Raw genomic sequence first — 50,587 nt, forward strand, 5'->3', positions numbered from 1 at the left:
TGAGTACCTCTACTGAAGACTGAATATTTATCCGGCAGCGAATTCTGACGGAGGACCGGGCACCCCTGTCTAGGTGCCCGGCGGGATTTCCTGCGGCTTAGGAGAGATTAGCCACTGACGGGTAGAGCGGGTGCGCGTCGGCGAGTGCCTCCACACGGCGACGGAGCCCGGAAAGGTCCGCACCGGCGTCGGCCATCAGGGCCTCGGCGATGATGTCGGCAACCTCAACGAAGGCGGCCTCACCGAAGCCGCGCGTTGCCAGCGCCGGCGTGCCGATGCGCAGGCCGGAGGTGACCATGGGCGGGCGGGGATCGAACGGCACGGCGTTGCGGTTGACGGTGATGTCGATGGCCGCGAGCCGGTCCTCGGCTTCCTGGCCGTTGAGTTCGCAATGGCGCAAGTCCACCAGGACCAGGTGGACGTCGGTGCCGCCGGAGATGACGGAGATCCCCTTGGCGGCGAGGTCGGGCTGGACCAGGCGGTCGGCCAGGATCCGGGAGCCGAGAAGCACGCGCTCCTGGCGTTCCTTGAACTCGGGCGTTGCGGCGATCTTGAACGCCACGGCCTTGCCGGCAATGACGTGCTCAAGCGGCCCACCCTGCTGTCCCGGGAACACGGCCGAGTTGATCTTCTTGGCGATGTCGGCGTCGTTGGAGAGGATGATGCCGCCGCGCGGACCGGCCAGGGTCTTGTGCGTGGTGGAGGTGGTGACGTGCGCGTGCGGCACCGGCGAGGGGTGCAGCCCGGCCGCGACGAGCCCGGCGAAGTGGGCCATGTCCACCATGAGGTAGGCGCCCACCAGGTCCGCGATGCGGCGGAACTCGGCAAAGTCGAGCTGGCGGGCGTAGGCGGACCAGCCGGCAACGATCAGCGCCGGCTTGTGTTCCAGGGCCAGGCGCTCAACCTCGGCCATGTCCACCTGGTGCGTGTCCTCGCGGACCTGGTACGGGACCACGTTGTAGAGCCGGCCGGAGAAGTTGATGCGCATGCCGTGCGTGAGGTGTCCGCCGTGGGCCAGGTTCAGCCCCATGATGGTGTCGCCGGGCTTGATCAGGGCGTGCATGACGGAGGCGTTGGCCTGGGCGCCGGAGTGCGGCTGGACGTTCGCGAACTCCGCGCCGAACAGGGCCTTGACCCGGTCGATGGCCAGCTGCTCAATGACATCCACGTGCTCGCAGCCACCGTAGTAGCGTTTCCCGGGGTAGCCTTCGGCGTACTTGTTGGTCAGCACGGAACCCTGTGCCTGCATGACGGCGGCCGCGGTGTGGTTCTCCGAGGCGATCATTTCCAGGCCGGTGCGCTGGCGGGTCAGCTCGGCGTCGATCTGGACGGCGATTTCGGGGTCCAGCGCGGACAGCGGGGCGTCCAGGCTCGGCGAGATCACCTGGACGTAGTCCACTCCGACGGCGCTCACAGCTCGCCGCCGTTGGCTGCGGCGTACTCGGCCGCGGTCAGCAGCGGGCCCTCGGATTCCACGGCAACCTTGAACAACCAGCCGGCACCGTAGGGATCGGAGTTGATCACGGCGGGGTCGTCGACGGCGGCGGTGTTGACCTCGGTGACCTCGCCCGTGACGGGGGCGTACAGGTCTGAGACGGATTTGGTGGACTCGATCTCTCCGCAGGGTTCGCCGGCGGTGACGGTGGCGCCGACCTCGGGCAGGTCCACGTACACGATGTCGCCCAGCGCGTCGGCGGCGACGGCCGAGACGCCGATCGTGGACGGGCTGGAACCATCAGTGGAGATCCACTCATGCTCGGCGGAATACTGCAGTTCGGGAGCTACTTTGCTCATGGGGTAAACCTTTCAGTTGGTCTGGTGAAAGCTTCAGGCATGGAGGCCGGAGACTACTTTTGGCGCCTGTAGAACGGAAGTGCGACGACCTCGAAGGGCTCGGCCTTGCCGCGGAGGTCGACGTCGAGCAGGGTGCCCGGTTCGGCGTGGGCGACGTCGACGTAGGCCAGTGCGACCGGGTAGCCCAGGGTGGGGCTGGGCTGGCCGGAGGTGACTTCACCAATCACGACGCCGTCCTTCAGGACCGGGTAGTGGCCGCGCGCGGCCCGGCGGCCAACGCCCTTCAGGCCCACGAGCTTGCGCCCCGTGGTGGTGCCTTCGCCGGATTCCTTGATGGCGGCGAGGGCGGCCCTGCCCACGAAGTCGCTTTCCTTGGCCAGCGACACCACGGGTCCCAGTCCGGCGGCGTAGGGGTGGCCGTCCAGGGAGAGTTCGTTGCCGTACAGCGGCATGCCGGCCTCCAGGCGCAGCGAATCTCGGGCGGCAAGCCCGGCCGGAATCAGTCCATGGGCTGTGCCGCTTGCCAGCAGCGCCTGCCAGAGGGCTGGCGCGTCGGCGTTGGGCAGGTAGATCTCGAAGCCGTCCTCGCCGGTGTAGCCGGTGCGTGCCAGCAGCAGTTCATGGACAGTGCCGCCGACGGTGATGCCTACCTCAACGGCAGCGTAGTACTTCAGCTCTTTCACCAGCGGGTGCTGCCCGGCCGGCACGAGCGTCAGGAGAATGGCTTCCGCGTTGGGGCCCTGGACGGCGATCAGGGAAGTCTCGCCGGAGACGTCCTGGACCCGGACGTCAAAGCCGGCGGCGCGTTCGGCCAGAAGTGCTGCCACGGTGGCGGCGTTGCCGGCGTTGGGCACCACCAGGTATTTGTCGTCGCTGCGGCGGTAGGAGATGAGGTCGTCGATGATGCCGCCGTCGGCGTTGCAGATCAGCGAGTACTTGGCCTTGCCCACGGCCACGGCGGACAGTTTTCCGGCCAGGGCGTAGTCCAGGAACGCTGCGGCGTCGGGGCCGCTGACCCAGACCTCGCCCATGTGGGAGAGGTCGAAGAGGCCGGCGGCATTGCGGACGGCGTGGTGCTCGGCCAGTTCCGAGGAGTATTTCAGCGGCATCTGCCAGCCACCGAAGTCGGTGAAGGAGGCGCCGGCTTTTTGGTGTTCGCCGTAAAGGGCTGTGTGGTTCTCAGTCATGGGGATTCCTTTGCGGTGTCAGTTTTCGAAGTCTTCGATCGGGGGGCAGGAGCAGACCAGATTCCGGTCCCCCGCCGCCCCGTCAATGCGTCCCACGGGCGGGAAGTACTTGTCCTGGCGCAGACTGGCCACCGGGAAGACGGCCTGTTCGCGCGGGTAGCCGCGCTCCCAGCTGGAATCGACGACGACGGCGGCCGTGTGCGGCGCGTTCCGCAGCGGGCTGTCCGCCAGGGTGAAGTCGCCCGCGGCGACCTGGTCGATTTCGTGGCGGATGCTGACCATGGCCGTGATGAACCGGTTGATCTCGTCCAGGTCCTCGGACTCGGTGGGCTCCACCATGAGCGTGCCGGCCACCGGGAAGGACAGCGTGGGGGCGTGGAAGCCGTAGTCGATCAGGCGCTTGGCCACGTCCTCGGCGGTGACGCCGGTCTTGGCCGTCAGCTCGCGCAGGTCCAGGATGCACTCGTGGGCCACCAGGTCCCCGACGCCCGTGTACAGGACCGGGAAGTGCTCGTTGAGCTCGGAGGCGATGTAGTTCGCGGCCAGCAGCGCGGACTTCGTGGCCTCGGTCAGCCCCTGCCCGCCCATCAGCTTGACGTAGGCCCAGGAAATCGGCAGCACGCCGGCGGAGCCAAAGCGTGAGGCGGAGATCGGCGCCCCGGTGGCCGGTTCCCCGGCCGTCTCGACCAGCGGCGCGTTCGCGTCGCCTGGCATGAAGGGGGCCAGGTGGGCCTTGGCCGCAACGGGGCCGACGCCGGGTCCGCCGCCGCCGTGCGGGATGCAAAACGTCTTGTGCAGGTTCAGGTGGGAGACGTCGCCGCCGAACTTGCCGGGCTGGGCGAGGCCCACCAGTGCGTTCAGGTTGGCGCCGTCAACGTAGACCTGTCCCCCGGCGGCGTGGACGGCGTCGCAGACCTCGCGAACGTCCGCATCGTAGACGCCGTGCGTGGACGGGTAGGTGATCATGATGGCCGCCAGCTGGTCCCTGTGGGTTTCAATCTTGGACTGCAGGTCCGCGCTGTCAATGGCACCGTCGGGGGCGGTGGCCACGACGACCACCTTCATGCCGGCCAGGACGGCGGAGGCGGCGTTGGTGCCATGCGCGGACTGTGGGATCAGGCAGATGGTGCGCTGGCCGTCGCCGCGGGAGCGGTGGTAGCCGCGGATGGCCAGGAGGCCTGCGAGCTCGCCCTGGGAACCGGCGTTGGGCTGGAGGGAGACCTGGTCGTAGCCGGTGATCTCACAGAGGTCCGCTTCCAGGCCCGCGATGAGTTCGCGCCAGCCACTGGTCTGGGAATCCGGGGCAAAGGGGTGGATGGAGGCGAACCCGGGCCAGGACATCGCTTCCATCTCGGCGGTGGCGTTGAGCTTCATGGTGCAAGAGCCCAGCGGGATCATGGTCCGGTCCAACGCCAGGTCGCGGTCGCTGAGGCGGCGGATGTAGCGCAGGAGCTGCGTTTCGGAGCGGTGCGTGTTGAACACGGGGTGGGTCAGGAAGTCCGAGGTGCGCCCGGTGTCCGCGGCGAGGGCAAAGGTTGCCCCTGCTCCGTGCTCGGTGCCGTCGCCCGCCGGTGCGGCACCAAACACGGCGGCAACGCGGGCGGTGATGTCCGCCGTCGTGGTTTCATCAAAGGAGATGCCCACGTGGTCGGCGTCGATGGGGCGCAGGTTGATGCCGTCCCGTTCGGCCAGTGCCACGATGGCGCCGGCGCGTCCGGGAACGCGCACCGTGAGGGTGTCAAAGAAGGAGCCGTGGAGCACTTCGACGCCGGAGGCCGCCAGTCCCGCGGCGAGCGTGCGGGCGTGGCTGTGGATCGTTTCGGCGATCGCCTTCAGCCCCTCGGGGCCGTGGTAGACGGCGTACATGGAGGCGACGATGGCGAGCAGTGCCTGGGCGGTGCAGATGTTGGAGGTGGCCTTTTCGCGGCGGATGTGCTGCTCGCGGGTTTGCAGTGCCAGCCGGTAGGCGGGAAGGCCGGTGTTGTCGGCGGAGACGCCCACGATGCGGCCTGGGAGTGTGCGTTCCATCCCGTTGCGGACGGCCATGTAGGCGGCGTGCGGGCCGCCGAAGAACAGCGGTACGCCGAAGCGCTGGGCCGTGCCGACGGCGATGTCCGCGCCCTGCTCGCCGGGAGGTGTGATCAGCGTCAGTGCCAGCAGGTCCGCGGCCACCGTAACGAGGGCGCCGCGTTCCTTGGCCGCGGCAATGACCGGTGCGTGGTTGAAGACCCGGCCCGAAACGCCGGGCTGCTGCAGGACGACGCCGTTGATCGCGCCGTCCGGCAGGCCCAGGGACAGGTCCGCGATTTCCACCTCGAAGCCCAGGGCCTCGGCCCGGCCCAGGACGATGGCGATGGTCTGCGGCAGGAGGTCCGCATCGAGCACCGTTTTTCCGTCCGAGGCGCCCTTGGACTTGTTGGCCCTGCGCATGAGGAGGACGGCCTCGGCCACGGCCGTGGCTTCGTCGAGCAGCGAGGCGTTGGCGACGGGCAGTCCGGTAAGGTCGCTGACCATGGTTTGGAAGTTCAGCAACGCCTCGAGGCGGCCCTGGGAGATTTCCGGCTGGTACGGCGTGTAGGCGGTGTACCAGGCCGGTGCCTCCAGGATGTTGCGGCGGATCACGGCAGGCGTCACGGTGTCGTAGTAGCCCTGCCCGATCAGCTGGACGGCCGTCTTGTTCCTCGCGGCAAGTGCGCGAAGTTCGGCCAGCACCTCCACTTCGCTGAGCGGCGCCTGCAGCACCAGCGGCGTCCCCTGGCGGATGGAGTCGGGGACTGCGGTGTCGACCAGGGAGTCGACGCTGTCGTAGCCGATGGCCTTGAGCATGGAGTCGATGTCGGCCTGCCGGCGGGCACCGATGTGCCGGTCGGCAAACACGGTTGGGTTGGATTGAATCGTCATGAGGAACTCCAAGGTACGGCCGTCCCCGTTGGGGCCCGGCATGGGTTTGGGTTCCTCCCCGCTCTGTCTTGGACCTGAGAGATTCCGTAGGACTTGTCCGTCCACTTGCACCGTCGGTGAGCCGGGCTTTCGCCAAGCTGCTTTCCAGAGTTGCCTCGCCGTGGCGGTACGTGGGCCTGAGAGATTCCTGGGGAGGATTTGCTCCTACGGCGCCGCCAAAAAAGTTGGGAGGACTCTCCCGCCACGATTCGAAAGGCATATGAAGTTGTGGGTGATTCGCAGCACACGTTACACGAAGGATCGGCCTGCGGCAAAGCGGGCGGGTCTCGCCGGGATCATCGACCCGCGCACCCGCGGTGCCCCTGCTTGGCGTTGCCGTCCTCGCGGTCCGCGGCCTGTCCCCGGAGTTCCTCTTCCAGTGTGTCGGGACGGTCACGGACAAATCGGTCGATGGCGGCCGACAACGTCGCGTCCGGGTGCAACCCGCGCAGGTTTTCGACAAAGAGGTCTTCGGCCTGCCGGGGCGTCGCCGGGCGGCGATGTGAATCGGACACCAACTATCCCGCTCCCTGTCGTTGGCATGACGTGTCACCACGGCCGCCAACCTGAGGTTTCGCGGGCAATTTTGCCAGCAGCGAAGATCAGGAGCAATGCCGCCAAAACGTGATGTCGGTTATAAGTTGAGTCCGCCTCCAGCATGTCGCGCAGCATTCCGGCGCACGCCGTGGCAATGCGGATGACCATCGGCGAGTCGAGCCGGCAGGGCTCCCGTTCGTCACCGGAAATGTAAGGCAAGTCCACCGCGAAAACGCCCTTGGCCGTCGCTGACGATGGGGACCGCCAGCCCTTCGGAGTATTTGCGGGCCACTTTGCGGAATTCGTCGTAGGAGAATCCCCTTCCCGCCGCCTCCGGCAGTGACGCATGGGCCTCCCACGGTACGTTTTCCGGACGCTTCCAGGCGGCAGCAACCTCGCGCCAGTCGAAGTGCCGCGGCGCGACGTCCCGCATTGCCTGGCCAACAACCCCCTTGCGGTCCGACCACTGGATGCCGGAGCCCTGCGGGTGCTCATTCAGGCGGTACCGGACGACGCGCCGCAGGCGCCGGTGCCGGAACGGCCACAGGCGCCGGCGGACGGTGTAGACGCAGCCGCCGATTTCCGTCAGGTCGATGTGGGTGACATCGCTGATGGATTTCAGGGATGCCAGGACCGCCTTCTCCAGCTGGCGTTGGTGTTGTTGCTGGCGCGGGAGCCGGTTGAGTCTGGCGGCGCCGCGAACACTTTGCACGAAAACCACCAGGCCGGCGGCCACAACGATCCAAAACTAGACGGTGGGATTGGGCGCGATCATCCCCCCGGCGGCCTGGCCACGGCAGCGGTTTGCTTGCAGTCGCGAGTGACCGCCGCCACTCGGTTTGCGCCCGGACGCCCGTTGCATTACTGTGTGACTCGCGTCACCGAAAGAAAAGAAGCATGTGCCCATGATCCGCGGCGGGAGAGTCCTGCCGGTACGTCCTGGCAGGCGCCGTAGGAGCAAACCCTCCCCGGGAATCTCTCAGGCCCACGTACCGCCGCGGCAAGGCAACTCTGGAAAGCAGCCGAAGGAAACCAGGCTCACCGAAGGTGCAAGCGCACCCTTGTTCTCAAGGATGCGCGGAAACTCTCAGGTCCCAGACAGAGCGGGGAGGAACCCAATTAAGCGTGGCCGCGGCCACCTGAACGATGGAGTTCCCTGTGACGATTCACCGTCCCCAGTCAGTCCAAGATGCACCGCCCCGGCTTGAGCGCCAGCTGAGCAACCGGCACATCCAGCTGATCGCCATTGGCGGGGCCATCGGCACCGGCTTGTTCATGGGCTCCGGGAAGACCATCTCCGCTGCCGGGCCTTCGGTCATCTTTGTCTACATGATCATCGGCTTCATGCTGTTCTTCGTCATGCGCGCCATGGGCGAACTCCTGCTCAGCAACCTGCACTACAAGTCATTCAGCGACTTCGCCGCGGACCTTTTGGGCCCGTGGGCCGGTTTCTTCACGGGCTGGACCTACTGGTTCTGCTGGGTGATCACCGGCATCGCCGACGTCATTGCCATCGCCGGATATTCCCAAGAACTGTGGCCCGGACTTCCCTTGTGGATCCCCGGGCTGGTCACGATCGGCATCCTCCTGGTGCTGAACCTGACAACAGTCAAGGCCTTTGGCGAGACGGAATTCTGGTTTGCCCTGATCAAGATCGTGGCCATCGCCGCCTTGATCATCGTGGGCCTGTTCATGATCTTCGGCGGGTTCCGCTCCAACGCAGGCGCTGCGAGCTTCACCAACCTCTGGAGCCACGGCGGCTTCTTCCCACACGAGTTCATGGGATTTGTGGCGGGTTTCCAGATTGCCGTGTTTGCCTTTGTGGGAATCGAGCTGGTGGGCACCACGGCGGCCGAGGCGAAGGACCCGGAGAAAAACCTCCCCAAGGCCATCAACTCCATCCCGGTGCGCGTGCTCCTGTTCTACGTTGGCGCCCTGATCATCCTGATGTCCGTGATCCCCTGGACGCAGTTTACCGCCGGCCACAGCCCGTTCATCGCCATGTTTTCCCTGGCCGGCCTGGGCGCCGCGGCCACTGTGGTTAACCTCGTCGTGCTGACCTCCGCCATGTCCTCGGCCAACTCGGGCATCTACTCCACCTCGCGCATGGTGTACGGCCTCGCCCAGGAGGGGGACGCCCCCAAGGTGTTTGGCCGGCTCTCCGGCCGCAAGGTTCCCAGCAACGCCCTGTTCCTCTCCTGCGTCCTGCTGCTCTCCGGCGTCGTGCTGATGTATGCCGGACAGGACATTGGCAAGGCCTTTGAAATGGTGACCACGGTGTCCGCAGTGTGCTTTGTTTTCGTCTGGTCGATCATCCTGGCCAGCTACATCGCCTTCCGGCGCCGCCGGCCGGAGCTGCACAACGCATCCGCGTTCAAGATGCCCGGCGGCATTCCCATGGTGCTGGTGGTCTTTGCGTTCTTCGCCTTTGTCCTCTGGGCGCTGACCACCCAGACCGACACCCTGGAGGCCCTGCTGGTCACACCGATCTGGTTCATCGCCCTCGGCGTCGTGTGGCTCTTCCTGCGGCGCCGCCCGACCCACGTGGCACGCTACGCGACGTTCCGCGGCGAGCTCAAGTCGGAACGCGGCGTGAACTAAAACGCACCCCCGCCGTGGTGCCGGTGCCGACGGCCAGCGCGGCACTCAGGGCTGCGGCTTGACCCCGCCCTCGCGCACGGGCGGCCCCCAGGTCCGCTCCCCGGCCGGACAGCTCAGTTCCCGGCCGCGGCCTCCAGCGCCGCCTTCGCCAGCGGACCGCCGGTGATGGCGCCGAGGTCGCCGTCCTCCACGAAGACCGCAACAGCAATGTCGCCTTGGGCGGCAATGACCCACGAGTGGGTGCGCGGAGGGTTGTCGGTGCCGTATTCGGCCGTTCCGGTCTTGCCGATCGCCGGTGCCCCGGGCAGGTCGGCCAGGTTGGTCAGGTAGCCTTCCGTGACGGAGGCCCGCATGAGCGTGCGCAGCCCTTCGGCCTCCTTGGCGGTCACGGCCGGCCCTTCGGCGGGCTTGGCCTTCGCGTCACGCCCGGCCACGAGCACCGGCACCACCTCGGCTCCCTTGACGGCCGAGGACATCAGCGTGGCCATGGCCAGCGGGGATACCAGCACCTTGCCCTGGCCGATCATGGAGGCGGCGTGCGCGGTGCCGGCGGAATCGCGCGGGACCACGCCCATGAACGCGTCCAGGCCCAGGTCGCTGGTCATGCCGATGCCCAGGGCACCGGCCGCGTCGGCCAGCTTGTCCTGCGCCAGGTTCTTGTACTGGGAGACAAACGCGGTATTGCAGGAGTGGGCAATGGCCACGGTCATGGGGATCTGGCCCTCCGCGTCAACCGCGTAGCCCGGGGCGTTGAGGAACTTCTTGCCGTCCGCCGTGTATTCAGGCGTGCAGCTGAGTGTGGACTGCGGGGTCATGCCCTCCCGGAACAGGCCCAGGGACGTGGCGATCTTGAAGGTGGAACCGGGGGCGTACTGTCCCAGGAACGCCGTGTTGTAGCCGTTGCTGTCCGGGCCGTTGGCGGCGGCGAGGATGGCGCCCGTTGACGGCCTCATGATGACGATCGAGCTCGGCGTCTTGACATCCGCCAGGGCGTCCTCGGCGGCGGTCTGGAGCTTTGGCACAAGGGTGGTCTTGACGTCCTTGCCGTCGACTGGGGCCTGGGTGAAGAGGATCTTGGCGCTGGTGGTGGCATCCGCGGACGGGGCGGCGGCCTCGGTGGCACTGGGCGCGGTGGCACCGGGGGCGGGTGTGGCGGCCGTGCCTGCCACGGCCTCGATGGTCACGCCCGGCGTTCCGGCCAGCTGGTTGTCAAAGGAGGCCTGCAGGCCGCTGCCGCCCACCACCTGGCCGGCCGAGACCTTGCCGTCGGACTTCTTGATGTCCTCCGCTGTCGCCTCGTGGACGGAGCCGAGCACCGCCTGGGCGAAGGTGCGCGACGGCGCCAGCGGCAGGGTGCCCGGGGTAGCCAGGAAACCCTTGATGTCCTTCAGCTTCGCCTGGTCCAGCGCGTCGTATGCCTCCTGGCGCAGCGTGATGGCGTCCACGAAAGCGACGGGGCCGTAGGCCTTGACCTTGGCCAGGTAGGCGGCCGGGTCGACGACGACGACGGCGGCCAGCGCCTTGGCGGACGCCGCGGCGACCGCTTCGCTGAGGCCGTCCTTGTTGATGCCCAGCGTTTCCACGGGCCGGTCCTTGACGATCGACTGGCCGTCCGCGGCCAGGATGCCCGCCCGATGGGGGTAGCTGGTGGAGATCTTCAGCCGTTCGCCGGCCTCCAGCCGGGGCACCAGCATGTCAGGGGCCCACGAGATGGTCCAGCCGTCGCCGTTGCGCTTCATGTCCGCCCCGGTCGTATAGGTCCACGGCTTCGCGACATTCGGGAGGGTCCATGAATAGCCCAGGGAGATGCGGGCAGTGCCGTCATCCTTGACGGCGACGCCGTCCACGGTGACCTTGGGCCATACGGGGTCGATCCCCCTCGACAATTCGGTGAGTTCCCTTTGGACGGCGGCCGCCGGCTGGTCAAAGGCCAATGCACCCACAGTATGCGCCGCGAGCGCCACGGCAAGGGCCTTGGCCGTTCCCGTGCCGTCGTCCTTCGGGGACGAGCAGGCCGCACCGGCCAGGACGAGAGCCAGCACGAACAAAAGACCCGCGGCACGACGAAGCATGAAACCCCCAGCGTTGATTGTCTGCCCAGCCTACCGAAAAAATTTGGGCGTCCAACCAAAAACAGTGTGCGTCCCGGCAACCAAGGCCATGATAAGACCGTGGAAGCGGGAACCGGGGATGGCACGGCAGGCGGCGGGTGCGCCCGGCCGCAAGGGCTTCGGCGGATGGACGCACCGCGCTGCAGTGGCTCCAGCGCAGCTTGCTGTTCGTCGTCACGGTGGTTGCTGGTTGGGCCGTCATGGGCTCATCGCCCTGGAGATCCACAACCGGGCCCGCCAGCCAGGGCTGTTCCTGGTCATCTGGGTCGTGGCCGCCCATATCCTGCTCCCGCGCCTGAACCGCCTGCTGCCAGGGCTTTACGTCCCCGACTACTTCACCGGCCGGACGCGCACGGCCGACGGCCTGCTCGGGCACCCCGTCACCCTGCGCAGCAGCTGGCACTTTATCCGGGCCTCGCTGCTGCGCCGCAGCTACCCCACCGCGCCCGTCAGTGCGCTCTTCGTCTTCCAGCGCAGGCAGACCCTGGCGTTTGAGCGCGAGGTGGACGGCAGCCCGGCCCGGCGCCACCCTGTCCGGTTCTGGGTGTGCCCCGGCGGCTGGAAGCTGCCCGGCGGCTTCGACGTGGACCTGGTCGGGGCGCCACCGTCCACACGATCCGGCACTTCTCCACGGGACACCACAGCCGCAACGGCGGGGCGACGGCGGCAGTTGCCTTGCGCCACGGCGCCCTGTTTGCCTGTGCCCCAGGCATGCGGGACCTAGGACGATGGGCCGAGGATGATCTCGCTGACCACCGGGGCCGGGCCGCGGTCCAGGACCAGGCGGACGCCGGTGACGGGCGCACCGCCCACACGCACCTTCGTGTAGCCGGACTTGAGGGTGCCGGCCGTGGTCCAGGCGTCCCCGCGCCGAATCTGGACGGTGCCGGTGGCGGTCCCCACCACGGTCACGGACGCCAGGTCCCGGGCGTCGAACTCCCGGGTGAGGGCGTCGCCGGCCATGGCGTCCCGGGATCCGGTCCAGGCGGTGTCCACCCGGCCGTCCACGGTGTCGGACAGGACACTGCCCTCGGCCGAAGGAATCGTGGAGGCCACTCCCACGGGGACCGTGCTGACCGTGAACTCGCGGATCTTGACCCACTTCCCTCCGGGGTTGACGTCCGTGGCAATGATCCGCACGTAGCGGGCTGTCACGGGCGTGGCGAACGTGGCACTGATGACCGGTGCGTTGTTGAAGTTCCCGGCGTCCGTCCAGGCGGCGCCGTCAACTGAGTATTGCAACTTCGCGTGGTACATCATGTCGGCGCTGACGGTATCGGAGTCCGCCTGTTGGATTTTCACACTCGTGATGCTGGCCGGGCCGCCCAGGTCTGCCCCGATCACGGACCCGACCACCGGGGTGGAGTTGGTCCAGAAGATGGTGCCGGTGTCGCCGTCGAACATCTTGTCCGGGGTGTTGTTGCCATATGGCTGGAAGCTGGCCACCGCTTTGGGCGCCGCTCCGGGGGCCGGCACGGCCCCCAGCCAGGAGTCGGCCGTGGACTTGGCCCTGGCGATGAACGCCTGGAAGACGCCGTCACCCACCTGCGGGACCACCAGGCCCTGGTCGAGGGTGGGCTGCGTGGCAGCGCCGGCGGCAGCGACGGCCGTGTTCAGCAGAGTGCGGGCGGCGACGACGGCGGGCCCGTCGCCCTTCTTGACGGCCTGAAGCATGTCCAGGGCGTGGCCGGTGGCGCTGCCCCAGTGTGCGGCCGTGTCGATCCAGTGCTTCGCATCCGAGTAGAAGCCGGCCTCGGCCATTGCGGCCAGGTCCTTAGGCATGCCCTGGATCAGCCTGGCGCGGGCGGCGAGCGTCGAACGCGCCGGGAACTTCCCGGCGTCGTACTGGGACCAGAACGCGGCGACGTCGGCCGACAGGGCCGGGGCGCGGGTCGTTCTGCCAATTCTGGTTCAGGTCGGCGAACGCCGTGAGTGATTCGAGGCTGCCCTTTCTGGTTCCTGCGAGCAGCTTCAGGGCGGCGTCCATGGACTGCCGCGGCTGGTAGGCGGGGCCGTTCCAGGTGAAGTCGGCGAAGTTGAACAGCGTGGGAAGCGACGCGTAGGACTCGATCATCGGGTTCGCCGTGATACCCGTCGTGGCCGTGTAGAGGTCCGCGTCGCGGCCGATCAGCGGCGCCAGGAACAGCTTGTTCTGGGCGAAGTCGTTGACCGGGTAGTTGTCCCAGATGAACAGGCCGCGCGGATCAGCTGCTGTGCCGTAGGTGACTTGGGCGGCCTTGGTGCTGGCGGTGGTGATCCGGTGCAAGACCACCTGCTCGCCGGTCCACTGCAGCAGGATGTCCTTGTCCATTTCCACGCCCAGCTCACCCTTGTAGGGGTCCGCTGCGGATCCGGCATAGTTGGTGGGCACCATCTGGAGTGCCCCGACGTCGGCGTGCTTCTTGATGAACTGCGCGTTGACAGCGTTCAGGTAGTAGGCCTGGGCGTCGGCCAGTCCGCGGAAGTTCGTCTTGGGGAACATGGCCAAGTCCCCGGCGCATTGCAGGTAGGGGGCGATGTCGTCCAAGGCGATGTAGAAGTCCCGGACGCCGAGTGCGTGGAGCGAATCAAACTTGGCAACCGTCGAATCCAGGTCGGCCTTGTTCGAATAGCAGATGTCGTTGCCCGGTGACAGGGCGTAGGTGAATTTCACGTGATTCGCGGCGGCGGCGTCGATGAGTTCCTTCAGCTGCCGCTGTTCGTCGCCGGAGTACAGCCCGCGCCACTGTGCGCGCAGCAGCGGATCGTCCTTGGGCGAGTAGATGTAGGTGTTCATTTTCTGCCGGCCATGGAATGCGAACTGGTCCAGCCGCGCCTGGTGCGACCAAGGCGTGCCGTAGAAGCCCTCCACCGTGCCCCGGACGCTCATGAGCGGCCAGTCCAAGACCCGGACGGGCGCGATTGTTTTCCTGCTGATGACCTGGCGCAGGGTCTGGACGGCGTAGAAGCTGCCGTTGCCGTCCGCGCCGGCCAGCACTGCGGCGTTCCGGCCCTGTACGGTGCCGGTGGCCAACACGTAGCCCTCGGCGTGCGCGAGCGTCGGCGCCGCGTCGACCCCCAGCTCGCCCAGGGCGTCTCGCACGTTGGGGTTGTCGCTGGGCGTGCCGAGGTAGATAACACTGCCGTTCCTAATGTCCTGGGTGCTGGTCACGACCTCAACGTTGTGGCTTTGGGCCCTCAGGACGGCAGTTGCCCCCTTCACGGCGGCCTGGTCCGTGGTGGCGCCGACCACCAGGGTCACGATGCCCGAGAGCGGGACCTCCCGGCCCTGAGTGACTGCGGATTGGGGCACCGGGTAGATGGCCGGCGTGAGGGGGTGGCCGTTGCCTTCCAGCGGCCGGGTGGCTGCCACGGAGCCCGGGGCTGCGGTGAGGATGAGTGAGCCGGCAACAAGGGCGGCAGCCCCCGCGCCCGCAATTCGTCTGATGAATGTAGATGTGTTGAGTTTCATTGGGCCTCCTTGCGGTCGTTTCCGCACCGGCCGCGTGGCCGGCACCACTTCACTCAACCACCGGACATCGGATGAATAAAGGGGTGTCCGGACACACTTGACATCCCTGTTCCGCCATTCAACTGTTTCGTCAAGATGGTTTTCCATCCGCTGTCACACAACTCACCGCAGGCCGTGGGCGCCAGCCGTCCGCGACGTTGACGCCTTTTCACTCGGATTCCCGCCGCCGCCGGGAACGGTGCCGCAAAGTGTGTCGCGAATGTCTGCCTTTGTTACGTCCGGGCCTTGTTACATCCGGGCCGCCGTCAATCGGCGATGGCCAGGTACTTCCACTGCCCCGCCAGCGTGACCCGGGTGCCCCAGCGGCCCGTTAAGACGGGGTAGTAGTAACGGGTGCCGGTCGCGGCGTTCCGGGCAATCAGCCCCCTGCTGCCCGGGGAGGCAAATCCGGGCACCGGGCTGAGGGTGTCAAACCCCTGCCAGCCGGTGCCGATCACGCGGCGGGTTTCACTGATGATTGCGCCGGATCCGTTGCCGCGGTACAGCAGCATGGCCCCGCTGGAGCGCCGCACCAGCAGGTCCGCCCTGCCGTCGGCGTCGAAGTCGAGCTGCGTGATCTTCAGGCCGGTCCACCCCGTGCCGATCCGTACTGCCGTGTCAACCGTTGTCCCGCGGCGGTTGGCCCAGTAATACAGGCCCCCGGCACTGTTGGTGCCGACCAGCCACGGGTAGCGCGCGGAGGCGGACCACGTGCCCACGGTGAGAGTGACGCCCTGCCAGCCCTGGGTCGCGATCACGGGGCCATAACCCAATCCCGTGGAATTTCCCAGGTACACGCTCACCCGGCCGCTCTTCCACTGGACCAGCAGGTCGAGGATGCCGTCGCTGTTCCAGTCGGTGACATGCAGGTCGCGAATGCTGTAGAAGCCTGTGCCGATCCTGCGCGCGGGGCCCGACTTCAGGCCGCCGGGGGCCGGTACGTCAAAAAGCCGCCCCGAGGAGTCGGCATATACAGTGTCCGCGGCCGAGGTGATGGCGTGCACGGGCGGAGGCGACGGACTCGGCTTCGGGGTCGGCGACGGGGTGGGCGACGGACTCGGCTTCGGGCTGGGCGACGGCGACGGGGTCGGTGACGGACTCGGCTTCGGGGTCGCCGTCGGGCTGGGCGACGGGGTCGCCGACGGGCTGGGCGACGGGGTCGCCGACGGGCTGGGCGACGGGGTCGCCGACGGGGCGGCGAACGCGCCTACACCGGAGGGGGTGCCCAGTCCGGTGGGCCCGTCATAGCCGGCGGCGCCGGAGCACAAATAGGCCGCCGCGCAGCTGCCGTTGCTTCCCGTGGTGACATCGTTGAGCTGGCCGCTGTGGGCGTAGGGGAACTGGGCCGGGTACGAGCCGGCCGCCGGCGTCCCGGCCATGGCATAGATGGCGGCGATCAGCGGCGCGGACGCGCTGGTGCCGCCCATCACCATCCACCCGCCTGCGGTGTCGTAAACGGCCACGCCGGTGGCCAGGTCCGCCACGGCCGACACGTCGGTGACGGTCCGGGTGGCGCAGCCGGCGTCGGACTGCCAGGCCGGCTTGGCCGCGCCGTACGAGCAGCCGCTGCCGGTGCCGGACCAGGCGCTCTCCGACCAGCCCCGGGCGCTGCCGTCGCGGCTCAGGCTCGTCCCTCCCACCGCCGTGACATAGGCAGAAGCGGCAGGGTACTCGGCGCCGTAGCCGCTGTCGCCGGCGCTGGCCGTGATGGCCACCCCGGGGTGGTTGTAAAAGCTGTCAAAGGAAGCGTCCGAGCTGCTGGACGCCGTGCCGTAGCTGTTCGAGACGGCGACCGCCCCCTTGGACACGGCCGTGTTGACGGCTGCGCCCAGGTCGGCAACGGCGTCGGTATCGGCCTCCACGAGGAGGATGCTGCAGAGCGGGCAGGCCGCGGAGACCATGTCCAGGTCCAGGCTGATTTCCTCGGTCCACCCCGCGTCCGCGGCCGGGTAGGCGGTGCCCCCGCGCTGGTCCACCTTGGCAAGGCATCCGCTGGCCGCGGTGCACGGCGGCAGACCGTACTTGGCCCGGTAGGTGGCAAGGTCGGCTTCCGCGGTCGGGTCGTCATAGGCGTCGACCACCGCCACCGTCATGCCGGTGCCGGCCGTTGCGGCAGGAAGCCTGTAGGCGGCCTGCAGGTCGGTGGGCGCGTAGCCGAACGGTACGGTCGTCGCCGTTGCGAGAGGGCCGCTGACGTCGACGTCCTTGACGGAGTTGCAGCTGGCACGGCCCGGCAGGGCCAGGGCGCACACCGGCCGGTGCCGGTGGCCGGCCAGGGAGGCCTTGACGTTCCGGTTGATGTCCGGGTGGACGGCCACGGATGCGGCGGGAGGGGCCGGCGGGGAAGGCGCGGCGACGGCGGCCGCGCCGGAAAGGACAGTAAACAGTAGGAACACAGTGGCGGCCGCGAAGGCATGGTGCAATTTTTTGCTCACCCGTGTACTTTGCCCCATGATTCGGAATCGGCGCGCATCGGCGCCTTCTGTTACGTCAGCGCGTCAGTCTACGCCTGGTCAAGCCATTGAACTGTCCCCGGGCCGGGCTCCGGCGGCTCTGGACGGGACGGGCATTGCTGGCCGAGACTTGGTGTGTGCCAGAGCTCCCGGAAATCCATGCTCTCGTCAAGGATCTCGATGCCCGAATCCGTGGCAGGACCGTGGCGCGCCTCGACGTGCATTCCATTTCGGCGTTGAAGACCTATGATCCGCCGGCCTCCGCGCTGGCCGGCCAGACCGTGCGCGCCGTGGTCCGGCACGGGAAGTTCCTCGACTTCGCTGTGGGTGACGTCCACTTCGTCGTCCACCTGGCGCGGGCGGGGTGGATCCGCTGGCGCGAGAACGTGCCAGCATCGTCGGGGGTGCCGGGCAAGGGTCCACTCGCGGCGCGGCTGGTGTTCAGCGACGGCTCGGCCCTGGACATCACGGAGGCAGGCACCAGGAAGCGCGTGGCCGTCTACGTGGTCCCGGACGCGGGCAGTGTGCAGGGAATCGCGCAGCTCGGACCGGATCCGCTGGACAAGAACTTCACCGAGCAGTTGTTCCTTGGGATTCTCCGGGCGGCGGGGCGGTCCGAGATCAAGGGATTGCTGCGCCAACAGTCGATCATTGCCGGCATTGGCAATGCCTATTCAGACGAAATCCTCCATGCGGCACGGATGTCGCCGTTCAAGCCGGCGGCCATGGATGCAGCGGAGGGCAGGCGCCTGTTCAAGGCGTTGCGGACCACCCTGGCGGAAGCCGTCGCCCGGCTGGACGGCCTCCCGGCCTCTGAACTGAAGGGCGGGAAGAAATCCCACCTCAGCGTGCATGGCCGGGCGGGCGAGCCTTGTCCGGTCTGTGGCGACGTCATTCGCCAGGTCAACTTTGCCGACTCCAGCCTTCAGTACTGCCCCACCTGCCAGACCAAGGGAAAACTCCTGGCGGACCGGCGGTTGTCGAGGCTGCTGAAGTAGGCCCGCGCAGCGGTGCCGCGGTGCTTAAAGGCGATCTCCTGGGAAGCGACCCGAGCTTCCCAAAATTACGCCTGCCGGACGGCGAGTTCACCGGGCACGTCGGCGTCGAAGACCAGGCGGCGGGTGGCGATCTTGTCGGTGAAAAAGCGGTCGTGGCTGACCACCAGTACGGCGCCGGGAAAGTGCAGCAGGGCCCGTTCCATGACCTGGGTGCTGGAGAGGTCCAGGTGGTTGGTGGGTTCGTCGAGGACCAGCACCGAGGCACCGGAGAGCAGGCACTGGGCCATGGCCACACGGGCCTGCTGGCCGCCGGACAGCTGGCCGATGCGCTGTTTCAGCTCCGCCTCGGAAAACTGGAACATGGCCAGGAAGCGGTTGACCGATTTTTTGGTGGCGGTCAGGGCGAGGCTGTCCGGCATCGCGTTGACGGCATGCGTGACCGTGTCCTCGGGGTCCAGCGCGTCCAGGACCTGGTTGTAGGAGACGGGGCCGCCACCCTTCGCCCAGGCGACGTGGCCGGAATCCGCCGGCTCCTCCCCCATCAGCACGCGCAGCAGCGTCGACTTGCCGGAACCGTTGGCGCCCAGGACGGCAATGCGGTTCCCGCGGCGGATTTCGAAGCTGACGTCGCTGAACAGGGTCCGTTCCCCGTAGGACTTGGCCAGCGACTCCACGCGGCACAGGACGTCCTTGACATGGAGGCCGGCATAAATTTCGGTGATGATCTTATCCACCGGCCGCGGCGCCCGGGCCTTCTTGATCTTTGACAGTTTCGCGTCGAGCCCCTTCGAGCCGGCCTTCGCTGCCGCCCGCCGGTCCGAGATCCCCTCCGCCTCAAACGCCAGCAGCTCGGATTCGTGCACAAACTGGCTCTCCAGCGTCTTGAGCCGGAACTGCTTGGCCACCACGTAGTCGGCAAAGCTGCCGGGGTATTCGTTCAGGTGGAAGTTTTCCACCTCGATGATGCGGGTGACCACTGAATCAAGGAACTTGCGGTCGTGCGAGACGATGACGGCCGCGCCCTTGAAGTTCTTGAACCAGCCCTCAAGCCATTCGACGCCGGCCACGTCCAGGTAGTTGGTGGGCTCGTCCAGGAGCAGCACGTCCGGCGCCTCGAGCAGGATCTTGGCCAGCGCGGCCCGGTTGCGCCAGCCGCCGGAGAGCTCGTCGATGGCACAGGAGCGGTGGGCCCCGTTGAAGCCGAGTGTTGTGAGCACCTTGTCAATGGTGCGCGGATAGTCCCAGCCGTCCAGCCGGTCCATGTCCGCAAACAGTTCCGACTGGCGGTGGATCAGCCGGTCCAGCTCGGCCTCGCAGGGACCGTCCGCGAGCGCGGCGTCGATGCCGGCCAGCTCGGCCTCGACGTCCTTGACGTGGGCAAACACGTCCTCCAGCACCTCCAGGATGGTGGCGGCGCCGTTGAGTTCGGAGAACTGGGAGAAGTACCCGATCCTGGTGCCCAGTTCCACGGCGACGGTCCCCGTGTCCGGCTGCACCTGGTCCAGCACCAGCTTCAGCAGCGTGGACTTTCCCGAGCCGTTGCGCCCGATCAGCCCCACCCGGTCGCCGGCGTCGAGCTTGAAGTAGGCCTCGCGCAGCACCTGCACACGGTCGAAGCGGACGGAGACGTCGTTGAGGCGGATCAGGCTCATGGGTGTGGTCCTTGCATGCGGGTTGGTGGCGGGCCGTGAACAAACACCCGCCCCCACTTTACCGTCCAGCGCCGGCCCGCGTTGGCGGCACCGCCTCGTCCTGGGGATGGCCCGCGAGGCCCGCCGCCCAAGGTACGACGCCGGGAGGCGGCCTGGGCACCCAGGCCGCCTCCCGGCGTCGTCCCTCCCTCAGCCGTTGGGGCGGCTCGGGATGTACTGCAGGGCCCACTTGTTGCCGTCGGGGTCGGCGAAGTTCACAAAGTGACCCCAGGGCTGGACGTCGACGTCGCTGACGTCCACGCCGTTGGCCTTGAGTTGGTCGTGGGCCGCCTGGATGTCGCTGACCACAATTTGCATGCTGGGCGCCGTGCCGGGAGGGGCGTCCGTGAGGCCCTCGCCGATGCAGATGGAACAGGCCGAGCCGGGCGGTGTCAGCTGCACGAAGCGGATCCCGCCGCCGGGCCGCTCGTCAAAGTCGGCGTTGAAGCCCACCTTGTTCACATAAAAATCCTTGGCCCGGTCCACGTCGGAGACGGGCACAAAAATGAGTTCAAGTTTCCAGTCCATGGGTTCACGCTAGTGGAGGCGCCGCCCGCTGGGTAGTGCTGCGCAAGCATTGGCAGGAAAACCAAAGGGCCCTGTCCCCCTCCATTTCGGTGGAGGACAAGTCCCCCTGTCCTGCGCGGGGCACGGGCGGGACGGCTACTTGCCGAAGACGTCCTTGGACGCGTCCTTGACGTGCTCCCCGGCCTGCTTCGCCTTCGCGGCGGCTTGGTCAGCTGCGCCTTCGGCCTGAAGCTTTTCGTTGTTGGTGGCGTCCCCCAGGGACTCCTTTGCCTTGCCGGCGGCTTCCTGGGCTTTGTTGCTGATCTTATCTCCGAGACCCATGGGCCCCTCCTTAATCTCAATCCAACAGTTACGCCGTCGACTGTACAAACCTTCTCTGGTCGTTTGCTGGGAGGCAGGCCAATGACCGGGCCCGTGAGTCCCCGTGAGTCAGGGACGGGCGAGCCGCGCCCGGGCAACCACTCCCACCTTGGACGTTCCGTCCGGACTCATGATGTCCTTCCGGAACTTCCGCCGGGCACCCTTGTAGATCGGATCTCCTCCCCCATCCCGGCAATCGCCGCCCGTATCACCCGGTGCAGGGCTGGGCCCCTGGGAGGGACAGAATGGTGGCTCTCGCGTTGCGTGTGGACGTGCCGGCATGGGTGGACCCACCCACGGCGAACGAGAGCGCGGTCACTGCGAGCGCCACGCAGGCAACGGCCTTGCCAAACGACAGCAGGCTTCGGACCCAGCGCTTCTTGGATGACGATCCAATCCCCAGCGCCGCCTGGAGCAGCGGCCAGGGGGCCAAGGCGCCCAGACCGAGGACCATGGCCCTCAGGCCAACAGTTCCCCCGGGCCAGTTCCGCCGGGCAGCTTTGCCAACTGCGCCAAGGCCCCGGACTCGCCGTGTTCACCGCCGGGGTGGAATGCCACACTGATGGCGACCTAACAGGTGGACCCGGCCGCTGCCCGTACGTCCGGCGCGGGCGCTGAACGTCAGCGCACGGCTGTGGCCGCCATTGCGGGCGGGCCTGCGCCGAGGAGGCCCGGTCCCTGGTCATCCTCCCGGCCACGGACGACGGCGTGGATCCGGCCCCCGGCCTGCGCAGCCTCACTGCGGACCGGTAGCCCGGCACGACCGGGCGGCTCTTAGGGCTGGGTTGGGACCCTGCCGGCCTTGGCCTTTAGCGCGTTGATGATGCGTGGCACGCTCCGGCCGGTCTGCTGAGGGAGCTCCAGCTTCACGGGTCAGCGGCCATGAAGAATTTCCCATGGGCGGCCACGAAAACCCTGCGGATTTGAAGTCGCCGTTGACACTACTTGCATGAACCAAGTAGTCTGCCACCCTTCTTGCCACCCGAGTACCCGGAATTCAGGTGTCGATCACTCGTGTCAACCTTCAGCGATGTTCATAGCCTTTTCTTAGGGTATTCAACGCGGTTCCAGTCATGGAATAGGAGGTCTCCGCCGTGGGACACAAGTATCCTGGTCTGCTCGCAGGCACGACGATCCCAGACATGTTCGCTGGCCACGGTGACGGCGCTGCCGTCATCGAACCGGAGGGGCAATACACGCCCATCTCGTCCCCCCGCTACGAGGCCGCCAGGCAGGCCCTGAGCGAGGCATGGGAGCACCGCCCGCCCGCCTACTCGTGGGAACGTGCCGTGTTTGAACAGTCGGTGATGCCCGCGGCCCGCGCGGAATTGCAGGCCGCATGGCTGGAAGCCACCGAGCAACGCGAGGATCATAGCCGATCTGCCGCAACGGACAAGGGACTGTGCGAAACGCGTCCCTTGGAGGCCTGCGGGTCCACACCCGACACCAGGCCGGGACAGAGGGCCGCGCCAACTGACGATGCACCACATCGCCGGCGACTCCGAACCGCCAGTCGCCACCGATGTACTTGAACAACTTCAGGTGTGAACTATTTGGTGTCGGACCGTCCAACCTCCACCGCATCAGCAGGTAACCAGCTGCATGCGGCCGTCTTTCATGCCTCCTCCACCGGCTCCACGCAGGCCATTCTCGTGACCGGTCATTTTTGATTGACTTCTTGGGCTCGCGCTTTTCTTCAAAGCGGGTGTTCCCCGTCAGGCTGGCCCCGTTTTCGGAAAATGACGAACTCCTGGCCTCCCCTCAAGGGAGGACTCATTTTGATGGCTGCTGACGCCTGTTAGGCCCTTGAGTCTCCGCGGATATTCGGCCGATCGTCGTTAGTGCCCGTACTCGCGGCATCCCATTCTCGAGCGACCGCGGTCAGGAATCGGGCTAAAAAACAGTTCCAATGCGCTGGCGTCCTTTTCCAGGGAACCGCAGCTGCCCCGACGGCTTCCAGCCCCACCGCACCCCGGCCCTCAGCGCAGGCCGCGACTGTGCGCCAGTGCAACTGCCTCGGACCGGGAACCGACGGCAAGTTTTTTCAGCACATTCCGGACATGGAACTTGACGGTATTTTCACTAATGTTCAGTGCCATGGCAATCGAGCGGTTGCGCTCCCCGGCGGAGAGGTGCTCGAGCACCTTGATTTCGCGGGGGCTCAACTTCCATGCGGTAACGTTGCCACCTCGCAGCTCGGGCGGGTTCAACGGCAGCGACACGGCGACGTCTGCCCCCCAGCCAGGGATCACATCCATTTGCATTGTGCCGGTGAGAGCCTGAACTTGGCGGTCCAGCCGCGCCATGCCTTGAGACTCCCGGGAGAGCGCCCCATGGCCGTCGTCACGGACGTTCACCAGCAGGTTTTCGCCGTCGCAATCCCACTGCGTGCGAATTCTGTGGACGTCCGGCTGGTCCATCATCGCCAGGACCAGTCCCCGAACAATGGCACGCGCCGCGTGGGCAACCTCCCCGGGAAGCGCCCTGCCGTTCCGAGGGGGTTCGACGAACTGGACATCGATGCCGCTGAAGCGTGTCAGCGGGCGCAGGTCATCCCGCAACCTCTCGAAGGCCCTGCCAACCGGCTCCTCCACGAGGTCAGTGGTGCGGTCGTTGAGGGTGCGGAGCCCGATGAGGGACTTGGCGGTCAGGTCCGTGACCGACGAACGTGCCTCCTTGTCATTGAGGGAGGTTGAACGCACGGCAGCCAGAATTGTCTCCAGTACCGTGGAGTACTGGTCAACGAGTTCTGCAGTGACGCGGACACGCTCTGCCGACGCGGCCCGCGATTCCAGCAGGTACGACGGCGGTGCGTCAGCGACCTTCTCCTGGATCCGCCGGGCCGTGAGGCCCCATAGGTAGCCCACCATCCCCAATGCTTCATCAGGCATCAATTCAGCGGCAGGATCAGGGTCGGTCAACACCAGCAGCGCTTGGCTGGGCGTGTACTTCATGGCGAGGACATGGCGGGGCCGACCCGCTATCTCCGCTTCCCCCAGCCACGGGGCTTCATCCGCAAGGGTGGCACGGAGCTTGTCGAGTTCGGCAATGGAGGTGCGGGAGATGATCGCCTCCGATCCCGCCTTCTTGTGCGGGCGGCCAGTACAGTCCTCGGTGAAGATGAGCAGTGCGCTGCTTGCCACATACGGGGCCGTGGCATCGCGCAGGCGCTCGGCGATGCTCGTCAAGGGAGCCGCAGCCAATGCTGCAATGGAATCCAGCAGCGTACCGGTCCTGCCGAAAAATGGCGTAGCGGCCAAGGTCGAACCCCCTCTGTCGGTGAAATGGTCGCCGCGGACAATCGCGGAGCATCCTCGTTCCCTACCCGAAAGAGTAGTGAAAACCATTATAAGAGCGTGTTACGCCCACCCCCGACGTTCGAAAGGATGGATACAGGCCGCGCAACAAGTGCCGCGGCCGCCCACTGTCCGTCAAACTGACCAAAGGTACTTCCGTGAGTTCCACTGCTGCGCCAGCGCCTCCCGACATCACGAGACACGTCGTGAGAGAAAATCTCTCACTCGTACAGGACGAAATTGCTGTTGCCGTAGCTGGACTGGATGATCGACAACTGACCGTTCTGGCCGCCGAACTCCAGTCAGCCCGCCGGGTCTTTGTGGCCGGTGCCGGGCGGAGCGGATTGGTGCTGCGGATGGCAGCCATGCGCCTGATGCATTTGGGGCTGACTGTCCACGTGGCCGGTGACGCCACGACGCCCGCGATCTGCTCCGGCGACCTGCTCCTCGTGGCCTCCGGATCAGGAACGACGTCGGGAGTCGTCAAGTCCGCGGAGACGGCAGCAGGGGCAGGTGCCCACATCGCGGCGCTCACCACGAGCGCCTCCTCCCCTCTGGCCGTCCTCGCGGACGCGCTGGTCATTATCCCCGCCGCACAAAAAACCGACCACGGATCCGGCGTTTCGCGCCAATACTCCGGGTCACTTTTCGAGCAAGCACTTTTTCTTGCCACTGAGTCCGTCTTCCAGACCTTGTGGGAAGACGCCGGGCAACCCGCCGAACAACTCTGGCTCAGGCACGCAAACCTGGAATAGCCCGTGACCTGGACCCCCGCAGTTTCCTACAGAAAGTGAACTAAACATGAAGCTCCAAGTAGCCATGGACCTGCTGACCATCGACGACGCCCTCGAACTGGCCGGAAAGGTCGCCGAATACGTCGACATTATCGAACTCGGCACCCCCTTGATTAAGGCCGCCGGCCTCGCCGCCGTTACCGCCATTAAGGACGCCCACCCGGACAAGATCATCTTCGCTGACATGAAAACCATGGATGCCGGAGAGCTCGAAGCCGACATTGCGTTCAAGGCAGGCGCCGACCTCGTCTCAGTCCTGGGAAGCGCGGACGACACCACGATCGCCGGCGCCGTCAAGGCCGCCAAGAGTCACAACAAGGGCATCGTGGTTGACCTCATCGGCGTTGTGGATAAAGTCTCGCGGGCCAGGCAGGCACATGCCTTGGGCGCCCAATTCATCGAGTTCCACGCCGGACTTGATGAACAGGCACAACCCGGTTTCGACTTGAAAGGCCTCCTCAGCGCAGGAAGGAACGCCCTCGTTCCGTTTTCCGTCGCCGGCGGCGTCAACCTCAGCACGATTGAGGCGGTCCAGCTGGCCGGCGCTGATGTAGCCGTGGCTGGCGGCGCGATCTACGGCGCGGCCGATCCCGCCCTGGCGGCAAAGAAACTTCGGGTAGCCATCGTCTAGTCTTGCGAATTTCCGGTATCACGGCTGTCCCCTGCAGCGAAAAGGCGGGCCACCGCCACACGCCCCTTCCGAGGCCCTGATGGTGTGCGCGGCACCCCGAACGGGTGATTTTCAAGCAGTTCGTGAGCATCAATGACTGACAAGCAAACTCTTTCGCGCAGAAAAGGCGGAGCCAACCCGCTTCGGGACAGCCGCGACCGCCGGCTGTCCCGGGTGGCGGGCCCGTCGTCGCTGGTGCTCTTCGGGGGCACCGGGGACCTGTCCCGCAAGAAGCTCATGCCAGCCGTGTACGACCTGGCCCAGGGCGGGCCGGACTGCTGGCGCCGGGTGGTCATTGAGAAGCCGTTCGGGCACAACCTGGCCTCGGCTAGGGCGCTGAACGACATTGTCGAATCGGTGTTCCCGCCCGATGCCATGTTCCGGATCGACCATTACCTGGGCAAGGAAACCGTCTGGAACATCCTGGCCCTGCGCTTCGCCAACCAGTTCTTCGAGCCCCTCTGGAACGCGAACTATGTGGACCATGTGCAGATCACCATGGCCGAGGAGAAGTCCGGCTGGACATCAACACCCGGCGCTGGTCGGGGGTGCCGTTCTACCTGCGGGCCGGCAAGCGCCTGGGCCGGCGCGTGACGGAGATCGCGGTGGTCTTCAAGCGCGCCCCGAACCTGTTGTTCACCGACCACGCCGAGGACGACTTCGGGCAGAACGCCGTGGTGATCCGGGTCCAGCCCGACGAGGGCGTCACGATCCGCTTTGGCTCCAAGGCCCCCGGGACGCAGATGGAGGTCCGCGACGTCACGATGGACTTTGGCTACGGGCACGCCTTCACCGAATCCAGCCCGGAAGCCTACGAGCCCGGCAGCAGGGGGCCCAGGCTGCACCGCGCCATGGGCGCGCCCACCACCATGACGGAGGACCCCCGGGGCACCGGCATCCGCCGCGTAATCCTGGAACGTGAGGGGGGCAACGTCGAACTCCACCGCCCCGGCGCCATCGAGGCCGAAATGAGCCAGCCCGGCCAGCCCGTGCAGCAGATATCCCTTCCGCGGCGCACCCTGCAGGACTGCCTCGCCGAGGAACTGCGCCGGCTCGACCCCGACGAAGTCTTCGGCGAAGGTTGTCCAGCACCGGTAGACCGCTGACGAGCAACGGATTGGTTCGTCCCGGGCATGTCCCCCGTGCGCGCCCCTCGGGCAGGCGTCCAAGTCCCCCTGTTGCCGATCGTTCCTGGCGCCAGGGACGTCAGAGGTCCAATACGAGACGCCTGCCCTTGCAGCGGGAAACACAGATCATCATGGTGTCCATCGCGGCTCGCTCGCCCTCGGAGAGAAGGCTGTCGCGGTGGTCGACCTCCCCGGCCAGCACGCCTGTCTCGCAGGTGCCACAAATCCCTTCCTGGCATGAGCTGAGCACGCGCACGCCGGCGCTCCCAAGGGCCGCCAGGATGGTGGTCCCCACCGGCACGTCGATCTCCTGTCCGTCGTTGAGTTCCACGACGAACTCGTGATCGCCCGCAGCGGGAGCGGTGGCGGCGCCGGCATCGGCAGGGTCGCCGACGAAACGCTCATAGTGGAAGCGCGACTGGTCAACCCACGGATTAATGTACCGCTGAATCGCTTTCAGCAGGGGTCCGGGACCACAGGTGTAGAGGTGGAAGCCGGCCTCGGGCTGCTCCAGCACCTCCGCCAAGGCATAGCGTCCACTTTCGTCGTCGGCGTGCACTTCAACTTTGTCTCCGTAAACCCCAAGTTCGTCCAGGAAGGCCATGCTCTGGCGGCTGCGTCCCAGGTACACCAACCGCCAGGGGACACCACTGCGGTCCGCCTGGCGAACCATCGGGAGAATCGGCGTGATGCCAATGCCGCCAGCGATGAATAGGTACTCCGGGGCGGGTCCGAGGGCAAAGTTGTTCCTTGGCCCTCGAACCTGGACCTTCGTGCCCGGCAGCAACTCATTGTGGACAAAGTCGGAACCTCCTCGTCCGGACACCTCATGCAGGACGGCGAGCCGCCACTGCGGCTCACCCGGTTCCGAGCACAGCGAATACTGGCGCACCAATCCGTTGGGCAACAGCACGTCGACATGGGCGCCGGGCTGCCATTCGGGCAGTGGTGAATCAAGTGGGTGCTCGAGCACGAGGGAAACCACGCAGTCTGATTCATGCTTGATGGTCGTGACGGTGACGTCGGAGAACTCGGTGATTTTCATGGTTCTGACTTTCACTTGCCGGGTTTAGCGCACGGAGGAGAGGAATGCCTTGGTCCGCTCGTGCTGGGGGTTGGTGATCACGTACCGTGCCGGACCCTGTTCAACGATTCGTCCATCGGCCATGAAGACCACTCGATCCGCCACGTCGCGGGCAAAGTTCATCTCGTGGGTGACGACGACCATGGTCATTCCCGAAAGTGCCAGGTCCTTCATGACCTTTAAGACGTCCCCCACCAGTTCCGGGTCAAGGGCCGAGGTGGGCTCGTCGAAAAGCATCAATTTTGGTTGCATGCACAGGGCGCGGGCTATCGCAACGCGCTGCTGCTGCCCCCCGGAGAGTTGACGCGGGAAGGCCCCCGCCTTTTCTGCCAGCCCCACCTTTTCAAGCAGTTCCAGTGCGCGCTGGACCACAACGGACTTTTTTTCCCCGAGCACCAGGCGGGGCGCCTCCACCAGGTTCTCCAGCACCGTCATGTGCGGAAACAGATTGAAGTGCTGGAAGACCATGCCGATGCCGGTGCGGCTCCGGCATATCCGGCTTTCCTTCTGCTCGTGCAGCCGTGTTCCCTTGATGTCATAGCCCATCGCCTTCCCATCCACCCACATGCGCCCGCCGTCGATGCCTTCGAGGTGGTTGATGCAGCGCAGGAAGGTGCTCTTGCCAGATCCGGAGGGACCGATGAGGCAGACAACCTCGCCGGCGTCGACCTCCAGGTCCAGGCCGTCAAGGACGTTGAGCTTTCCGTAGTTCTTCACGATCCCGTCGGCCCGCACCATGGGTGCAGCCCGGACCGTCGTATTTTCCGCGGCCGTCATAATTTTCCGCCTTTCCGGGCCAGCCGGTCGTGGGTGTTGAAAAACAACGTTAGTTTTTGCAGCGGCGTAAGCGGCAGGTTCCGTTGGCCGCCCTTGGCGAAGCGCCGTTCCAGGTAATACTGGCCAATGCTGAGGATCGACGTCACGACGATGTACCAAATGCTCGCGACCATCAGCAGGGGGATGGTCTGGAAGTTCCTGGCGTAGATGATCTGTGAAGAATAGAGGAGCTCCGGAACGGAAATGACACTGACAAGGGCCGTCGTCTTGAGCATTCCGATCGTTTCGTTTCCGGTGGGCGGAATGATCACCCGCATCGCCTGGGGCAGGACAATCCGGCGCATGGTCTGCAGCTTGTTGATGCCCAACGCTCCCGCTGCCTCGACCTGGCCGTGGTCAACAGAGAGTATCCCTGCCCGCACAATTTCGGACATGTAGGCCCCTTGATTCAAGCCCAGGCCCAGAATTGCGGCAAACATTGGCGTGATGATCGCGTTTGCGTCCAGGGCAACGCCGGGGATCCCAAAGCTAACCGTCGGGTACAGTGCAGCGAGGTTGTACCAAAACAGCAGTTGCACCAGGACAGGGGTGCCACGGAAAAAGTTCACGTAAGCGAACGCGGCCGTGCGCACCACGGGGTTGGGTGAGAGGCGCAGCACCGCCACCACCACACCAAGTACGATTCCAATGGCCATGCACACAGCGGTCAGCTCAAGCGTCACCGCGATGCCTTGAACGATGCTCACTTCCCGCAGGTACAGGCCCACGGTTTCCCAGCCAAACCGCGGGTTCGTGGCCACGGAGCGCGCCATCAAAACCGCGAAGACCGCAATGATGGCAGCGGAAACCCACCGGCCGGGATGTTTCGCCTTGACTACCGTGTAGTGGTCCCTGGTCCGGCCGGGCGATGTAAAAGTTGTTTTCTCAGGTGTCTTGGTCAGGTCTGTCACGGCGGCCTACTTTTGCACAATCTTGTTGGCGCTGATCGTGGCGGCGGCGGGAATGCCCCACTTGGCGTTGATTTCAGCGAACGCCGGGCTTTCGACGACGAGCCTGGTGGCTTCCTGAATCGCCGGGAGCAGTTCGGAACCCTTGTTCAGGGCCGTTCCGGTCGGCAGGGGGTCAAAGTCGGCACCAGCTCCCAGCTCAAATCGGCCGTCGGCAAGCTTGCCTTGGTAGGCCAGGGAAACACTGTCTGCAAGAACCCCGCTCACGCGTCCCGAGGTCAGGGCCAGGTTTGCGTCGGTCTGGGTCGGGAAGTTTTGTGCTTCGAGCGCTGGCTTGCCGGCGTCGGTACACTTTTTGGACAGCTGCGGAATCAAGTCCATGCTCTGGATCGATCCCTTCTGTGCCGCCACTTTCTGCCCGCACAGGGTCAAACCTTCGATGGCCAGTTTGAGAGGATTTTTCGGTGCAACCGCCAGCCCCGTGCCGTTGTCCAGGTAGGGAACGAAGTCCACTGCCTTGGCGCGCTCCGGCGTGACGGAAAATGCCGACATGCCCAGGTCATACTTGTGTGACGTCAGCCCGGGCAGGATGGTGTCAAACGTGGCAGGCACATGATCGGCCTTCAGGCCGAGCACGGCCGCGATGGCGTTGCCCATGTCCACGTCCCAACCGATCATGGTCTTGTTGTCCGTGTCGAAATACTCGAATGGCGGGTACGTCGGATCCGAGGCGATCTTCAGCACGCCAGCCTCACGGATGGTGGTCGGCAGGAGTGCCCGCGCCTTGTCATTGACAGTCAGCGTCGCGGCGACTGGCGACGCCAGCTCCGCCTGTCCGCCGGCTTGCGGGGAGGCCGGCACAGTGGTGCAGCCTGCCGCAACAATCGTGAGCGTCAATACTCCCGCTGTCAGGAGCGATTTTCGGAACGTGTGCATGAACTTACCTTTCGTGGGGGTCTCGACGTCGCTGTCGGACCCGGGCTGACTACAGGCTCTTGCTGGGTACTTCCGGTGCAATGTGCACCAGGTGCGTGCCCACGGTGACCAGCGATGGATGCCGCAGGATGGCCACCACCCCGTCCACCCGGGCACGATATTCGACTGGTTCACGATCCAGTTCGTCGATAAAATGTACGCGCGCCACCACATCTCCGGCCGAGACGTGGTCGCCCAAGTCCACCAGGGGTTCCAGGATCCCTGCCGTCTTCGAGGTGACAGCCGCTTCGGGCACGAGTTCGATCCACACGGGTTCGTGCGCGGCTGCGCGCAGGGGGACACCCGTGGACGCTTCCTGCAGCACGCCGACGTGCTGCAGGAAGGCGGGCAGGCCTGCCCGGATTAACTCCAGCGCACCCCGATCCACCGTGCCCCTGCCGGAGAGTTCGGTGGACAGCGAGAGAATCCCCGCGTCGTCACCGGCGCAGCTCAGCGAGCCGGGCTCGAGCCGTGCGGGGACCACCATGACATAAGGCAGGCCCAACAGCCTGGCGGCGTGCACCCTTTGCTCCCACAGTGCCGGGTCCGGCCCGCGATACAGGAAAGTGCATGGCAGATAGCTCGAATTCGTACCGCCGGAGTGCAGGTCCACCACGGCATCGGCAAGGGGGAGCAGCGCGCCCGCGACGAGATTGGCCGTCTGGGCGGTGGGGCCGCCCGCGGCACTGCCGGGGTAGCTGCGGTTGAGGTTGCCGCCGTCGATCGGGGAAACCCGCGTTCCCGCCCGGACGGCAGCTGAGTTCGCCGCGGGCACGACGATCAACGTTCCGCTGAGCTGCCCCGGCAGGGTGTTGCGGATGAGCTCATGGAGCAACACCTGTCCTTCATACTCGTCACCGTGGGTACCGGCCACCAGCAGCACCGTCGGCCCGGGCCCCGAACTGATGACTGCGACGGGGACCGGAATCACCGCACCGTCATGCACGTTATCGGAATGCACCACATGCCCGTAGCCAAGATGCTTGCCGGGCTCACCGAAATCGATTCCGGTGAACCGGGCACCGCTCGTGGGTGCCCGGACGCCTGCTGCCGAAGGGCTCACGGCACCCACCGCAAGGCATTTGCGCGCTTGGGGGCCATGGACACGACCGAAACCTTGGAAGGTGGCGCCGCCAGGCTCAGTCGGAGCGACTCCTCTTCCTCGCCTTCCACAATGAAGACGTCCCCGGGCTTGAGCCAGCGTTCCCACGGGCCGTTTTCCGCTGACACTAGTGCCTCGCCGGCAAGCCCGGCGACAATGAGCTGGTGACCGGCCGGACGGTGCAGCAGCCCGGTGTGGCCATCGGCATACTCGGTGACGTCGAGTTCTATGAAATCACGGTCCACTGAGACGCTGACCCCCGACTGGGTTTCATCGAGGCTGACCGTCCAGCGCCACGGGTCCCCACGCTCTGCCGTGTCCGGGCACGCCGCGAGGGTCCTGGCGTTTCGGTCCGGTTGCATGTCGCCTCCCAGGGCGTTGGCCCTGATCAACATCCACATGCGGGCCCCTACGCCGACCGCGGAGCAGCGGGCTCCACGGTCCGGTTGGCCGGGGACGCGTTTTGTTCCTTCTTCAACAATGCCGCCAGGATGCGTCGGGCCTTGGCCACTCCCCCGTCCTGGGCGATCAGAACATCGAATTCGCCGGCAGGCCGGTCCTGCATGCCGATCTCCTGGGCTTCCAGGGCCGCGGCGTCCTCATCCAGGACGGTGGCCAGCCCCACGAGCAGCTCCTGCGTGGCCTGGGCGTTGTCAACGCCAAAGTTCCGGCTGAAGGCGTAGTAGTACCAGGAATTGTGCTCGTCGATAGGCGTGATGCCGTTGAGGACCTTGATCAGGTACCCCTCCTCGCGCGGGCGGCCTTCACCGCTGATGCCTGAATGCAGCACATGGAGGTTCGGGACAAAGAACTCGGTGCAATGGAAGCGGTCAAAGAGGCCCCGGGCATCCATGGTCTCCGCATACAGCGGGGGGGCCTCCACCGAGGGCATCAGGCGGTCGACGCTGACCACATTGCCCTCCACCTCAACCGTGATGCCGTGCTCATAGATATAATCGTCGCCCACAGTCGTCTTGTGGAGGAACGACTCATGCGTCAGGTCCAGCAAATTGTCATGGATCAAATCTGTCCGGCACTTGAAGTGGACGGAGTGCGTCACGGTCGCCCATTCCGGATCGACCATCCAATGCGTGTCAGGCACATCCGCCGGATCGGCAAGCTCCGCGTCGCCCGTCCAAACCCAGATCCACCCGTCCTTCTCGACCAACGGGTACTTCCGCACGCGGGCCCGCTCCGGAATGGTCGTCTGGGCAGGGACCTTGGTGCACATCCCATCAGGACCGGACGTAAAACCGTGGTAACCACACTCCACGGAGTCCCCCACAGTCCGTCCCTCCGAAAGCGGGAATGCGCGATGGGCACAACGGTCGGCCAAGGCGACCGCCGCGCCGTCCTGGGTCCTAAAGAGGGCGATTGGCTGCTTACAAACCACCCGTCGAACGGGTTTGCGGGTCACTTCGGCGGACCAGGCGGCAACGTACCACGTGTTCAAGACAAACATCTTTCAAGCCTCCTTGCTTGGGTGTATACACCGTATACGACGAATACAAAGAGAGTCAATGGTCATTGTGAGGCTGTTTCCGTGGGGCGGGTGAAGCATCGGCATGGGGTATTAGACTCAAACCACCATCCAGCAGCGACGGAGATTTTGAATGGATTCACATCACAGCGTGATCAAGAAGCATGATCCACGCCCCCTGGCCATTCAGGTGCACGAGCGCATCAGCTCCGACATCATCGACGGAAATTTCCCGCCCGGCTCCTCGCTGGTGCAGGAGCAGGTGGCCGCCCTGTACGGCGTCTCCCGCACGCCCGTCAGGGACGCCCTCACGCAGGTCGCGCAGGAGGGCCTGGCCACCCTCGTTCCCGGCCAGGGGTACGTGGTCAATGACCTCACGGACAAGGACGTCCGCGACGTCTACGAGGTGCGCTACACACTGGAGGCCCTCGCCGCCCGGCAAGCCTGCGGCAAGCACTCACCCGCCCAACTGATACGCCTGCGGGCAATGATCGACGAGTTCGAAACCTTGGATCCGTCAGATGCACAGGCCTTGTTCCTGATGGGCAGCCAATTTCACGCGGCCCTGATTGAACCGTGCCCGAATGACTACCTGCGTTCCACTTTGGCCGCCATGTGGGCCCACCCCATCCAGCGCCGGATCACCATGACATACCGGCAGGGCCCCCACCACCAGGCCAAGCTCGCCGATGACCACCGGCGCATCCTCGAGGCACTTAAAACGAACGACCCCGAGACCATCGTGGAGGTCCTTCGCTACTGCCACGATCCGGCCGACGAACGGTCTGGACCGGGCGCCTGACCATGGCCGGTCAATACGGCCCAATGCGGCGTCGGCTTCACCGACTGGTCCGGATCGCCCGGCCTCAGCTCAGGAGGGTCTCAGCGGCGCGGCTCGCAGGGATGCTCACCGGGAACGTGGCCCGGAGCATCTCGAGTCGAGCGCCGCAGAACTCCGCCGCGAGTGCCCGACCGCCACACGCCTCCTCCGCCGGGCGTCCAACCCGGCCCGCCGTTTGAACCTGCTCGGCGGCCGCCAGCTACCGGGCGAGCAGCACCTGATCGTCAGGTCCGGCGATCCCGTGCCCAAGGACAGCGTGCCCAAGGACAGCGTGCTCAAGGACAGCGTGCCCAAGGACAGCGTGCTCAAGGACAGCGTGCCCAAGGACAGGGTGAATGCCGCCGTGACGGGGCGTGATGGGCATCCGGTGCCCGTCCACGTAACCGATGGCGCCGGCCGCAGCCCCAATCGGCGCATCCCGATGCCCTGGCGCGACTCATCGGCGTCAGCCCCGGACGTCAATAGGCGTGGTCCCCTCGCCGCCCCCGAAGATCCGTGAGTCATCGACAACGTCCCGGTCAGGCAGGACCTCGTTCCGACAATCCCGACGTTGGATTCCGGAAGCGTCGCTTGCTGATCCCCGCGGCCCCTGCTGGAGATCAGTAGGGCGCAAGGCCAGATAGAGGGCTGCCAAGCCTTGATCCACCGAAGTTGTGTGGGGTTGCTGCGGCGTTTTAAACACGAAATGCTCGCCTCAGGCGAATTCTCAGGGGCACTTTTTCGCTTTAACACGCCGCCCTCAAGAAGGTCCTACTCGCGGATCCGGGTCTAAGCACCAGGGCAGCAAAGGAATCCAACCTCGTGGCCACCACGGGCATCGGTGACAAATGCCCCGACGTCCCGGCAACGCCGCTGACATCCGTGGGAATCGGTCGACTCCAAAATCGAGGTTGCGACGGACGTCTCTCGGCCCAGCGACGACTTGGCGATGTCCACCCAGGACATGGGCTTCCTGTCCCGTGTGCATCCGAGGCTTGAATCTGCGCTCTCGAGCATTTTGGCGAGTGGCCAACTTGTCATGACGAAAGAGTCAGGCCGCACACACGGTGCGGCCTGACTCTTGTGCGCGCGACGTCGTTGAGCTTGAGGCCCCCATTCTCCTCGAACATGCCCCGGAAGGAGCGTGAGACGGCTTCCTCGTCCACTGCCAGGACCAAGACCTTGTAGTCGGCCAGATGGCCCGTCTCCACGGCCCTGCCGAAGCCGAGATGGCGGAATTATGGCCCGAACACTGGCTCGTCGTCCATGGAGTAGACGGCCAAGTTGTCCTCGGCGGCCTTGGCCTTGGACTCCTGGACATGGATGCGCGGCGTTGCCGTCACATGGAGGCGCTTGGCCGCCTTCAGACAGGTCTCATCGTCGAGGCGGACAAAAGTTGAAGCGTCATGGTCTGCTTCGGTGATTCCCGTGGTGCGGTGGGCCTCGCGGCAGAGGATCGTGTCAAAATCGGCAAGGCCCTGCTGCTGGACCTGGGCAATGACATCTGTGGAATGGTGCGTGGAGAAGACGACTGTCACGGCCTTCCGGCCGGTGCTGAGGCCGTGGCGGTTCAGCAGCTTGACCGGGTCCGTGGTGGCGGGGAAGGCCAGGTCATGGACGGAGACGTCCTCATTCTCCTTGCGGCCCGCCTTGGAGTCCACACAGACAGCGGGCGCCCTCAGAGGCATCGCGGCTTGTGCTGTCCGCTCGCTGAGAGTCTGTTGCAGCAGCGCGATGGAGGGGACGAGGAGGAGCACGGTTCCACCGATGGGCACCTGCTCCTCGACGATCTTCAATGATGTGTATGTCTTGCCCGTACCGCAGGCCATGATCAGCTTGCCGCGATCGCTGGATTCGAAGCCTCAGGCGACATCATTGATTGCGTCACGCTGGTATTTTCGGGGTTCCTTGCGGTCCACCTGGCGCACCTGCTCGGGGACGTCGAGTGCATCCTCGGCGTGCTTGGACCAAGTGGTCCGTGGTGTAGACCGCGATCCCCTAGGAGAAGTCGGTTTTGCCGGCGGCCGTGAAGAACGAGCCAATCTGCGCCTTCTGCAGCGTGGAGATCGGGTCGTAGAACTTGCACTGGATGGCCGTCAGCTCTCCGGTGTAGCGGTCTTTGGTGACCAGGTCCATGCCGGCGTCCACCTTGCCATCCCGGCCGGGGTATTCCTGCCACATCCAGACATCCGAAAACTGGTCCGCATACGTCGGCTCCAACTGCAGATACCGCTTGACCAGCCGCTCAAACTTGCCGCCTTTGTGCTTCTGGTCAATGGCAGTGAAATAGAGCCGGTCAAGCACGTCTTCGAATGTCGCAGATCCCCTGCAATCATCTTGCCGCATTCCGGCCGGTTGCATTGGACCGTAGGTGCGCACCGGTGCCATGGGTCCTTGAAAGGGGCTGCGACTGTGCGAAGTGCGGGGCTCCATGCGCCGCAAGGTACTCGTTCCGTGTTGCAGTATTGTCGAAATGCAAGCGCTCGGCCAGGACCCGCCACGTCGGTGACCAGACCGACGCGCTCATCGACGGCGGCATCCACCGCAGCTCGGAAATCGTCAAGGCGATGGCCCTGGGCGCAAAGGCGGTCGGCATTGGACGCGCCTACGTGAAAGGGCTTCCCGCCGCGGGCGAGCCCGTGGTGATGAGGATGGTCGACCTGCTGCGGGACCGGATGATCGACTCCCTCCGATTCCTCGGGGTCGACACCCCGCCTAGATCAACTCCTCGTTCCTCGAGGTCCCCCGCCCTGGTCCGGTCTCTCCCCCGACCAGCTCACCGGAGCACCCTCATGAGCGCAGGCCCGCCAATGAGTCCCGGTCTGGCCGAGAGCCCGTTCCAGCTCGGGTGCGTGACCAACGATCTCAACGAAACCACCCCCAGACGCAGGACACCCACCGGGTGGGCGCGTTCGTGATCATGCCGGCTGAAGCCGACACCCCCGGGTTCGTCGCGTTCCTCTGCGCCGACACCCGCACGGAGCTCGGACACTACCTCGAATACGTGTAACCCGCCACGGGTGCGCGGGCGCTGTTCGCCGGCGTCCCCGGCAGCGTCTTCACCGGCACCTGAGACTCGAGAGACCTGCCGCCGACGGGGCCACGGACCCGAACATCGCGCGGTGGCACTGTCGGCGGCGAGTGGACCGAACTGCTGGTCGATTGCTCTCAGCTTGTCTCTTAACCTTTTCGCGGATGACTAGGGATGACTAGCTCGGTGGCTCGTTCGGAGTCCGTGGGCATGTCCTTGATGATGCGGCGCAATTCGAGGTCACTCTCGATCCATTCGCGGTGGAGTTTGGCTACTTCCTGGCTGAGGGTGCGGGTGACGGTCTTGCCGTTGCCCTTGCTGCTCCACTGGTTGAACGGCGGACGCCCCGTAGTCGTTTCCGTGGCCGCTGTCCGGCTCAGCTCCACAGGGCAACGTGAACCTTGGAGCCCCTCTGCGCCAGCCCCCTGGACCCTCGCCGAGCCACCATGGCTGCGGTCGCCTCCGCCGTCGCGGCGAAGCGCTGCAGCGCCCGGGCCTGCCCCGTCGACCGGCCGCGGTCCAGAGTGCTGGCCCACCACATGCCGGTAATGGGTGTGCCGGCAGCGACCACTGCGACAAGGGCGTCCGTGCCCAGCTCGGCACGGACAACGTGCTCCAGGGCCAGCATGACTCCCTCCCCCGCCCTGACGGCCGCGAGCGCATCGGTCTCGCTGGTCAGGTTCACCACATCGGGAGGCCTCCCGACGGCGGCCAACCACCGTCCTTCTTCCGTGGCCTTCTCGATGCCGCGGGGTCCGGCAAACCATTGATGTTCCAGGAGTGCGGGTGCCGGGGCAGGCCCGCTGAACCTCGCCAGCGGGTGCGACGGGGCCGCAACCAGCACCCGTCGGTAGCGCAGCACCGGAACGCTCTCAACGCCGGCCATCGCTGCCAGCTCCGGGCGGGCACCCAGTGCAATGTCATACGAACGGCGGGTGAGCAGTGCCGCTATCTCAGAGGAGCCTTCCACAACAACTTCCAGTGGTATGTCGGCGTGGCGCCGGGCAAAGACATCCAGCAGCCGGCCCGCGGCATGCTCGGCAAAGGCGGCCGTGGCGAGCACCCGCAGCCCTTGGCCGGATCGCTGGGCCTGGCTTACGTCGCGGCGAATCGCGGCCACGAGGCCCACCACTTCCTCTGCATGGATGGCCAGGACCCTCCCGCCGGGCGTCAACGCGATTCCGCTGCCCGCCCGGACGAACAAGACATCGCCCAGGTCCCGGCGCAGGGCTGCCAGCGCGGCGGAAACGGCAGGCTCGCTGACCCCGAGGGCGGCAGCCGCGGCATGCAGCGACCCCAGCTTGGCAACCAGCGCAAAGGCCTGCAGTTGCCTCGCAGTCATCGCCATGGCGTCATAACCTTTCGCTTATGACGATGTTGACATGCCAAGGACGCCGGGACAAGACTGGCTTTCACTGGGAGCCTTGCGTTCCGCCTGGCTCCGCGAGCCAAGGGGTGGACTGTGCAGATTCCAGCTTCATTTGATTACGACCGCGCCACTGACGTGGCCCATGCAATCGCCCTGCTGCAACGCCACGGACCCGAGACACGGGTTGTGGCCGGAGGGCACAGCCTGCTTCCCATGATGAAGTTGCGGCTGGCCAGGCCCGAACGGCTGATCGACATCAACGACCTGCGCGAACTGGATTTCATCCGCCGCGATGGCACCATGCTCCGTGTTGGCGCGCTGGTACGGCACACGGCGCTTCTGGAATCGGCCGAAGTTGCGCAGCTTTTTCCGATCATCCGGGACGCAGAACAGGTCATTGCCGACCCCGTGGTGCGCAATCGGGGCACCATTGGCGGGTCGCTGTGCCAGGCCGACCCGGCCGAGGACCTCTCCACGGTTTGCGATGTGCTGGCGGCCGTTGCCATCATCAGGGGCCCCGGCGGCGAGCGTTCCCTGCCCATGGCGCAATTCCACCGGGGCCCCTATGAGACGGCCGTGGCGCCGGACGAGCTCCTGTGTGAGATTCACTTTCCCATCCATCCCCTCTCCTCCAGCGCCTACGAAAAGGTGGAGCGCCGGACCGGCGACTGGGCTGTTACGGCAGCCGGTGCCACCGTCACACTCTCCGAAGACGGCAGCATTGCCGACGCTGCGGTGGGCCTGACCGCCGTCGGGCTGGACGGCGTAGTGGCGGGAATTGCGGAGCTGCTGCGGGGCCGCCCGCCCGGGGAAGAACTGTTCGCGGAAGCCGGCCTGCTTGCCGCCGCGGCCGCCCGCCCCATCGAGGACCAGCGCGGCCCCGTCGACTACAAGCGCCACCTGGCCGATGAACTCACCCGCAGGGTCCTGCGGCGCGCCTGCGCCCGCGCGGCCCAGACCCGAGCACAGAAAGGCTGAGGCCGTGCAGATCAGCATGAGAATGAATGGTGGCGAGGTCACCCGTGACGTGGAACCGCGCGTCCTGCTCGTCCACTACATCCGCGATGTCCTCGGCCTGACAGGCACGCACTGGGGCTGCGACACCTCCAACTGTGGCACCTGCGTTGTCCTCATGGACGGCGAACCGGTCAAGTCATGCACCGTGCTGGCCGCCATGGCCGCAGGCCACGACATCCGCACGGTTGAGGGGCTGGCCAACGGTGCCACCCTGGATCCGGTGCAGCAGGGCTTCATGGAGGAGCACGGCCTGCAATGCGGCTTCTGCACCCCCGGCATGATGCTCACGGCCCGGGCACTCCTGGACCGCAACCCCGACCCGGACGACGCCGAGATCCGTCAGGCCATTTCCGGCCAGATCTGCCGGTGCACCGGCTACGCCACGATTGTCCGCTCCGTGAAGTGGGCGGCCAAGAACCCGCTGGGAACTGACTCGGGCACAGGCGCCGCCGAGCCTGGGGACACACCCGCCACTGAGGACGTGAAGGCATGACCACCGTTTCAGAACACGCGCCGAACCCGGCAGCCGGAGATCCGTCCCGGCCCATCGGCTTCGGCCGAATCCAGCGCAAGGAAGACCCCCGCTTTGTCCGCGGCAGGGGCAACTACGTTGATGACATTGTGCTGCCCGGCATGCTGCACGGCGCCATCCTGCGGGCCCCCGTGGCGCACGCCCGGCTGCTGTCCATTGACGCGTCCGAGGCGCTGGCGCATCCGAAGGTCGTGGCTGTCATCACGGGCAAGGACCTTGAGGCCCTGAACCTGGCCTGGGCGCCCACCCTGTCCGCGGACGTGCAGGCGGTGCTGGTCACCGACAAGGTCCGCTTCCAGGGCCAGGAGGTCGCGTTCGTGGTCGCCGAGGACCGCTACGCCGCCCGTGACGCGCTGGAGCTGATCAACGTCGACTACGAGTTCCTGCCGCCGGTCATCGACGCCCGCAAGGCCCTGGACGACGGCGCCCCCGTCATCCGCGACGACCTGCCGGGCCGCACAGACAACCACATCTTTGACTGGGAGGCCGGGGACGCGGCCGAGACGGATGCGATCTTCGCCAGCGCCGACGTCGTCGTTGCCCAGGAACTCGTGTACCCGCGCGTCCACCCGGCACCCATGGAGACCTGCGGCGCCGTCGCCGACTACGACACCGTCGACGGGCGGCTCACGCTGTACGAAACCACCCAGGCCCCCCATGCCCACCGGACACTGTATGCCATGGTGGCCGGCATCCCCGAACACAAGATCCGGGTGGTCTCCCCCGACATCGGCGGCGGCTTCGGCAACAAGGTGGGCATCTACCCCGGATACATCCTCGCCGTCGTCGGCTCCATCGTCACCGGAAAGCCCGTCAAGTGGGTGGAGGACCGCTCAGAGAACCTCATGAGCACCTCCTTTGCCCGCGACTACATCATGCAAGGCGAGATCGCAGCCACCAAGGAAGGCAGGATCCTGGCCCTGCGCACCAACGTCCTGGCCGACCACGGCGCCTTCAACGCCACGGCTCAGCCCACGAAAAACCCGGCAGGATTCTTCCACATCTTCACCGGCAGCTACGACCTCGCCGCCGCACATTGCAAGGTCACCGGCGTCTACACCAACAAGGCCCCGGGCGGGGTCGCCTACGCCTGTTCCTTCCGTGTCACCGAGGCCGTCTACCTGGTGGAACGGATGGTGGACATCCTGGCCCGCAAACTCGAGATGGATCCGGCCGAGCTGCGGCTGAAGAACTTCATCAAACCCGAGCAGTTCCCCTATGCGAACAAGACCGGCTGGGTGTACGACTCCGGCAACTACGAACCTGCCATGCGGCTGTCCATGGAAATGGCCGGCTATGACGAGTTGCGGCGCGAGCAGAAGGAAAAGCGCGAACGCGGGGAACTCATGGGGATCGGCATCTCCTTCTTCACCGAAACCGTGGGTGCCGGCCCACGCAAGCACTTCGACATTGTGGGATTGGGGATGGCCGACGGCGCCGAACTGCGCATCCATCCCACCGGCAAAGCCGTGGTGCGCATCTCCGTCCAGTCCCAGGGCCAGGGCCACGAGACCACGTTCGCGCAGATCGTGGCCGAGGAGCTGGGCATCCCGCCGGAAGACATTGACGTGGTCCACGGCGACACCGACCAGACACCGTTTGGCCTGGGGACCTACGGCAGCCGTTCCACCCCCGTCAGCGGCGGCGCCGTGGCCATGGTCTCGCGCAAGGTGAGGGACAAGGCCAGGTTCATCGCTGCGGCCATGCTGGAGACCCGGGCGGAGGACCTGGAGTGGGAGAAGGGCCGATGGTTCGTCAAGGGCGACCCTTCGGCGGGCAAAACCATCAGTGAGATTGCACTTGGCGCGCACGGCACCCTGACCCTGCCCGACGGCGTCGACGGCAACCTTGACGCGGAGGTCACCTATGACCCGCCCAACCTGACGTTCCCCTTCGGCGCCTACATCTGCGTTGTCGACATCGACCCGGGCACCGGGCACGTGAAGGTGCGCCGTTTCATTGCTGTTGATGACTGCGGCACCCGCATCAACCCCATGATCATCGAGGGCCAGGTGCACGGCGGCCTGACTGACGGCGTGGGCATGGCGCTCATGGAAATGATCTCCTTCGACGAGGACGGCAACTGCCTCAGCGGGTCCTTCATGGACTACCTGATCCCCACGGCCATGGAGGTTCCCGACTGGGAAACCGGATTCACCGTCACCCCCTCCCCGCACCACCCCATCGGTGCCAAGGGCATCGGCGAGTCGGCCACGGTGGGTTCCCCGCCCGCCGTCGTCAATGCCATTGTGGACGCCCTGGCACCGTACGGGGTCACACACATGGACATGCCCTGCACACCCGCCCGTGTATGGGAGGCCATGCAAGGCCGGACCAGGCCGCCGGTCTGACATGCCCAGCAACGCGGATGCCCGGAACGCCCGGGCGGAGGAACTGCGCCAACGGCGGGAGCCCTTTGTGCGCGCCACGGTGGTGCGCGCCATGCGCCCCACCAGCGCCCATGCCGGCAACACGGCCCTGGTGCTGCCGGACGGGGAAATCGACGGCTTCCTGGGCGGTACCTGCGTGGAGGCGTCCGTGCGCGACTACGGCCTGCGGACGTTGTCCACCCGGGAACCGGTACTGCTGCGCGTGGTGCCGGGGGAACCCTCCCACCTGCAGCAAGAGGGCGCCGTTGAAGTGAACAACCCCTGCCTGAGCGGCGGCACGATCGAGATTTTCCTCGAACCCCAACTCCCGCCGCCACGCGTGCTGGTGATCGGTTCCACTCCCGTCGCGGAGGCGCTCGCAGCCTTGGGCGCCGTCCTGGACTTCGACGTGCAGCTCGCGTCCGGGACCGCCGCAGAACCCCGGTCCGGCGACGCCGCCCTCATTGTGGCCTCGCTCGGGCGCGAGGAGGAACCTGCGCTGGAGGCTGCGCTGCGGGCAGGTGTGCCCTACATCGCCCTGGTGGCCAGCGTAAGCCGTGGTTCCGCGGTGCTGGCTTCTCTTGGGGTCGACGAGGATCTGCGGGCGCGGGTGCACAGCCCCGCCGGGCTCGCCCTGGGCGGGCAGACCCCGGCCGAAATAGCGCTGTCCATCCTTGCCGAACTGGTCTCGGAACGCGCCGCAGCACGGGCCGGTGGCGATGCTGCCCCGGCTGGTTCCCCGCCCGTAACAGCACCCGCCACGGCTCTGGACCCCGTCTGCGGCATGAGCGTGGCCGCCGTGGAAGCCAGTCTGCACACCGATGTCGACGGGGTGCGAGTGTATTTTTGTGCCCCCGGCTGCCAGAAGGCGTTCCTGAAGGATCCGGGCCGATATGCCACAGTCCACTGAACCCCGGGTTGCCATACTGGTGCTGGCCGCCGGGGCGTCGCGCCGGTTGGGGAGGCCAAAACAACTCCTGCCGTACGGTGACGGGGTGCTGCTTGATGCCGTCCTGGCCACTGCGCGCGCCACCGGGGTTGGGCAGATCGTGCTGGCCCTCGGCGGCGCCGGGGATCAGGTGCAACGCGTTGTGGACACCAGCGGCTGCACCGTGGTGGAGAACCCCGGATACGGTGAAGGGTGTTCCTCATCGATCGCTGCAGCCATCCCGTCGTTGCACCCCGATACCGGCGTGCTGGTCCTGCTGCTGGGCGACCAGCCCGGGGTCACGGCACAGGCGGTGCATCTGCTGCTTGCGGGCCGTGGCAACGCCCCCTTGGCGGTGTGCCGTTACGACGACGGCGTGGGGCACCCTTTTGCGTTCGCGCGTTCCGTATTTCCTGCATTGTCCGGCCTGCATGGCGACAAGGCCGTGTGGAAACTGCTCGAGCAGCGGACGGCCGACGTCGTTGAGGTCGCGGTGCCGGGCACCGTCCCGCCGGATGTGAACACCGAGGAAGACTATGCGCGGCTGCTGGCCGGGTACGGCGGTGGCCCATGAACGCCCCGGCCGGCCGGGGCGCCGCCCCTTCAGGCGCAGCCAGGTCCGGTGCCGAGGACGCGGTGCAGCGGCTGGTTCCCGACGTGGCATCCTTGGCCGAAGCCCTTGACGACGGCGACTACCTGGCAGACCAGGGCCTGGCCACCGCCTTGTTCCTGGCCATCCGGCTGCCGCAGCCCATCCTGCTGGAGGGCGAAGCTGGCGTCGGAAAGACAGAGGCGGCGAAGGCGTTGGCCCGGGTGCTGGACACGCCGCTGTTCCGGCTGCAGTGCTACGAAGGCATCGACGCCTCCGAGGCGCTCTACGAATGGAACCATCAGCGCCAGCTGCTGGGGATCCGGCTGGCCGAAGTCAACGACGCGGCCGTTGTTGAAGATGACCTGTTCAGTGAGCAATACCTGCTGCGCCGGCCGCTGCTGAAGGCGATCGAGCACCCCGGCCCCCGCCCTGCCGTGCTGCTGCTGGATGAGATTGACCGGGCCGACGCCGAGTTTGAGGCGTTCACCTTCGAGCTGCTGGCCGAATCTGCGGTGACCATCCCTGAACTGGGCACGGTCCGCGCAACGCACCCGCCCGTCGTCGTGCTTACCTCCAACCGCACCCGTGAGCTGCACGATGCCCTGACCCGGCGCTGCCTGTACCACTGGATTGACTATCCGTCCCCGGAACGCATCGCCGAGATCGTCCGACGCCGGGTGCCCGGCAGTGCTGCTCCGCTCACCTTGGACGCCTCCAACGCCGTCACCAGGCTGCGTTCCCTGGACCTGGCCAAGCCGCCGGGGATTGCCGAGGCCATCGACTGGGTGGCGGCGCTCAGCGTGCTGGGCATCGAACGCCTGGATGCTGCCGCTGTGGAAAGCACCTGGGGTTCGGTGCTGAAAAACCGGGACGACCTGGACCTGGCGTGGGCGCGCGGCGCCGCCTGGGTGGGCGGAGGCCATGACTGACACGGCGCCCTCAGCCGCTGTTCCCGCTCGCGGGCATGCCGGAGGCACACCCAACGCCCCCGAGGTGGAGGCTGCCGCCCTGGCTGTTGGCTTTGGCACTGCCCTGCGCCGGGCAGGTCTTCCCACTCCGCCCGACCGTGCAGCCTGGCTGGCCCAGGCGCTGCGTCTGGTTCCACCGTCGGCCCGCGACCGGCTGTACTGGGCATCCCGGGTGACGCTGGTGCAGTCCCGGGAGCAGCTGCCGGTGTTTGACGCCGTCTTTGCTGCGGTGTTTGACGGCCTGCTCGATCCCGCCGAGCACCGCGGGGAACCCACCAACCCGCCCGTCACCGGCTCCGAGGTACGCACACGGACGGCACCGCCAGAACACCGGCGGGGCGCCACCGGAGTTTCCGCCCCGGCGCGGCAGACACCTGCCGCTGCCCCCGGCGGCGACAGGCACTCGGAGGGGCCGGAGCGTGACGCGGTCCTGGCCATGGCTTCCGCGGACGAGGCCCTCCACGGCACCCACTTCGCACAGCTCAGCCCTGAGGAAATGGTTCGGGTCCGTGCCTTGGTGCGGCAGCTTGTGCTGGCTACGCCTGCGCGCCGCAGCCGCCGCACACGCAAGGCCCGGCACGGCAACGCCGCCTTGGACATGCGCCGCACCATCCGGGCGGCCCGGCGTGCAGGGGGTCAAGGCGGCGCGCTGGTGTATGCCCGCCGTCGGGCCCGACCGCGGCCCTTGGTGTTCCTGTGCGATGTTTCCGCGTCCATGGAGCCCTACACGCAAATCTTCCTCACCCTGATCCAGGGCGCCGTGGCGGGGGCCGGTGCGGAGGCCTTTGTGTTTTCCACCCGCCTCACCCGGCTGACCCGGCAGTTGTCGGCGGGCAATCCGGACGTCGCCCTGGCCCGGGCTTCGGCCGCTGCCACGGACTGGGCCGGAGGGACACGGCTGGCGGAAAGCCTGCGCCGCTTCATCGACGACCATGGCCGCCGCGGACTGGCCCGCGGGGCTGTCGTCGTGGTGCTCTCCGACGGCTGGGCACAGGACACCCCGGACGAGGTCGCCGCCCAGATGGCGCGGCTGCGGCGCCTGGCCTACCGGATCATCTGGGTCAACCCCCGAAAGGCCGGCCCCGGCTACCAGCCGCTGGTGGGCGGCATGGCGGCGGCGCTGCCGTATTGCGACGAATTTGTCAGCGGACACAGCTACGGCTCCCTGTCCCAGCTTGCGGCCGCCATCCGGGACGGCCCGTGAAGACTGCTCAGTCCTCGCTGGTGATGGTCCGGCGCCCGGCGCTGAGCAGGCCGATGCCGGGCCGCGCGGCACCATGGTTTTCCATGGCGTCCAGCACCTCCGCCACAGGGGCCCGGTCGGCAGCGACCATGCCGACGCCCAGCTCGGCAGGCCGGTGCCGCCCCTGATACCCCACCTCGCCGACGGAAACGTGAAAATGCTTGCGGATACCGGCAATCCCCGGCCGCTCTTCCTTCAACGAATGCACATCGCCGAGCAAGACATCGAGCTCAATCCATCCAATCCGCATGCCCGCCATCCTCCCGAGGGACGACGCCGTCCTCGGGACCACGTCCCGAGATCGGTCCAAGGGCCAGTCGCAAGTCAGACGCGCATTAGACGAACAGAGCTGTCGGCGCGCGGGGCCACCTGCCATGACGCGCGGCGAGGCTGCGGCGAGGCTGCGGCGGAGTCCACCCCGCAATGCTTCCGGGTAACTGCTGTCCCCAATTATGGACGGCTTACGCGAAGACCAAATACTTTGCGTGGTTGCCCTGGTCGGCACCCACATGGGCCAGTAATTCCCGACCAGATTCCCGGTTATGACTAGGACGCTGCTGAACTAAGCGCTATTTGGGTGGCTGGTTGGGGTGTTTCGGCATCTGGGCTGGCCATTCCTTGGTTGGTGGCGGGTTTTCTCGGGGCCAGTTTTCTGGTTTCGTGGTGCCTTCATGCCCGTTTGGGCGGGGTCTGGTGGCCGCCGGGGCGGTGTTGCGGGGGCTGGCGCCCCTGATTCCTTATTGGGCCAGGGCCCAGCCCCCATTTTTGGTGGTCAGGCCTAAGTTGAGGAGTCGCTTCAGGTTCAATCCGGCGATGCGGGTGTGGATCCAGGCATGGTTTTTCACAACACCGATGTAGCGCAGGCGGCGGTTGTTTCCGGCGACGAGCCAGGCGACGCCGCGTTCGATCATGGGCCGGTATGTGCGGTAGTCGTGCTGGAAGTCCGGGTCCTTCGCGGCGGCCCGGTGGGCGCGTTGGCGGCCGTGGTGTTCGGTAATGACAACTTTCCGGCCCTTCTTCGCCTTCGTGCAGGCATCCCGCAGCGGGCAATCATTGCAGGCGGCACCGAAGTTCACGTTTCCCTTCGGACTGATCCGCCGCACGACACCGTTGGGACAGCTCAGCGTCCCGTGCTCCGGGTCGTAGGCGAAGTCATCCAGGACGTAGCCGCCGGGCACGGCCGGGCGCAACGGTTTCGGCTTCACCAGCGCCTGGTGCCCGGCCGTTTCCAGGGCTTCAAGCATGTCTCCGGAACCGTAGGCAGAATCCCCAAGAACCTGAAGATCCGCGTCCCCGGCATCCCCGCCATCTCGGGGCAGGCCGCCACCGGCGGTACTGCCACCAGTGATGGCGGGAACGGACGGATCCGCGGCCAGCAGGCCGATGCCGGCCTCGGCGTCACCGGAGCCAGCCCCGCCGGCCTTGGTGATCGCGGCATTGGTGAACAGGCCCGTCTCGGGCTCACCCACGATGTGGGCCTTGTACCCGTCCCGCAACGCCGCCCGGGACTTGTGGGCGTGCCGCGCTTCGGGGTCAACCACGGAAATGATCCGGTCCTTCGCCACGCGCCGGGCGATCCGCCACCGCCCATCCGTGCCATCGGAGCCCTCGGCCGGTTCCACATCCTGCCCGGCGATCAGCGCCAACAGCGCGTAGCTTTCATGGGCCTTGCCCTCCAAGGCTTCCGGATTGACCGCGCCCAGCAGCGCAAGGGCGTCGGTGACCAGGGCCGAGACCAGCGCGTCTTTCGCGTCCCGGTCATCCCAAGAGATCTCCGGCATTCCCACCCGGGTGTAGTCATAACCGGTGGCATGGGCTGCCAACAACGTAGCGCCGTCAGGGACGTCCCGGCCGAAGCGGCGGATGCCGGCTATCAACTGCGTGATGGTGTCCTGCCTGGCCACCGCATCATCCAGGACGGTGGAATCCAGGGCCGGCGGCGTTTGCCGGCCAGGACCCCGGTGGATTCAATGAGTTCAAAGACGGCCTCGGTAATCCGGTGCGGACGCTCACTTGCCGCCAGGCGCTTGCGCCAATACGTCAACGTGGTGTGGTGGAACGCGGTCTCGTTCAACCCGTACCCACAGGCTGCTTTCCACCGAAGATCGTACGTCAGCGCCTCGGCCGTGCCCCGGTCCGACAAACCTTCCAACGCCTGCAGCACCAGCACTGAACCAATCACCGACGCCGGCACCGAGGGCCGTCCGCGGCGGGAGGGAAACAAATCCTCCATCATCGAATCCGGAAACAACCGGCCCCGATGCTCCGCCAAAAACGCGAAGGCACTGCCCGGGGCCAACAACTCCCCAGCCAGTGCCTCCACATCCAAAAACCCGCGCTGCGCGACTTCAACACCCTGCATGCATCAAGTCTTAACGACTCCCACCAAAAAACACGGAGGCGCGCCTTAACCACCCAAATTAATCAGCAGTCTCCTAGGGAGTCGGATATAGCCTTGCGGTCATCTTGTCCGCCTTCCAGGTGTCCCATGTTCGGGCCTTCGGCAATTTCATGCCCAGCTGTGTAGCTGTCACAGTCATGATTTACGTCTCCGGCATGCTTGTCTGAATTCGTCCAGCCACGGGACTCGAACCCAGAACGTGGCCATCAAAGACGACGCAAGCTACCCGCTTGGCACTTGTCTCAACCCTTGCCTCAGCAGCAGGCTAATCGACATCGGCCATTGCGACGAAAATGCATGCCGTCCGCGTCAAGTGCATGGCAGTCTCCCGACAGTCGACGGTCCTGAGACATCGAAATCAGACCGCAGAAGATTCCTTCCCTGGTGAACCCCTGGTGCGTGCGCCTTTCGGTCAGTGCGGGGAGTCTGGATGACGATTCCCCATCTCCCACCAAACCCAGGCGGGTTTGGTGCTTCCAGGATTGTCTTGGCCACCGAAGTCACCCTGCGCAAAGTGGACTTTGCCATGTCGGTCCGGGACATTGGTTTCCGGTCCCTGGAACATCGCGGAATCGAGCCAGCTTCGGCTTCCAAGACGGCGTCGGCCCATTTGGCGAGGTATGCGGCAGATCGCGCGCCACGGTCGATGCCATGAGCATGCCGGACTACGTAGGCTACGGACCCGGCCTCGATTTCAGCGAGCCCGCGATGTTTGGTGCTACTGCCGTACAAGGCACCGATGGCGTCTCCGGGAACGTGCAGTGAGGCGTGCGCAAGTTCGTGGGCGAGGGCGGCCACCCGGTTGTCCAGGTCCAGCCAGGAACCTCCGCTGATTAGCCGGCGGGCATGGTCCCGCTTGTCTTCCGAAGGACCGTGCTCACCCCGCTCGACGGGGAGCATGGGTCAAAAGATGCCGCAACGCAGCTCAGCCACTCCCGCAGCGCCATCACCGAAAAGCACTACAGCGAGAAGGCAGCCACGGCCCCTGGCCACGGCGCTGGAACAGCCCGGCGCGGTTGCCCCGACGTATGGAGGAGGCCTTCGATCTCTACGCCGCGCCGGGCATGGTTTCCCCTGGTCAGGCTCGGACCCTGCAATGGCCGGCATGGAACGCGATGGCCAGCACGCCTGCGTGGAAGGACAGCCGGACTTCGAAGCGCTCTCAACAACTCGGTCGGCCTGCCGCCGGAAACCTACATCTACGGCACCCTGAAGCGCCAGGCGGCGGCGAGACCGTCGACGCCGCCGATGCCCGACGACGCGGTTGCCCGACGCCGCGGTTGCCCGACGACGCGGTTGCCCGCATCGTGGCTGGCAGGCGAGATCTGCTGGCCACAGGGCAAGGGCGCACCCTTCGGATTGAAATGGAACGGCGGCTTATTAAGAGGCCGCGTTGGCCGGCACCCCAATGCGTCCCGGCGCCACGCTCCCCGGCACCTCGCGTCCACCCCGGTCAGGGTTTGGGGGATGTCGGGTCGGCCGTGATGACGGTGTTTTTCCCCCACGGATCGTGCAGGTCGCAGGTGATCATGACGACGCGGCCAGGTACGGCTTTCCAGATCGGTGCCGTGTTCAACGTCGCCTTGTCAAGGGTTGTGACCATGCTGACGGTGAAGCTGAGGACCGCGTTTTGGGTGCGCAGCGTCAACCGATCCCCGAGCTTGGCGATGTTGCCGATCCGGTTGAAGGGTGCGTCCTGCCCGACCCAGCGGTGGCCGATCAGAAATGTTGTGTCGGTCGACCCGACGCCGGGTCTTCCGTAGTTCGTCAGCCAGTAGGCGTCTTGGGTTTCGGGCGGATCCACTTCACCGGCAGCGAGTTGTGCGGCCGTGGGGGTCAACGGGCGAACGGTGATGTCGGCGCCTGCGCCGGGGTAGACCAGTCTCAGGGGCGCCCCCGAATGGAGTATTTCCCCGGCCGCGGCGGACTTCGCCGAAACGGGCGCCGGCCGGCCACCCGTCGTCATGGTCGCCGGATGTCCGGCTGGTGGCCCGCCGAGGACGATTGCAGCGGCGAGCAGGACTGCTGCGGAAACTGCTCCCAGGAAAGTGACCCGGCGAACTCTTCGGAGTGAACGGCGGCCCCGGGAGGTGCCCTGGCCCGAATCGTCCGCCAGGGCGCCTCCCTCGGTCAACGTGTCGCCGACCCCGGGAGAGTGCCTTCCGACCACTCCCGCATTATCCCGAGCGTCCCCAGCGCCCGCGGCTGACGGACCCTTTTCACGCATGGCGCTTTCGATGGACAGCAACGACCATTGCCAGACCCAGGCCCAGGACTGCGAGCAGTCCTGTCATCCCAACCCATCCGTCCGCCGGGGAAGATACCGTTCCCTGGGCCGCGGTCTGGATCTTCAGCCCACGCGCCGAGGGATTGTT

The 50,587-nt window shown here is 66.3% G+C and carries 42 protein-coding genes, 3 pseudogenes and 3 riboswitches; of the genes and pseudogenes, 17 read left to right on the forward strand and 28 right to left on the reverse strand.

Going from position 1 to position 50,587, the window contains the following annotated elements; translation table 11 throughout:
- Positions 1 to 97: 97 nt before the first annotated feature.
- The 6 genes from glyA to G6034_RS16105 all read right to left on the reverse strand — a co-directional run bounded on the left by glyA (position 98) and on the right by G6034_RS16105 (position 7,194).
- Positions 98 to 1,414: a serine hydroxymethyltransferase gene (glyA, locus tag G6034_RS16080; protein ID WP_343038113.1), complete on the reverse strand. Its 1,317-nt coding sequence runs from the start codon at positions 1,412 to 1,414 to the stop codon at positions 98 to 100.
- Positions 1,411 to 1,794 carry a glycine cleavage system protein GcvH gene (gcvH, locus tag G6034_RS16085; RefSeq protein ID WP_176636128.1) on the reverse strand — a complete coding sequence of 128 codons (384 nt, stop codon included), beginning with the start codon at positions 1,792 to 1,794 and terminating at the stop codon, positions 1,411 to 1,413. Before gcvH ends, glyA begins: the two co-directional genes overlap by 4 nt.
- 53 nt (positions 1,795 to 1,847) lie before the next feature.
- Entirely contained in the window at positions 1,848 to 2,981 is a 1,134-nt protein-coding gene (gcvT, locus tag G6034_RS16090) for a glycine cleavage system aminomethyltransferase GcvT (protein ID WP_176636129.1), read from the reverse strand.
- An 18-nt stretch (positions 2,982 to 2,999) separates the two neighbouring features.
- Complete coding sequence (gene gcvP / locus G6034_RS16095; protein WP_176636130.1) at positions 3,000 to 5,882, reverse strand: aminomethyl-transferring glycine dehydrogenase; 2,883 nt, start codon at positions 5,880 to 5,882, stop codon at positions 3,000 to 3,002.
- Positions 5,883 to 6,036: 154 nt separating this feature from the next.
- A riboswitch (glycine riboswitch) is annotated at positions 6,037 to 6,133 on the reverse strand.
- Positions 6,134 to 6,217: 84 nt separating this feature from the next.
- Complete coding sequence (locus G6034_RS16100) at positions 6,218 to 6,436, reverse strand: hypothetical protein (RefSeq protein WP_176636131.1); 219 nt, start codon at positions 6,434 to 6,436, stop codon at positions 6,218 to 6,220.
- Positions 6,437 to 6,657: 221 nt separating this feature from the next.
- Positions 6,658 to 7,194, reverse strand: a complete 537-nt coding sequence (locus G6034_RS16105) for a hypothetical protein (protein WP_218063987.1) — start codon at positions 7,192 to 7,194, stop codon at positions 6,658 to 6,660.
- 170 nt (positions 7,195 to 7,364) lie between these two features.
- Positions 7,365 to 7,463: riboswitch (glycine riboswitch) on the forward strand.
- A gap of 1 nt (position 7,464) precedes the next feature.
- Positions 7,465 to 7,570: riboswitch (glycine riboswitch) on the forward strand.
- Positions 7,571 to 7,604: 34 nt separating this feature from the next.
- Between G6034_RS16105 and cycA the strand changes: the two genes are divergently transcribed.
- Positions 7,605 to 9,059, forward strand: a complete 1,455-nt coding sequence (gene cycA / locus G6034_RS16110) for a D-serine/D-alanine/glycine transporter (RefSeq protein WP_176636133.1) — start codon at positions 7,605 to 7,607, stop codon at positions 9,057 to 9,059.
- 113 nt (positions 9,060 to 9,172) lie between these two features.
- Here the strand turns inward: cycA and G6034_RS16115 are convergent, their stop codons facing one another.
- Positions 9,173 to 11,131, reverse strand: a complete 1,959-nt coding sequence (locus G6034_RS16115; protein ID WP_176636134.1) for a penicillin-binding transpeptidase domain-containing protein — start codon at positions 11,129 to 11,131, stop codon at positions 9,173 to 9,175.
- A 229-nt stretch (positions 11,132 to 11,360) separates the two neighbouring features.
- Between G6034_RS16115 and G6034_RS16120 the strand changes: the two genes are divergently transcribed.
- On the forward strand, positions 11,361 to 11,894 hold the full coding sequence (locus G6034_RS16120; RefSeq protein ID WP_246296142.1) for an LssY C-terminal domain-containing protein: 534 nt from the start codon (positions 11,361 to 11,363) through the stop codon (positions 11,892 to 11,894).
- Here the strand turns inward: G6034_RS16120 and G6034_RS16125 are convergent.
- From G6034_RS16125 to G6034_RS16135, 3 genes are all read right to left on the reverse strand, one after another.
- Entirely contained in the window at positions 11,891 to 12,952 is a 1,062-nt protein-coding gene (locus G6034_RS16125; protein ID WP_176636136.1) for a discoidin domain-containing protein, read from the reverse strand. The two genes, G6034_RS16120 and G6034_RS16125, sit on opposite strands and share 4 nt — an antisense overlap.
- Complete coding sequence (locus G6034_RS16130) at positions 12,945 to 14,621, reverse strand: glycoside hydrolase family 84 protein (RefSeq protein WP_176636137.1); 1,677 nt, start codon at positions 14,619 to 14,621, stop codon at positions 12,945 to 12,947. Before G6034_RS16130 ends, G6034_RS16125 begins: the two co-directional genes overlap by 8 nt.
- A 305-nt stretch (positions 14,622 to 14,926) precedes the next feature.
- On the reverse strand, positions 14,927 to 17,095 hold the full coding sequence (locus G6034_RS16135) for a hypothetical protein (protein WP_176636138.1): 2,169 nt from the start codon (positions 17,093 to 17,095) through the stop codon (positions 14,927 to 14,929).
- Positions 17,096 to 17,250: 155 nt separating this feature from the next.
- On the opposite strand from G6034_RS16135, the gene G6034_RS16140 reads away from it, so the two are divergent.
- The gene (locus tag G6034_RS16140) at positions 17,251 to 18,111 is read left to right on the forward strand and encodes an Fpg/Nei family DNA glycosylase (RefSeq protein WP_176636139.1); all 861 of its coding nucleotides are present in this window, start codon (positions 17,251 to 17,253) and stop codon (positions 18,109 to 18,111) included.
- A 65-nt stretch (positions 18,112 to 18,176) separates the two neighbouring features.
- Here the strand turns inward: G6034_RS16140 and G6034_RS16145 are convergent, their stop codons facing one another.
- From G6034_RS16145 to G6034_RS16165, 4 genes are all read right to left on the reverse strand, one after another.
- Positions 18,177 to 19,763 carry an ABC-F family ATP-binding cassette domain-containing protein gene (locus G6034_RS16145; protein WP_176636140.1) on the reverse strand — a complete coding sequence of 529 codons (1,587 nt, stop codon included), beginning with the start codon at positions 19,761 to 19,763 and terminating at the stop codon, positions 18,177 to 18,179.
- A gap of 189 nt (positions 19,764 to 19,952) precedes the next feature.
- Complete coding sequence (locus tag G6034_RS16150) at positions 19,953 to 20,330, reverse strand: VOC family protein (protein ID WP_176636141.1); 378 nt, start codon at positions 20,328 to 20,330, stop codon at positions 19,953 to 19,955.
- Between the two features lie 135 nt (positions 20,331 to 20,465).
- Positions 20,466 to 20,651 (reverse strand): CsbD family protein, encoded by a 186-nt coding sequence (locus tag G6034_RS16155; RefSeq protein ID WP_176636142.1) that lies wholly within the window; start codon positions 20,649 to 20,651, stop codon positions 20,466 to 20,468.
- Between the two features lie 2,018 nt (positions 20,652 to 22,669).
- Positions 22,670 to 23,878 (reverse strand): helix-turn-helix transcriptional regulator, encoded by a 1,209-nt coding sequence (locus G6034_RS16165; RefSeq protein WP_343038114.1) that lies wholly within the window; start codon positions 23,876 to 23,878, stop codon positions 22,670 to 22,672.
- Positions 23,879 to 24,192: 314 nt separating this feature from the next.
- On the opposite strand from G6034_RS16165, the gene hxlB reads away from it, so the two are divergent.
- The 4 genes and pseudogenes from hxlB to G6034_RS19930 form a co-directional block, all read left to right on the forward strand.
- Complete coding sequence (gene hxlB / locus G6034_RS16170; protein WP_343038115.1) at positions 24,193 to 24,741, forward strand: 6-phospho-3-hexuloisomerase; 549 nt, start codon at positions 24,193 to 24,195, stop codon at positions 24,739 to 24,741.
- Positions 24,742 to 24,787: 46 nt separating this feature from the next.
- Entirely contained in the window at positions 24,788 to 25,411 is a 624-nt protein-coding gene (gene hxlA, locus G6034_RS16175) for a 3-hexulose-6-phosphate synthase (protein ID WP_176636145.1), read from the forward strand.
- Between the two features lie 132 nt (positions 25,412 to 25,543).
- Positions 25,544 to 26,268 (forward strand): annotated as a pseudogene (locus G6034_RS16180) (glucose-6-phosphate dehydrogenase); the annotation flags it as partial.
- Between the two features lie 36 nt (positions 26,269 to 26,304).
- Positions 26,305 to 26,556, forward strand: a pseudogene (locus G6034_RS19930) (OpcA/G6PD domain-containing protein); the annotation flags it as partial.
- 100 nt (positions 26,557 to 26,656) lie between these two features.
- On the opposite strand, the gene G6034_RS16185 reads toward G6034_RS19930, so the two are convergent.
- Genes G6034_RS16185 through G6034_RS16215 form a run of 7 tightly spaced genes read right to left on the reverse strand, consistent with a single transcriptional unit; the run spans position 26,657 to position 32,924 of the window.
- Complete coding sequence (locus tag G6034_RS16185; protein ID WP_176636146.1) at positions 26,657 to 27,622, reverse strand: PDR/VanB family oxidoreductase; 966 nt, start codon at positions 27,620 to 27,622, stop codon at positions 26,657 to 26,659.
- A 24-nt stretch (positions 27,623 to 27,646) separates the two neighbouring features.
- A complete protein-coding gene (locus G6034_RS16190) occupies positions 27,647 to 28,438 on the reverse strand; it encodes an amino acid ABC transporter ATP-binding protein (protein ID WP_281375511.1) in 792 nt (263 codons plus the stop codon).
- Entirely contained in the window at positions 28,435 to 29,388 is a 954-nt protein-coding gene (locus G6034_RS16195; RefSeq protein ID WP_343038116.1) for an amino acid ABC transporter permease, read from the reverse strand. Before G6034_RS16195 ends, G6034_RS16190 begins: the two co-directional genes overlap by 4 nt.
- Before the next feature lie 6 nt (positions 29,389 to 29,394).
- On the reverse strand, positions 29,395 to 30,321 hold the full coding sequence (locus tag G6034_RS16200) for an ABC transporter substrate-binding protein (protein ID WP_176636147.1): 927 nt from the start codon (positions 30,319 to 30,321) through the stop codon (positions 29,395 to 29,397).
- Between the two features lie 49 nt (positions 30,322 to 30,370).
- Entirely contained in the window at positions 30,371 to 31,423 is a 1,053-nt protein-coding gene (locus G6034_RS16205; RefSeq protein WP_176636148.1) for a succinylglutamate desuccinylase/aspartoacylase domain-containing protein, read from the reverse strand.
- Complete coding sequence (locus G6034_RS16210) at positions 31,420 to 31,863, reverse strand: hypothetical protein (protein WP_176636149.1); 444 nt, start codon at positions 31,861 to 31,863, stop codon at positions 31,420 to 31,422. The genes G6034_RS16205 and G6034_RS16210 overlap by 4 nt, the downstream gene beginning before the upstream one ends.
- Before the next feature lie 8 nt (positions 31,864 to 31,871).
- Positions 31,872 to 32,924 carry an aromatic ring-hydroxylating oxygenase subunit alpha gene (locus G6034_RS16215; RefSeq protein ID WP_176636150.1) on the reverse strand — a complete coding sequence of 351 codons (1,053 nt, stop codon included), beginning with the start codon at positions 32,922 to 32,924 and terminating at the stop codon, positions 31,872 to 31,874.
- 151 nt (positions 32,925 to 33,075) lie between these two features.
- Here G6034_RS16215 and G6034_RS16220 point away from each other — a divergent pair, with 151 nt between their 5' ends.
- Both G6034_RS16220 and G6034_RS16225 read left to right on the forward strand, forming a co-directional pair.
- Positions 33,076 to 33,744, forward strand: a complete 669-nt coding sequence (locus tag G6034_RS16220; RefSeq protein ID WP_176636151.1) for a GntR family transcriptional regulator — start codon at positions 33,076 to 33,078, stop codon at positions 33,742 to 33,744.
- A 214-nt stretch (positions 33,745 to 33,958) separates the two neighbouring features.
- Positions 33,959 to 34,282 (forward strand): hypothetical protein, encoded by a 324-nt coding sequence (locus tag G6034_RS16225; protein ID WP_176636152.1) that lies wholly within the window; start codon positions 33,959 to 33,961, stop codon positions 34,280 to 34,282.
- A gap of 718 nt (positions 34,283 to 35,000) precedes the next feature.
- Here the strand turns inward: G6034_RS16225 and G6034_RS19940 are convergent.
- Complete coding sequence (locus tag G6034_RS19940) at positions 35,001 to 35,558, reverse strand: DEAD/DEAH box helicase family protein (RefSeq protein WP_246296145.1); 558 nt, start codon at positions 35,556 to 35,558, stop codon at positions 35,001 to 35,003.
- Between the two features lie 202 nt (positions 35,559 to 35,760).
- Complete coding sequence (locus tag G6034_RS19945; protein ID WP_246296147.1) at positions 35,761 to 36,150, reverse strand: restriction endonuclease; 390 nt, start codon at positions 36,148 to 36,150, stop codon at positions 35,761 to 35,763.
- Between the two features lie 77 nt (positions 36,151 to 36,227).
- Here G6034_RS19945 and G6034_RS16235 point away from each other — a divergent pair, with 77 nt between their 5' ends.
- The gene (locus G6034_RS16235; RefSeq protein ID WP_218063988.1) at positions 36,228 to 36,680 is read left to right on the forward strand and encodes an alpha-hydroxy-acid oxidizing protein; all 453 of its coding nucleotides are present in this window, start codon (positions 36,228 to 36,230) and stop codon (positions 36,678 to 36,680) included.
- 262 nt (positions 36,681 to 36,942) lie between these two features.
- On the opposite strand, the gene G6034_RS16240 is transcribed toward G6034_RS16235, so the two are convergent.
- Both G6034_RS16240 and G6034_RS16245 read right to left on the reverse strand, forming a co-directional pair.
- A complete protein-coding gene (locus tag G6034_RS16240) occupies positions 36,943 to 37,179 on the reverse strand; it encodes a DUF6788 family protein (RefSeq protein ID WP_176636154.1) in 237 nt (78 codons plus the stop codon).
- Positions 37,170 to 38,141 carry a LysR family transcriptional regulator gene (locus G6034_RS16245; RefSeq protein WP_246296149.1) on the reverse strand — a complete coding sequence of 324 codons (972 nt, stop codon included), beginning with the start codon at positions 38,139 to 38,141 and terminating at the stop codon, positions 37,170 to 37,172. The genes G6034_RS16240 and G6034_RS16245 overlap by 10 nt, the downstream gene beginning before the upstream one ends.
- A gap of 114 nt (positions 38,142 to 38,255) precedes the next feature.
- Between G6034_RS16245 and G6034_RS16250 the strand changes: the two genes are divergently transcribed.
- From G6034_RS16250 to G6034_RS16280, 7 genes are read left to right on the forward strand one after another with little or no spacing between them, the layout of a single operon-like run.
- Complete coding sequence (locus tag G6034_RS16250) at positions 38,256 to 39,140, forward strand: FAD binding domain-containing protein (protein ID WP_176636155.1); 885 nt, start codon at positions 38,256 to 38,258, stop codon at positions 39,138 to 39,140.
- Positions 39,141 to 39,144: 4 nt separating this feature from the next.
- The gene (locus G6034_RS16255; RefSeq protein WP_176636156.1) at positions 39,145 to 39,672 is read left to right on the forward strand and encodes a 2Fe-2S iron-sulfur cluster-binding protein; all 528 of its coding nucleotides are present in this window, start codon (positions 39,145 to 39,147) and stop codon (positions 39,670 to 39,672) included.
- Positions 39,669 to 42,062, forward strand: coding sequence for an aerobic carbon-monoxide dehydrogenase large subunit (locus tag G6034_RS16260; RefSeq protein ID WP_176636157.1), 2,394 nt, complete (start codon positions 39,669 to 39,671; stop codon positions 42,060 to 42,062). The genes G6034_RS16255 and G6034_RS16260 overlap by 4 nt, the downstream gene beginning before the upstream one ends.
- Before the next feature lies 1 nt (position 42,063).
- Positions 42,064 to 42,990, forward strand: coding sequence for an XdhC family protein (locus tag G6034_RS16265; protein ID WP_176636158.1), 927 nt, complete (start codon positions 42,064 to 42,066; stop codon positions 42,988 to 42,990).
- On the forward strand, positions 42,974 to 43,582 hold the full coding sequence (locus G6034_RS16270; protein WP_176636159.1) for a nucleotidyltransferase family protein: 609 nt from the start codon (positions 42,974 to 42,976) through the stop codon (positions 43,580 to 43,582). Before G6034_RS16265 ends, G6034_RS16270 begins: the two co-directional genes overlap by 17 nt.
- A complete protein-coding gene (locus G6034_RS16275) occupies positions 43,579 to 44,529 on the forward strand; it encodes an AAA family ATPase (protein ID WP_176636160.1) in 951 nt (316 codons plus the stop codon). Before G6034_RS16270 ends, G6034_RS16275 begins: the two co-directional genes overlap by 4 nt.
- The gene (locus G6034_RS16280) at positions 44,522 to 45,772 is read left to right on the forward strand and encodes a vWA domain-containing protein (RefSeq protein WP_176636161.1); all 1,251 of its coding nucleotides are present in this window, start codon (positions 44,522 to 44,524) and stop codon (positions 45,770 to 45,772) included. Before G6034_RS16275 ends, G6034_RS16280 begins: the two co-directional genes overlap by 8 nt.
- A 7-nt stretch (positions 45,773 to 45,779) precedes the next feature.
- Here G6034_RS16280 and G6034_RS16285 read toward each other — a convergent pair whose 3' ends face one another.
- From G6034_RS16285 to G6034_RS16295, 3 genes and pseudogenes are all read right to left on the reverse strand, one after another.
- Positions 45,780 to 46,061 (reverse strand): DUF503 domain-containing protein, encoded by a 282-nt coding sequence (locus G6034_RS16285; protein ID WP_176636162.1) that lies wholly within the window; start codon positions 46,059 to 46,061, stop codon positions 45,780 to 45,782.
- 487 nt (positions 46,062 to 46,548) lie between these two features.
- Positions 46,549 to 48,173 (reverse strand): annotated as a pseudogene (locus G6034_RS16290) (transposase).
- A 1,492-nt stretch (positions 48,174 to 49,665) separates the two neighbouring features.
- Positions 49,666 to 50,016 (reverse strand): class F sortase, encoded by a 351-nt coding sequence (locus G6034_RS16295; RefSeq protein WP_176636163.1) that lies wholly within the window; start codon positions 50,014 to 50,016, stop codon positions 49,666 to 49,668.
- Positions 50,017 to 50,587: the final 571 nt, after the last annotated feature.

Origin of the sequence: Arthrobacter wenxiniae (assembly GCF_013376105.1) — a bacterium.
In the GTDB taxonomy this organism is placed as follows: domain Bacteria; phylum Actinomycetota; class Actinomycetes; order Actinomycetales; family Micrococcaceae; genus Specibacter; species Specibacter wenxiniae.

Coding starts and splice junctions, on each gene's coding strand:
- G6034_RS16185 (WP_176636146.1), bottom strand. CDS start 27,622: ATGAAAATCACCGAGTTCTCCGACGTCACCGTCACGACCATCAAGCAT.
- G6034_RS16200 (WP_176636147.1), bottom strand. CDS start 30,321: ATGCACACGTTCCGAAAATCGCTCCTGACAGCGGGAGTATTGACGCTC.
- G6034_RS16245 (WP_246296149.1), bottom strand. CDS start 38,141: ATGGCGATGACTGCGAGGCAACTGCAGGCCTTTGCGCTGGTTGCCAAG.
- G6034_RS16125 (WP_176636136.1), bottom strand. CDS start 12,952: ATGCCTAAGGACCTGGCCGCAATGGCCGAGGCCGGCTTCTACTCGGAT.
- G6034_RS16215 (WP_176636150.1), bottom strand. CDS start 32,924: ATGTTTGTCTTGAACACGTGGTACGTTGCCGCCTGGTCCGCCGAAGTG.
- cycA (WP_176636133.1), top strand. CDS start 7,605: ATGGAGTTCCCTGTGACGATTCACCGTCCCCAGTCAGTCCAAGATGCA.
- G6034_RS16210 (WP_176636149.1), bottom strand. CDS start 31,863: ATGTGGATGTTGATCAGGGCCAACGCCCTGGGAGGCGACATGCAACCG.
- gcvH (WP_176636128.1), bottom strand. CDS start 1,794: ATGAGCAAAGTAGCTCCCGAACTGCAGTATTCCGCCGAGCATGAGTGG.
- G6034_RS16115 (WP_176636134.1), bottom strand. CDS start 11,131: ATGCTTCGTCGTGCCGCGGGTCTTTTGTTCGTGCTGGCTCTCGTCCTG.
- G6034_RS16150 (WP_176636141.1), bottom strand. CDS start 20,330: ATGGACTGGAAACTTGAACTCATTTTTGTGCCCGTCTCCGACGTGGAC.
- G6034_RS16220 (WP_176636151.1), top strand. CDS start 33,076: ATGGATTCACATCACAGCGTGATCAAGAAGCATGATCCACGCCCCCTG.
- G6034_RS16155 (WP_176636142.1), bottom strand. CDS start 20,651: ATGGGTCTCGGAGATAAGATCAGCAACAAAGCCCAGGAAGCCGCCGGC.
- G6034_RS16190 (WP_281375511.1), bottom strand. CDS start 28,438: ATGACGGCCGCGGAAAATACGACGGTCCGGGCTGCACCCATGGTGCGG.
- G6034_RS16275 (WP_176636160.1), top strand. CDS start 43,579: ATGAACGCCCCGGCCGGCCGGGGCGCCGCCCCTTCAGGCGCAGCCAGG.
- gcvP (WP_176636130.1), bottom strand. CDS start 5,882: ATGACGATTCAATCCAACCCAACCGTGTTTGCCGACCGGCACATCGGT.
- hxlA (WP_176636145.1), top strand. CDS start 24,788: ATGAAGCTCCAAGTAGCCATGGACCTGCTGACCATCGACGACGCCCTC.
- G6034_RS16130 (WP_176636137.1), bottom strand. CDS start 14,621: ATGAAACTCAACACATCTACATTCATCAGACGAATTGCGGGCGCGGGG.
- G6034_RS16270 (WP_176636159.1), top strand. CDS start 42,974: ATGCCACAGTCCACTGAACCCCGGGTTGCCATACTGGTGCTGGCCGCC.
- G6034_RS16285 (WP_176636162.1), bottom strand. CDS start 46,061: ATGCGGATTGGATGGATTGAGCTCGATGTCTTGCTCGGCGATGTGCAT.
- G6034_RS16265 (WP_176636158.1), top strand. CDS start 42,064: ATGCCCAGCAACGCGGATGCCCGGAACGCCCGGGCGGAGGAACTGCGC.
- G6034_RS16145 (WP_176636140.1), bottom strand. CDS start 19,763: ATGAGCCTGATCCGCCTCAACGACGTCTCCGTCCGCTTCGACCGTGTG.
- gcvT (WP_176636129.1), bottom strand. CDS start 2,981: ATGACTGAGAACCACACAGCCCTTTACGGCGAACACCAAAAAGCCGGC.
- G6034_RS16280 (WP_176636161.1), top strand. CDS start 44,522: ATGACTGACACGGCGCCCTCAGCCGCTGTTCCCGCTCGCGGGCATGCC.
- G6034_RS16260 (WP_176636157.1), top strand. CDS start 39,669: ATGACCACCGTTTCAGAACACGCGCCGAACCCGGCAGCCGGAGATCCG.
- G6034_RS19945 (WP_246296147.1), bottom strand. CDS start 36,150: ATGGCACCGGTGCGCACCTACGGTCCAATGCAACCGGCCGGAATGCGG.